The sequence below is a fragment of the Microvirga sp. RSM25 genome, assembly GCF_044784385.1.
GTDB classification, from domain to species: Bacteria; Pseudomonadota; Alphaproteobacteria; order Rhizobiales; family Beijerinckiaceae; genus Microvirga; species Microvirga tunisiensis.
Window position 1 is genome coordinate 5,279,928 of record NZ_CP173039.1, and the last position, 55,515, is coordinate 5,335,442.

The following is a 55,515-nucleotide window of genomic DNA, read 5'->3' on the forward strand; positions in this document are numbered from 1 at the left end:
CAGCCTGTTCCTGCCGGGGGCGCGGGCGGTCCCGCGTTCCTGGTGACGCGCAACTACGACGTGATCAAGGCCTACAACTCCTCGGACGCCTACGCGATGGGCGTTGCCCATCTCGGCGACCGGCTCCTGGGCGGATCGCCAATCCAGGGCGCCTGGCCCAAGGACCAGCCTATGCTCGACAAGGATCAGCGTCAGGAATTGCAGGAGCGACTCGCCGGCCTCGGGTTCTATGAGGGCAATACGGACGGCAAGCTCGGCTCCAAGACCCGGGAGGCCGTGCGGAACTTCCAGTTGCGTCGTGGTTTGATCCCGGATGGCTATGCCGATTACGCGGTCTTGCGTGAGTTGCGCGCGACCCGCTGACGGAGTTCTCGCAAGGCTCTATACTCAGGGCTGGTCCGAAATGAAATGGAACCGCCTATGACCATGGTGCCGATCCTCAGCGCATCGTGCGGAACCAGAGGTCCGCGTCAGCGAAAAGTGACCTCGGTTTTCCGCGCCGAACGATGCCCCCGGCAAGAAAGCGCGCATCGAATGGACCCCAAAAGCGCATTCCACTTTTGGGCCCAATGCTTTGGCCGATTGTCCCTGGCGCTGCTGCTGGCAGTCTTTGGGAGCAGTGCGGCCATGGCCCAGTCCGGCTACCAGCCGCAGGGCCAGCGCGATCTGCGGGCCTATCCTCCGGGCTATTATCCCGGAAAACTCGTGCAGCCCGCGCAGCCTCAGCCGCAGCAGGGCTTCAGCCTCAGGCGCTTTTTCGGGGCCCCGGACGAGCCGTCTCAGCCGACGCGCGCGCCCGTCGCGCGGCCGCGCAAGTCCGTTCCGTCACCGGCGGTCGTTGCGAAACAGGAAAAGCCGAAGGTCGATCCGAGCACCTACGTGGTGGTGTTCGGGGACGCCCTGGCCGGATTTGCCCGCCAAGGGCTCGATGCGCATTTCGCCGAAAACCAGGATGTGGCGGTCGTTCCCAAGATCAGGGATACAAGCCTCGTCCGTACCGATCCGGCCGATTGGCCCAATTTCATCAACTCGACCCTTGATAGCGGACAGAAGACGAGCGTTGCCGTGGTGATGCTCGGTACGAGCGACCGGCAGGCGATCAAGGAAGGCGAGGAGTCCGTCGAGCCGCTGACCGACCGGTGGAAGGACCTCTACCGCCAGCGCGTCGATGCGATCGTGAACACGTTCAAGGAGCGCAAGATTCCCGTGGTCTGGATCGGCCTGCCGCCGATGAAGAACAGCAAGGCGTCCGAGGATCTGGTCGCCATCAACGAGATCTACAAGGAAAGCGTCCAGCGTGGCGGCGGCGCTTACGTCGATATCTGGCCGGGTTTCGTAGACGACGAGAACCGCTACACGGCCGAGGGGCCCGATGTGGACGGCGAGCCTGCCAAGCTGCGCACCAACGAGGGCATGTTCTTCACCCGCGCCGGCTCGCGCAAGGTCGCCTTCTTCGCCGATACCGAGATCAAGCGCATTCTGGGGCAGGGTGGAACGGCGGCGGCTCCCGGTCCGGCCGATATCACGCCTGCGGATGGGTCTGTCGCTCCCTCGATCGAGGCGGCACTCCCGGCGCCGCCGGATGCGGCTGCACCGATCCCCCTGCCATCAAAGCCGCTGGTCGGACCTGTCCTGCCGCTGACCCGCCAGGACGTGGCTCCAGGAGGGACGCTGGTATCGGCACCGCCGAAGCTCACTGGGGACAATGCCTATACGGTCCAGCGGGCCTTGCGGGTGGGAATCGCACCGGGCTCCCGGCCCGGTCGGGCCGACGATTTCCGCTGGCCCAATCCTTAAGACATCCAGACAACAAAAAAGCGGCGGTTCATTTCGCGAAATGAACCGCCGCTTTCGTTTCGGCAAACGGATGGATCAGACCGGCAGGGTGCTGGAGCCCATCAGGAAGGTGTCGATGGAGCGGGCGGCCTGGCGGCCTTCGCGGATGGCCCATACCACCAGCGACTGACCGCGCCGCATGTCGCCGGCGACGAAAACCTTCTCGCTCGACGTACGGTAGCTCTTGTCGTCGGCCACCACGTTACCGCGACGGTCGATAGTGACGCCCGACTCGTCCAGCAGGCCTTCCTTGATCGAGCCGGCAAAGCCGATGGCGATGAAGACGAGATCCGCCTTGAGCACGAACTCGCTGCCTGGGATGGGCTGGCGCTTCTCGTCCACGCGGGCGCATTGCACGCCGTTCACGCGACCCTTCTTGCCGACGACACCGAGAGTCGCAGCCTGGAACTCGCGCTCCGCGCCTTCAGCTTGAGATGAGGAGGTGCGCATCTTGGTCGGCCAATAGGGCCATACGGTGAGCTTGTCCTCGCGCTCCGGGGGCTTCGCACGGATGTCGAGCTGCGTCACGGAGAGGGCGCCCTGACGGAAGGCGGTGCCCACGCAGTCGGATGCCGTATCGCCGCCGCCGATGACCACCACATGCTTGCCGTTGGCGAGAATGGGTTCCGCCGTGACGTCCTCGTTGCCGACACGCTGGTTGGACTGAGTCAGATACGGCATCGCGTAATGCACGCCGACGAGATCCTGCCCCGGCAGGTTCGGGTTGCGCGGATCTTCCGCGCCGCCGGCGAACAGCACCGCGTCGAACTCGTTGTGGAGCGAGGCGAAGCTCTTGTCGACGCCGATATTGACGCCGCAATGGAAGATCACGCCTTCCGCTTCCATCTGCTTCACGCGGCGATCGATGTGGTACTTCTCCATCTTGAAGTCCGGGATGCCGTAGCGCAGCAGCCCGCCGGGCTTGGCCTGGCGCTCGAACACGTGCACCTCATGGCCGGCGCGGGCGAGCTGCTGGGCCGCTGCCATGCCGGCAGGACCCGATCCGATCACGGCCACGCGCTTGCCGGTCTGTACATCGGCCGGCTCCGGCTTTACGAAGCCCATCTCCCACGCTTTGTCGGCGATGGCCTGCTCAATGGTCTTGATGGTGACCGGCTGGTTTTCGAGATTGAGCGTGCAGGCTTCCTCACACGGAGCCGGGCAGATGCGCCCCGTAAATTCGGGGAAGTTGTTGGTGGTGTGGAGGTTGCGTGCAGCCTCCTCCCAGTCGTCGGACCAGACCAGATCGTTCCAGTCGGGAATCTGGTTGTGCACCGGACAGCCCGTCGGACCGTGGCAGAACGGGATGCCGCAATCCATGCAGCGTCCCGCCTGCTTCTTCAGGTCGTTGTCGTCAAGCGGCAGCGTGAACTCGCGGAAGTGGCGCACGCGTTCACCGGCGAGCTGATACTTCTGCTCCTGCCGGTCGTATTCGAGAAAGCCTGTGACCTTGCCCATGGGTTTGCCCCTTAATCCTTATTCCGCCGCCTGCAGGGTCCGGAGACGATCCATCTCCTGGAGCGCACGGCGATACTCGACCGGCATGACCTTCACGAACTTGGTGCGGTAGGTCGTCCAGTTGTCCAGGATCTCCTTGGCGCGCGCCGAGCCCGTATAGGTGTGGTGATTGGTGATGAGCTGCATCAGACGCTCTTCATCGGGGCCTGACATGTTGGCCATGATGTCGATGCGGCCCTTGGTCTCCAGATCGCCGCCGTGATGGTGGAGGCGGCGCATCAGGTCCTCCTCCTCCTCGACGGGTTCGAGATCGACCATGGACAGGTTGCAGCGCTTCGTGAACGTACCGTCCTCGTCCAGCACGTAGGCGATGCCGCCCGACATGCCTGCCGCGAAGTTCCGTCCGGTCTGTCCCAGCACGACCACGAGGCCGCCGGTCATGTATTCGCAGCCGTGGTCGCCCGTGCCCTCGACCACCGCGATGGCACCGGAGTTGCGCACGGCAAAACGCTCGCCCGCGACGCCGTGGAAATATGCTTCACCGGCAATCGCGCCGTACATGACCGTGTTGCCGACGACGATGGAGCGCTCCGGCGCCGCCTTCGAGGCAGACGACGGGCTGATGATGATCTTGCCGCCCGAGAGGCCCTTGCCGACGTAGTCGTTGGCTTCGCCTTCGAGGTTGAGCGTCACGCCTGCCGCAAGCCAAGCGCCGAAGCTCTGGCCTGCAGTGCCCTTCAGCTTCACGGTAATCGTGTCGTCGGGCAGTCCCTCATGGCCGTAGCGCTTCGCCACCTCACCGGAGAGCATGGCGCCTACGGTGCGGTCGGAGCTGCGCACCCGCGCCTCGATAGTGACGGCCTCGCCGTTCTCCAGCGCAGGACCGGCCTGCGCGATGAACTCGCGGTCGAGCACGTTGGCGATGGGGTGAACCTGACGCTCCTGGTGACTGATCGCCACGTTCGGTCCTGCTTCGGGCTTGTGGAACAGCTTCGTGAAGTCCAGGCCCTTCGCCTTCCAGTGATCGATGGCCGAGTTCTTGTCGAGCAGATCGGACTGGCCGATCATCTCGTCGATGGTGGTGAAGCCCATCTCGGCCATCAGCTCGCGCACTTCCTCGGCGACGAAGAAGAAGTAATTGATCACGTGCTCGGGCAAGCCCTTGAAGCGCTTGCGCAGTACCGGGTCCTGCGTGGCAACGCCGACAGGGCAGGTGTTGAGATGGCACTTGCGCATCATGATGCAGCCAGCTGCAATCAGCGGCGCGGTCGAGAAGCCGAATTCGTCGGCACCGAGGAGTGCTGCGATGATGACATCGCGGCCCGTGCGAAGACCACCATCGGCCTGCAGGGCCACGCGGCCGCGCAGACGGTTGAGCACCAGGGTCTGCTGGGTCTCGGCAAGGCCGATTTCCCAGGGCGAGCCGGCATGCTTCAACGAGGTGAGGGGAGACGCACCCGTGCCGCCCTCGAAGCCCGAGATCGTGATGTGATCGGCGCGCGCCTTGGCAACGCCTGCCGCCACCGTGCCGACGCCGACTTCCGCCACGAGTTTCACCGACACGTCGGCTGACGGGTTCACGTTCTTCAGGTCGAAGATCAGCTGTGCCAGATCCTCGATGGAGTAGATATCGTGGTGCGGCGGCGGCGAGATGAGGCCGACGCCGGGAGTCGAGTGACGCACGCGGGCGATCTTGGCGTCGACCTTATGGCCGGGCAGCTGACCGCCTTCGCCGGGCTTGGCGCCCTGGGCCACCTTGATCTGCATCATGTCGGCATTGACGAGATATTCCGTCGTCACACCGAAGCGGCCGGAAGCCACCTGCTTGATGGCGGAACGCTTGGAGCGTCCATCCGACAGGGGACGGAAACGCTCCGGCTCCTCGCCGCCCTCGCCGGTGTTGGACTTGCCGCCGATGGCGTTCATGGCGAGCGCCAGCGTCTCGTGCGCTTCCTTCGAGATCGATCCGAAGGACATGGCGCCGGTGGAGAAGCGCTTCACGATCTCCTGGGCCGGTTCCACTTCGCTCAGGGCAACGGGCGCACGTCCCGTCTCTTCCGCCTTCCTGATGCGGAAGAGACCGCGAATCGTCTTGAGCTCGTTGTCCTGCTCGTTCACGAGACGGGCATATTCGCGGTAGCGGTCCTGCGCGTTGAGGCGCACGGCGTGCTGCAGCGTCGCGACCGTATCGGGGTTCCAGGCATGCACCTCGCCACGCTGGCGGTAAGCGTATTCGCCGCCGACATCGAGCGCGTTGCGGTAGATCGGCGCGTCGCCGAAGGCGTCGCGGTGGCGGTGCACGTTCTCTTCCGCCACCTCATCCATGCCGATGCCTTCGATGGTGGTCGCCGTGCCGAAGAAGTCACGGGACACGAAGTCGGACCGGAGGCCGACCGCGTCGAAGATCTGCGCGCCGCAATAGGACTGATAGGTGGAGATGCCCATCTTGGACATCACCTTGAGCAGGCCCTTGCCGATGGACTTGATGTAGCGTTTGATCGCCTCGTCCGCGTCGACTTCCTCCGGCAGCTCGCCGGCTTCAAGCATGGCTTCGATGGTCTCGAAGGCGAGATACGGATTGATCGCTTCCGCGCCGTAGCCGGCCAGGCACGCGAAGTGATGGATCTCGCGCGGCTCGCCGGACTCGACCACGAGGCCGACCGAGGTGCGCAGACCCTTGCGGATCAGGTAATTGTGCACGGCCGCAGTGGCGAGCAGCGCCGGGATCGGGATGCGATCCGGGCCAACCATGCGGTCGGTGAGAATGATGATGTTGTAGCCGCCATGCACCGCCGCTTCCGCCCGGTCGCAGAGACGGTCGAGCGCGCCGTCGAGGGTGGCGGCTCCGAGCTCCGCGTCATAGGTGATATCGAGGGTCTTCGTGTCGAAGCGGTCCTCGAAATGGCCGATGCAGCGGATCTTCTCCAGATCCTCGTTGGTGAGGATCGGCTGGCGCACCTCCAGCCGCTTGCGGCGCGATGTGCCTTCCAGATCGAGGATGTTCGGACGCGGGCCGATGAACGACACCAGGCTCATGACGAGCTCCTCGCGGATCGGATCGATCGGCGGGTTCGTCACCTGGGCGAAGTTCTGCTTGAAGTAAGTGTAGAGCAGCTTCGGCTTGTCGGAGAGTGCGGAGATCGGCGTGTCCGATCCCATGGAGCCGACGGCCTCCTGGCCGGTGACGGCCATGGGCTGCATGAGCAGCTTCAGGTCTTCCGACGTGTAGCCGAAGGCCTGCTGGCGGTCGAGGAGCGACACGTCCGTGCGGGACTCGCGCGCCTGGACGGGCTTGAGGTCCTCCAGCACGATCTGCGTGCGCTTCAGCCACTCCTTGTAAGGATGGGCGTTGGAGAGCTGCTGCTTGATCTCGTCGTCGGAGACGATGCGGCCTTCCTCGAGGTCGATGAGAAGCATCTTGCCCGGCTGCAGGCGCCACTTCTCGACGATCTTCTCCTCCGGGATCGGCAGAACGCCCATCTCGGACGCCAGCACCACGAGGCCGTCATCGGTTACGAGATAGCGGGCCGGACGAAGGCCGTTGCGGTCGAGCGTCGCGCCGATCTGCTTGCCGTCGGTGAAGCACACGGCGGCCGGGCCGTCCCACGGCTCCATGAGGGCCGCGTGATATTCGTAGAATGCACGCCGATCGTCGTTCATGAGCGGGTTGCCGGCCCATGCTTCCGGAATGAGCATCATCATGGCATGCGACAGGGAATAGCCGCCGCGCACCAGGAATTCGAGCGCATTGTCGAAGCAGGCTGTGTCGGACTGGCCCTCGTAGGAGATCGGCCAGAGCTTCGAGATGTCGTTGCCGAAGAGTTCGGAATCGACCGAAGCCTGACGGGCCGCCATCCAGTTCACGTTGCCGCGCAGGGTGTTGATCTCGCCGTTATGGGCGACCATGCGGTAGGGATGTGCGAGCTGCCAGGTCGGGAAGGTGTTGGTGGCGAAGCGCTGGTGCACGAGGGCAATGGCGCTCTCGAAGCGTTCGTCCTGCAGGTCGAGGTAGTAGTCACGCAGCTGCGTGACGAGCACCATGCCCTTGTAGACGATGGTGCGCGAGGACAGGCTGACCGGATAGTAGCCGGCGGTGCGCGCGTCCTTCATGTCGTAGACGGCGTTGGAGATGACCTTGCGGGCGATGAACAGGCGACGCTCGAAGGTCTCGGCATCGTCCATTCCCTTGCCCTTGCCGATGAAGATCTGGCGGTGCTGCGGCTCGGTGGCCTTCACGCTCTCGCCGAGATCGCTCGAATCGACCGGCACTTCGCGCCAGCCGAGAACCTGCAGGCCCTCATCGGTGATCGCCTTGGTGACGATCTCCTCGACGAGCTGAAAGCCCTCCGGATCGCGGGGCATGAACAGATGGCCGACGCCGTATTGGCCTTCCTCGGGCAGCCAGATGCCGACCTTGGCACATTCGGCGGCGAAGAACTTGTGCGGGATCTGAACCAGGATGCCGCAGCCGTCGCCCATCTTCGGATCGGCGCCCACCGCGCCACGATGGTCGAGGTTGTGCAGGATGGACAGGCCCTGCTCGACGATATCGTGCGTCTTGCGGTTCTTCATGTCGGCGATGAAGCCGACGCCGCAGGAATCCTGCTCGTTCGAAGGATTATAGAGGCCCTGGGCGGCCGGCAGGCCCGGATCACGCACCACTTTGACCGTATCCGCCATCGTGGCCGTACGGCTTGGCACTTGGGCTTCCAGGCTCTTAGTCGGCTCGTCGCTCATGGCAGATCCTCACATCCGAACACGTCTTCAAGGTTCTTTGAGGCGGCTTTTGGGCTCGCCGGATGATCGGATCGTCCGGGCGCCCGCCGCTTCTTCGGGTTTTCGAGGGTTGGGTCCGGCAGGGGAGCCCGCTCCTCGCGGGCATCCTTTGGGCTTTCAGAGTTCAGCCCAGAGTCGCCCGTTCCGCCCACGTTTTGCGGGCGGCTTTGTTGGTATCTCGTTTCGTTCGCGTCAGGCGAAGCATCAAGAAAACCCCAGGGCGAAAGGTAAGGAGTGCAGACACTCCAAAAGGGACAGCATCGCTGTCCTAATAGAGGCAAGGTGCCAGAGTTCAGCGCAGTGCACAAGAGGGTTTAGAAATATTTTAGACAAAAGTTACAAGTCGATGACTCCGAATGTAACAAAAGCAGCTTTTGGGGCTTAGGAACGAAAGTCTCCGCCGATGGGTCAATGATCTTGACATGTTGCCGCGGCTGGCCGGAGCGAGCACTTACCTAGATGGCAGGAGCATCCGGGCCATGCCCAGAACGGGCATTCCCCTTTCCGAGCCGATGCTCTAGGAAGCCCTTTATGAACTTCGCGAGCGACAACATCGTGGGAGCCAGCGCTCCCGTTCTTCAAGCCATCATGCAGGCCAATGCCGGTACCATGGCGGCATACGGCAACGACGAGATCTCGAAGCGCATCAGGGTGCGTTTCAATGAGATTTTCGAGCGTGAAGTCTCCGTGTTCTTCGTCACGACCGGAACGGCCGCCAACGCGCTTGCCCTTTCGTCCGCCGTGCCTCCTTACGGCCTCTGCGTCTGCCACCGGGAAGCGCACGTCATCGATGACGAGTGCGGCGCGCCGGAATTCTTCATGCACGGGGCGAAGCTTGCAGGGCTGCCTGGTGTCGGCGCCAAGCTGAAGGCTGAAGACGTCGACGTCTATCTCAAAAGCCTGCCCAAGGCGGTCAAGCAGATGCCGCCGAAGGCGCTCTCGATCTCGCAGGTGAGCGAGGGAGGTCTGGTCTATGGCCTTGATGAACTCGCGGCGCTTGGAGCGGTCTGCCGCGACCACGGCCTGTCCTTCCACATGGATGGTGCCCGCTTCGTCAACGCGCTCGTCTCGCTGGGCTGCACTCCAGCCGAGATGACCTGGAAGCGCGGCGTCGACATTCTTTCCTTCGGCGCTACCAAGAATGGCGGCCTCATGGCCGAGGCCGTCGTGGTGTTCAAGCCGGCACTCGCGGAAGCGCTCGATTACCGGTCGAAGCGCGCCGGTCAGATCATCTCCAAGGGCCGTCTCGTCGCGGCGCAGTTCGAGGGCTATTTCGCGGACGACCATTGGCTCGACAATGCGCGCCATGCCAACCGCATGGCGGCCCTTCTCTCTGAAGGGCTCCGGCAGTTGCCCGGCGTGCGTCTGGCATGGCCGACCGAGGCCAACGAGGTGTTTCCGATCATCCCGAAGACCCTGGACCAGGTGCTGAAAGCCGCGGGCATCCTCTACCATCTGTGGACGGACCTGAGCCTGCCGGAAACCGAGCGCATTGCCCATCACGAGGTGTTGATCCGCCTCGTCACATCCTGGGCCTCTAGGGAAGAGGACGTTCGCAGGCTGCTGGAGCTTGCCTCTTCGGGGGTATCGCGCCAAGCCGCCGAGTGATTGCCCTAACCCTGCCGCAATCACCCGCGATTGGTTCTCTCCAGAGACCCTTGACCGACGGGGCCCCTCCAGCCCCAGCGGGATGACCAAGGACCAGGTTCCGACAATAAAAAAGCGCCCCGGCCGAACCGGGGCGCTCTTCGTTTGGAACTTCAGAAAATCCGTTACGCAGCCTGCTTGGCTTCGATGGTCCGAGTGCCGTTCGAGGAAATCGGGATGAGCTTCGGCTTCTTGGCCTCCGGGATCTCGCGCACGAGGTCGAGATGGAGCAGGCCGTTCTCGAGGGCCGCACCCGTCACCTGCACGCCGTCAGCCAGCTGGAAACGCCTGTCGAAGCTGCGCGCCGCAATGCCCTGATGGAGCACGTCGACTTTGCGCTCCTCGTCGGGCTTGCGCTCGCCGCGGACGGAAAGGGTGTTTTCCTTGACCTCGATGGTCAGGTCGCGATCGGTGAAGCCGGCAACCGCGATCGAGATGCGATAGGCATTCTCGCCGGTGCGCTCGATGTTGTAAGGCGGGTAGCTCGGGGCCGCATCGACGCTGACGAGCTGGTCGAGCATCGAGAAAAGACGGTCGAAGCCGACCGTGTTGCGGTAGAGAGGGGCAAGATCGTACTGTCGCATGGCATATCCTCCGCTTGAAGCAACATGCAGAATAGGAATCCACCTTGAAGAGGCTGGATCCGGGTTGACGTGCCGCCGTCATGGCCGGCACGTCAACCCGATGTGGGAATAGATGCGGGGGCATTCAAGAGGCTCGTTTCCCTCAGCCAAGATGCCCTATATTGAAGGTCGAGCCCTCGATCCTGGAACCTCCCGTGGAATTCATCACCACCCCCGACAATCCCGTGCCCGGCGAGCCCAAGCTCGTCAGCGTCACGACCCGCGACGGTCTCACGCTTCGGGCTGCCACCTGGATGCCGGAGACCGAGGAGCCGCAGGGGACGGTCTGCATCCTGCAGGGCAGGGCGGAATTCATCGAAAAGTACTTCGAGGTGGTGGGCGAGCTGCTCGACCGGGGCTTTGCCGTCGTCGCCTTCGACTGGCGCGGGCAGGGACTGTCCGAGCGGCAGGTGAGCAATCCGCGCAAGGGCCATGTCCGGAGGTTTGCCGATTTCCGGCACGACCTAGAGGCGATCCGCGACCAAATCCTGGTGCCGCACATGCCGCAGCCGCATTTCGGCCTCGCCCATTCCATGGGCGGCGCCATCGCACTGAACGCGGCCTATGAAACCTGGCTGCCCTTCCGCCGTCTCGTGACCACGACGCCGATGATCGCCTTGTGCATCGTCAAGAGCACCCGCACCTCCGCGTTTCTGGCGCGGGTCCTGCGGTTTCTCGGCATGGGCAAGATGTTCGTGCCCGGCGGCGGCGAGACATCCATCTCCACCATGCCGTTCAAGGGAAACCGCCTGACGAGCGATCCCGTGCGCTATGCCCGCAACGCCGATGCGGCCCATGCCATCCGGGCCGGTGCGGTGGGCGCGCCGACCGTGGCCTGGCTCGACAGCGCCTTCCGCTTCATGAAGCGCTTCGCCGATCCGCGCTATGCCGTGAAGATCCGGTTGCCGACCTTGATCGTGGCGGCCGGCGCCGATCCGGTCTGCGCCACGCCGGCCACGGAGCGTTTTGCCGCGCGGCTCAAGGCCGGCTCCGTCATCGTCATCCCGGGCGCCCGGCACGAGCTCCTGATGGAGCGCGATGTGATCCGCGAGCAGTTCTGGGCCGCTTTCGATGCCTTCATCCCCGGCACTCCCGATCCAGAGGTAGGAGCCAAGCGGAATCTGGCAGCGGTCGGTCTAGCGGCTGAGCAGCTCGACGGCGGCGGCGTGGACCCGGCGGTCGCCCGCAGCCACGATGCGTCCGCCGTCAGCAGCTGAGCCACCCTCCCAGGTGGTGACGACGCCGCCGGCCCCCTCGATGATCGGAACGAGAGCCGCGATGTCGTAGGGCTTCAGCCCGGACTCGACCACGAGGTCGATATGGCCCGCGGCCAGCATGCAATAGGCATAGCAGTCGCAGCCGTAGCGGGCGAGGCGGGCGACGCTCTCCACCCGGTCATAGGCGCGCAGCTCGTCACCGGCGAAGAGGCGTGGGCTCGTGGTGGAAATGACGGCATCCTTCAGCGAGGCGCAGCGGCGCGCCATGAGCTTGCGCTCTCCGCCCGGTCCCCGATAGGTCGCGCTGCCCCCGTCGCCGAAGAAGCGCTCGCCGGTGAAGGGCTGGTGCATCATGCCGAAGACCGGCTGGCGCTTGTAGGTCAGCCCGATCAGCGTGCCCCAGGTGGGAAGCCCGGCGATGAAGGCCCGCGTTCCGTCGATGGGGTCAAGCACCCACACGTAATCCGCATTCGCGTTTTCAGCGCCGAATTCCTCGCCGACGATGCCATGGGTGGGGAAGCTGCGCTTGATGAGGTGGCGCATGGTCGCCTCGCTCGCTCGGTCGGCCTCCGTCACCGGGTCGAAGGCGCCGCCGCGGGATTTGTCCTCCGTGGCAATGGCGGTGCGGAAGAAGGGCAGGATCGCCTGCCCCGATTGGGTCGCGAGCTCGTTGACGAAAAGCGTGAAGTCGATGAGCCCCATGACGCGCGTATCCCCTTAAAGACTAGTACGAGCGGCCTTGGCCCGCTCGCGATCAGCTTTTATCAAGCGCTTGGCGCGCGGCAAGAGAGCGGCGGCGTCTGGCGCATCGTGCGGAAGAGTGGACCCGGTTTTCCCCTCCGAATGCTGCGCAAGTCAAGGTGCTCCAGGGGATACGGCATCGATGAATATTGCGCCCAAGCTTGGCACGACCCGCTCGGAAACGGCCGTGTTCCTGATCGCGGTGCTCGCCGCCCTCTATGCGGTCAGCCAATTCCTGCGCAATTCAATCGGCGTCATCGCCAACGATCTGGCCCGGGAGCTTCATCTTACGGCCACCCAGACGGGTTTTCTCTCCAGCGCCTTCTTCTTCGCCTTCGCGGCGGTTCAGATCCCCATCGGCATCCTCATCGACCGCTACGGTCCGAAAAGGACGATGCTGGCGACGGCCGTCCTGACGGTGGTGGGAACCGTATTCTTCGCCATTGCTCCTTCCGCCCCCATGCTCATCGCGGCGCGGGCCCTCATGGGATTAGGCTGCTCCACCTTCTTCATGGCGCCGCTCGTAATCTATGCCCGGCGCTTTCCGCCGGAACGGTTCGCCGGGCTCACGAGCCTGCAGATGGGCTTGGCCAATATGGGCACCCTGGCGGCGACGGCTCCGCTGGCGGCCTCGGCCGCCGTCTTCGGCTGGCGCGCCTCGTTCTTTGCGGTGGCTATCCTGACGGTCGTCATCGTGCTTGCAATCGCTTGGGTCGTGCCGCGGGATGCCGGCTCGAACCGGCCGAATGAAACCTGGGCTGCCGCCTTCCGGGGCGTGGCTGCCGCCCTGAAGGTCCCTTCCTTCTGGCCGGTCTTCTTTATGCACCTGACCACCTATGGATGCTTTGCCTCCGTCATCGGGCTCTGGGGCGGCCCTTGGCTGTCGGACGTGCACGGGGCCGATCTCGGCATGAGAGGGAACATCCTGCTGCTCGGCGCGACGGCCCAGATCTGCGGCATGCTGCTCTGGGGTGCGATGGACCGGTTCTGGGGCAGCTACAAGAAGCCCGTTCTCATCGGCAGTACGGCGACGATTCTGCTCCTCGTCGTTCTGGTCCTCGTGCCTCTCGACCGGACCTCCGCAACCATCTGGTTCCCGCTCTTCGGCCTCTGTGTGGCCTATACGCCGATCTTGACCAGCCATGGAAAGTCGCTGTTCCCGTCAACGTTGACGGGGCGAGGCATCACGCTCATGAACATCGGCACCATGGGAGGGGCCTTTCTCTCCCAGAGTGTGACGGGAATGCTGATCGATCTCATGGGACGGTCCGATCAGGGGCTCTACCGGCCGGAGGGTTATCGTCTCGTCTTTGCCGCTCTCGCCGGCTGGCTGTTGCTCAGCCTCGCCTTCTACGTCAGAGCCATCGACCCGCATCCAAGCAGACATGCGTACAAAGCATGACAGAAACAAAGATTTTAGTTGCGCTTTGTGCGATGCGGCGTAATTATTGCAGTGCGATATGGCGATGGCGTCGCCTTATCGTAGCCCTTCTTGGGCGTTTCCTCCCTAAACTTCGGGCCGCTGGTAACAGTGGCCTTTTTTCTTGTCTGGCATTGGCACGTCGTGCGGAGCCGAGGTCCGCGTCAGCGAAAGGCATCGGAATTGACCCCAAGGGTGGGGCCGCTTTTTTGATCCGAGGCTCTAGAGAGCAAGGCGTTGAGGCTCACTCCGCCGCAACAGACCGGATCGTCAGCTCGCCCTCGATATCCGAGATCACCTGAGCAAAGGCCTGCATCAGATCGCCTGCCAAAACCGCAAAGCCGGATTTCTTATGCATGCTGCGCTCGTCCATGTAGAGCGCCCGGTTGATCTCGATCTGAAGCGCATGCCGGCCCAGAGCCGGCTCGCCGTAATGTTCGGTGATGAAGCCGCCCGCGTAGGGCTTGTTGCGGACCACCGTGTAGCCGCGCCCTCTCAAGGCCGCTTCCACCAAGTCGATCAGAAGGGTGGCGCAACTCGTTCCGTAGCGGTCCCCGAGCACGATATCGGCCTTGGCCCCGTCCTCGCGGCTGACGCTGGAGGAGGGCATGGAATGGCAATCGATCAGGATGGTATGCCCGAAGTGCTGGGCCGTGCGGCGCACGAGATGCCGAAGGGTCCGGTGATAGGGCTTGTAGAGCCATTCGATCCGGTGCAGGGCCTCCTCCACATGGAGGCGCGAGCGGTAGATCTCCTGCCCGTCCGCCACGATGCGGGGAATGGTCCCGAGGCCTCCGGCCACCCGCATGGAGCGGGTGTTGGTGAAGGGCGGCAGGCGTCCGTCGAACATTCGGGAATCGAGTTCGTAGGGCTCCCGGTTCAGGTCGAGATAGGCCCGCGGGAAGCGCGCGGTCATGAGAGGGGCGCCAAGATCCGCCATCGAGCCGAAAAGCTCGTCGACGAAGGCGTCCTCGGATCGCCTCAGGGCAATGGCATCGAGGCGGGACGCAGCCAGAAAGGAGGCCGGGTACACGGCACCCGCATGCGGCACGTTGAAGACGAAGGGAATCGTCTGCGCCGAAGGTTCGGTGACGGTGAAGGGGGGTCGAACTCATCAACGATGGCTGGCCGCATCAGAATCTTGGGTGTGTTGGAAAAGAAGCAGGTCTCCGCGCTAGTGTAAGGCAGCGCCGCCGCCTGTCCATGACAATATCGTAGCAAGGCTGCGTCCGACCTTCACGGCTTGTTTACCCTCGATCCGTCATGAAGGAGCGAGCACATCCGCCACGATTCGGGACTGGCAACCGATGAAGATCCTTCTTGCCGAAGATGACAACGATATGCGCCGCTTCCTCGTGAAGGCGCTGGAGAATGCAGGCTATGACGTTGCCTCGTTCGATAACGGCCTTTCCGCCTATAACCGCCTGCGCGAGGAGCCCTTCGAGCTCCTCCTGACGGACATCGTCATGCCGGAGATGGATGGCATCGAGCTTGCCCGCAAGGCGACCGAGCTCGATCCGGAAATCAAGGTGATGTTCATCACCGGCTTTGCCGCCGTCGCGCTCAACCCGGATTCCCAGGCCCCGCGCGATGCCAAGGTCCTGTCGAAGCCGTTCCACCTGCGCGATCTGGTGAGCGAAGTCGATAAAATGATGGCGGCCTAAAAAAGGCCGGTCATCAGGCTTGCGCCAAAGCCCGCTTGTGGGTATATCGCCCCCACAGCCGAAGCGGGACGTCAAAATCACCGTTTCCCGGGCGCGTAGCTCAGCGGGAGAGCACTACGTTGACATCGTAGGGGTCGCTGGTTCGATCCCAGCCGCGCCCACCATTTTCTTTTTTCCGGCCTTCCCGAAGGGCCGCAGGAGACCGGATATGAAGATCCGTAACTCGTTGAAGTCGATCCGCGGCCGCCACCGCGACAACCAGCTGGTTCGTCGCAAGGGCCGGGTCTACATCATCAACAAGACCCAGAAGCGCTACAAGGCTCGTCAGGGCTAAGTCAGCGCGTGCGGCGATGCCGCACACGAGAATCTGAATTGACCGCGCATGCCGGGACCCTAAAATCCCGGCATGCGTTTTTTCGCGTGCCTGCTGGCCTTCACCTTAAGCTTTGCCGCACTCCCGCTCAGTGCGCAGGAGCCTGCGCGTCCCAAGGATCCGAAGGAGCAGGCCCAGCCGCCTCAGGCGCGCCCCCGGGCTTCCACGCTGGATGAGCTCTTCGAGCGCCTGGGCAAGGCTCAGACCGAGCGTGAGGCGGAAGGCATCTCCTCCCTGATCGAACGGCGCTTTGCCCGGTCCGGCTCCGATACGGCCGATCTTCTCCTGAACCGGGCGGCCGAGGCCTACGGGAAGAAGGACTTTCCGCTCGCCATCGAACTGATCGACCGCGTTCTGGCGCTCCAGCCCAACTGGGCGGAAGCCTGGTACAAGCGGGCGACCGTCTTCTACCAGCTCGACGATCCGGTGGGCGCCATGGCCGACCTGCACCGGGCAATCAAGATCGAACCCCGCCACTTCAACGCCTGGACTGGGCTTGGCCACATCCTCATGGCCTCGGACGACAAGGCGCGGGCCCTCGAGGCCTATCGCCGGGTGCTCACGATCAATCCGCAGATGTCCGACGTGAAGACCATCGTGAACCGCCTCAGCCCCGAGGTTGACGGGCAGGACCTCTAAACCCAGCTTGCGGGGATGACCCTGCTTCTCGTCGTTGTTGTGCCGGTCGTGCTCCTCGCCCTGGGAGCCGCTTTCACCTATCTCTATGCCTGGACCATCGAGAGGCGCTTCCCGCCGACCGGCTGGTTCGTCGAGGTCGACGGCTGCAGGCTGCATTACCGGGAGGAGGGGCCTAACGAGGAGCCGGCGCGCGGGACCGTCGTCCTGCTGCACGGCGCCTCATCCAACCTCGTCGAATCCATGCTGGGCCTTGGCGGGTCTCTCTCGCAAAGCTACCGGGTCCTCGCCTTCGATCGTCCTGGACACGGCTGGAGCGAGCGCAAACCGGGCCTGAGCGAAGCAGAGCCTGCCCGCCAGGCGGTGCTTATCGCGGGTGCCTTAAGGCAGTTGGGCGTTCGGAATGCAGTGATCGTCGGGCATTCCTGGTCGGGAACCATCATCCCGCACCTCGCCCTCGATCATGCCGACGTGACGGGAGCGATCCTCGTCCTTTCCGGTATCACGTCTCCCTGGCCCGGAGGCTATATCGGCTGGTACCGGCGTCTGATCGCTTCCCGGGCAGGATGGCTGTTCATGCGCACGCTTGCCGTGCCGGTTCTTCTCATGCTCCGGCCCTCGATGAAGAGAAAGACATTTCGGCCGCAGGCAGCTCCGCGGGGAATCGTGACGGAGGGCTTCATTCCCCTGGCTTTCCGGCCGAGAACCTATGAAGCGAACATGCAGGATTTCGCCGCCATGTATGATGCGGTCCTGCGGCAGAGTATGCGCTACCGGGAGATCCGGTTGCCCGTCACCGTGGTAGCGGGCGACCGGGACGAGATCGTCTGGACCGATCTCCACAGCGTCTCCTTCGCGCGGGAGGTGCCGGGTGCGGAGCTGATCCTGATGCCGGGCATCGGCCATATGCCGCAATATGCCGATCAGGAGACGGTCCTTGCCGCCATTGCGGCCCTGGCCGAACGGGTCGCGCCGGCCAGGATCGGGGTGGATTAAGCCTGGGCAGCGTGTTCCTGGTTGACGAAGGCGATGCGCACCATGTTGGTGGCCCCGGGCGTGCCGAAGGGCATGCCGGCCACGATGATGATGCGGTCGCCCACCGACGAGTATCCCTCGCGTAGGGCGAACTTGCAGGCGCGGAAGGCCATGTCGTCGATATCGCTGGCGTCCTTCGTGCGGATCGAATGCACGCCCCACACCAGAGCCAGACGCCGGGCCGTGTTGACGCTCGGGGTGAGCGCAATGACCGTCGAGTTCGGTCGCTCGCGGGCAATGCGGAAGGCCGTCGAGCCCGAGAAGGTCCAGGCCGCCACCGTCTTGATGTTGAGCGTGTCGGTGATCTGGTGGGAGGCCGCCGCGATGGCGTCCGATCCGGTGGCCTCCGGCGCTGCGTTCAGGGTGCGCATGATCGACCAGTAGTTCTGGTCCTGCTCCACCTCTTCCGCGATCCGGCTCATGGTGGCGACCGCATCGATCGGATACTGACCCGAGGCGCTCTCGGCCGAGAGCATCACCGCATCCGCGCCATCGTAGACGGCGGTTGCCACGTCGGAGACCTCGGCGCGGGTCGGCACCGGCGACGTGATCATCGATTCCAGCATCTGGGTCGCCACCACCACCGGCTTACCGAGGCGGCGGGCGGCGCGGATGATGCGCTTCTGGATGCCAGGCACCTTCTCCAGCGGCATTTCCACACCGAGATCGCCGCGGGCGACCATGACCGCGTCCGAGATTTCCATGATCTCGTCGAGGCGAGTGATGGCCTGCGGCTTCTCGAGCTTGGACATCACGAGCGCGCGGCCACGGGCGACCTTCTTCACCTCGGCCACGTCCTCGGGACGCTGCACGAAGGAGAGGGCGATCCAGTCCACGCCGGCATCGAGCGCCGCTTCGAGATCCGAGCGGTCCTTCTCGGTCATGGCGGCAACGGGAATCGTGGTGTCAGGCAGACTCACGCCCTTGCGGTTCGAGATCTTGCCCGCGACCTCGACCGATGTGGTGGCCGAGCCCTGCTTCACGCTCTTTACGCGCAGACGCAGCTTGCCGTCGTCGATCAGCACCGTGTGGCCCGGCTCGAGGGAGGACAGGATCTCCGGATGGGGCAGGTGCACGCGATCCTTGGTGCCGGGAGTCTTGTCGGCATCGAGCGTGAAGTTCTGGCCCGGCACCAGCATGGCGCTGTCGCCCTCGAAAGCACCCACGCGCAGCTTGGGACCCTGCAGGTCGGCCAGGATCGCGATGGGGCGCTTGAACTTGGCCTCGACGGCGCGGATCATCTCGACCCGCTCCTTCAGCTTCTCGCGCGGCAGGTGGCTCATGTTGAGGCGGAAGACGTCGGCGCCGGCCTGGAACAGCTTGGCGATCATCTCCGGGTTCTCGGAAGCCGGTCCCAAGGTTGCAAGAATCTTCGTGCGCCGGTCGCGTCTCATCGTCATGGCCCCCCTGGCCGGTTCGTTTCGGTGAGCTGGATTGTCCAGCTCTTCTGTTCACCTGTATCGACTTCGAAGAAGCCGCTGCGATCAAAGCCTCTGGCGAGGCAATCTTCCGTTCCGCGAATCGTGAATTCGCGCTCCCGGGTGCACATGAAGGAGCGCCCGCTCCATTCGCCGCCCCGGTCGTAATCGATGGCGTAGATATAATAGAAGCGTCCGCCGAGCTGACCCTTGAGCATGGTCTCGCAGGCGCGGGCCGTGAGATTCCACCAGCCTTCCGTCACCCAGCCCTGCGCGTCCCGGTAGCCCAGCGCGATACCGACCCGGCTCGACGTCATGTTGCACAGACGCAGGTCCGCCTTCGCGGGCGATGCGGCCAGAAGGCACCCACCGACGAGCAACGATGCGAGTGCAAGGCTTCGCCGCCAACGGGGAGACGAGGTGAGGAGAACGGCATTCATGGATGCGGTATGATCGAATCGAAAGGAATGAAATCGCACAATGCTGTGAGAACTATGTCGAATCGTTGTCTGCCAGAAGTTAAGCCGGGGCAAGACTTTACAGCAGGGATGCTGCAGATTTTGCAGGCCGCATGGCCTTTCCGACACGGTCGGAGAGCCTTCGGCCGATTTTTACTCTTCATATGGAGAGGATCCGGGACTCACTCGTCCAGCGCATCGGCCTTGGGGACCTTGGGCCGCGCGGTCCAGATGCCGAACAGAATCAAGGCGCCACCCAGGCTCTGGATCAGCGTCAGCTCCTCGCCGAGGATCGCCCAGCCGAACACGGCCGCTGCGATCGCCTCCAGGAAAATCACCAGCGATGAGAAGACCGCAGGCAATCGCCCGAGCGCGATGGCGAGAAGCCCCTGGCCGCCCGCATGGCTGACATAGGACATGGCGAGAAGCGCCGCGATGCCTTGCGCCGTCTGCGGGATCACTCGCGTGTCGAAGAGTAGCGCGATGACCAGAAGAATGGCGGAGGTGATGAGGCCAGCCTCGAACGTGACCCGCGCGGCGCCTGCCGTCTTGCGCGCCCGGCTTGCGGCCAGGAAATAAAGGCCGAAGAAGAAGGCCGTGGCGACGCCGTAGAGATCCCCTTCGATCCGGGCGGGATCCGCCTGAAGGCTCTGGCCGATCAAAGCCGCGCCGCCGAGAAGGCACAGGGCAAGACCCATGAAGGTGCCCCGCGACACCTGCTGCCTGAGCACGAGCCAGACGATCAGCACGACGAAGAGCGGAGCCATGGTGGCGAAGAAGGTGGCGTTCGCCACCGTCGTCTTGAGGATCGCCAGATGCCAGAAGAAGAGATCGCCCGCAAAGACGATGCCGCCGAAGATGCTTGCCTTGGAGAACCGCACCCTAGGCGCATCGGCGGGTGCGCGCTTCTCCTCGATCTCGCATCCAGGCATAGAGCAGGGGCAGGCAGAGCGAGACGCGCCAGAAGGCACTGGCAAAGGGCCCCACATCGGCCGGCGCCCCGCCCATGTCGGCGGAGGCGAAGCGCACGAAAATCGGGGAAATTCCCATGGCGACGGCGCCCAGACAAAGCGCGGCAAAAGCGGAGGCGAAGCCCGGTTCGAGCCGGGCCGTTGTGGATGGGGCGGTCATGATCGTTGTGAAAGTGTGTTGCGCGGAACGTCGCGTTGTCAGGGTTGGAGGGGCAGGGTAAGGCTTTTCCTCCGCCGTTCAATCCATCCTTCCTGAAATCCATCCCTCGCTATGTCCACTTCCGCCGCGCTCAAGCTCGACGAGCCTTCCCTCGAGCCTCATCCTGTCGAGGTCGTTCCCGGCTCCGTCCAATCGGGAATCCTGATCCTGTGTGATCATGCGTCCAACGCCGTGCCGCCTGACTTAAGCGATCTGGGCCTGCCGGAATCCGAGTTCGGGCGCCACATCGCCTATGACATCGGGGCCGCTGCCGTGACCCGCTCTCTGGCTCGCCGTTTGGGCGCTCCGGCGATTCTGACCCAGTTCTCGCGGCTCGTCATCGACCCGAATCGAGGCCGGGACGATCCGACGCTGGTCATGCGCCTGTCCGACGGCGCGGTGGTGCCGGGCAATGCCAAAGTGGACGACGCCGAGGTGCAAAGGCGCATCGCCCGGTTCTACGATCCGTACGACGATGCGATTGCGGACGCGATCCACAAGGCGATGGCGGCAGGACATCCGCCTGTCGTCGTGACGGTCCACAGCTTCACGCCGATCTGGCGCGGCTGGCCGCGGCCCTGGCATGTGGGAATCCTGTGGGATGCGGACGATCGCTTCGCCAGGCCGCTTCTGGAAGGGCTGGAGGCCGAGGACGGACTCGTCGTCGGCGACAACGAGCCCTATGATGGAGCCCTTGCAGGCGATACCGTCGACCGTCACGCCACCATCCGGGGCCTCGCCAATGCGCTCATCGAGATCCGGCAGGATCTGATCGCGTCGGAGGAGGGCGCTGAGGAATGGGCCGAGCGCTTCGCGCGGCTGCTCGAGCCGCTCGCCGGCCGGCAGGAGCTTCGGGCGCCTAAGATTTTCGGCACCCGCACGCGCGACCGCCTGCGCCAGCATGGAGGGTAGGCTCATGAAGGATATCGACGCGAAAACTCAGGTCGAGCTGGAGGCCGCCGCCTTCCGCAGGCTTGTCGAGCATCTGCGGGAACGGGCCGATGTCCAGAACATCGATCTCATGAATCTGGCGGGTTTCTGTCGGAACTGCCTGTCCAACTGGCTGAAAGAGGCCGCCGACGAGCGGGGCGTCGCGCTCTCCAAGGATGAGAGCCGGACCCACGTCTACGGCATGCCCTACGAGGAATGGAAGGACCGCCACCAGCGCGAGGCAAAGCCTTCCCAGATCGAGAATTTTGAGAAGTCGAAGCCGGGGCATTAAAACGGCTTCAACCAAATGGCCATAACACTGGCGCCAATACCACAAGTAAGGGGCTTTCCTCATGGATGACGCAGCTTTCAACACCGAATCCGTCGCAGCCGACCAGCTCAAGGCCTTCATCGAGCGCATCGAGCGCCTCGAGGAGGAAAAGGCCGGCATCGCAGGCGACATCAAGGACGTCTACGCCGAGGCCAAGGGCAACGGCTTCGACACCAAGGTCCTGCGCAAGATCGTTTCCCTGCGCAAGCGCGACTACGCCGAGCGCCAGGAGGAGGACGCGATCCTGGAACTCTACATGCAGGCGCTCGGGATGGTCTGAACCATTCCTTCCGATTAAGCCTTCCAAAGGCCTCGCAGATCGACCTGCGGGGCCTTTCTCATGTCCGGCAATTGTCCGTCAGCATCAGGCTTCGCAGGAGATCGAGCGTCCTCGGTGGCAATGGCGTCGAGCGGCGCGTTTCCTTGTCCACCATGACGATGGTCGCCTCCGCGGCTGCCGCGAGATGACCTTTGCTGAACAGGCCCTGTGCCAGCGTGAATGAGCTGCGCCCCACCTTCAGAACGCCAGTGCCGATGTCGACCGTGCCGGGCCAGAAGAGCTCAGCCCGAAAATCGATCAGCAGGCGGGCGATGACGAAGCTCCTGCCCTCGATGGCGAGGGGCCGTTCCGGGTCGTACATGAAAGCGACTCGGCCCACTTCCGAGAAGGTGGCGAAGACCGCGTTGTTGACGTGGCCCTGCCGGTCGAGATCGGAATAGCGGATATCGGCGGAGGTCCGGCTCGGGTAGTCCTCCAGAGTACGGTGGGCGTTCGGGTCTGTCATGCGGCCGTCCTTGTGGAGCGGCCATACCATAAGGGAGAGCGGACGGCTCAAGCAAAAAGCGCTCTTTCCCGTATCCGCCTATCTGCCATGCATGCTTCCCGCTCGCTTGCGACGATCCGGTTTCCTATAAGGAACCGACCACAAACGCTGGAGAGAGGCATGAAGCTGGCCCGGGACCAAGTGTCCGAACCCGTCGACGCAGATGCGCGTCGCAAGATCGCTCCCGTCATCTGCTACCCCGTGGAGACCCTGCCGCGACCTGATCTGACCGCGTATCGAGCGGCTCGCGAGGGCTGGCAGAAGGTCGAGGAGGTGATCGTGCCGCCCCGCGACGCGCGCTCCTTCAATGTGCCCGCGGGCTGCTTTTTCCGAATCGTCAGCATCGAGGGGCCGCAGGTGGGAGACCTCAATCTCTGGTCGGCGAACGATCTCGACGAGCGCTTCTTCTCCGGCAAGACGAGGGCCCTCAACGGCACGCATCTGTCGACCGGAGACCAGCTGTGGTCGTCCCTACCGTATCTCCGGCCGATGGCGACGATCACCCACGACACACTCGACTGGTACGGCTTCGACGAGTACGGCGGCTCCGTGCACGACGTGATCGGCACGCGCTGCGATCCCTACACGCACCGGCTGCTCTCGGGCCACGACTACCATTACTGCTGTCACTCGAACCTGACCCGTGCGCTTGCGCATCGCCTGAATCGTCCCAAGGAGGCTGTCGAGCCGGCGGTGCACGACGTGCTCAATGTCTTCATGTGCACCGGATTCACGCGTGACACGGGGCAGTACTTCATGAAGGCGAGCCCCGTCAGGCCGGGCGATTACCTGGAGTTCTTCGCCGAGATCGATCTGCTGGGCGCGCTCTCCGCCTGCCCGGGCGGCGATTGCAGCGCGGAGCATTCGAGCGACGCGGCCGTCTGCCACCCCCTGCTGGTGGAGGTCTACAGGCCGAAGGCGCCGCCGCAAGGTTGGACCTCGCCGGCGCGCAATCCTTACGACGGGCAGCACGGCGAGTGAGTGATCCTGCCTTCCGGTCCGCGACCTGATCAAACAAAAAGGGCTCCGAAAGGAGCCCTTTTCTTAGCGCATGACGGGGAGCGGTTTGACCGCAGGTCCCGTGAAGCGATTCGTTGCCAGATCGCCCACGGGTTTGCTCGAGAAGCCCATATGCAGGCTGGGCTCCGCCGACATCAGGGCGCTCAGCGCCGTCGTCGGCGGCTTCTTCGCGGCCGGAGGAGCCTTGGCTTCGGGAACCGCTGCGGGCCTTGCCTTCGCCAGTTCCCTGGGGGTCGAGCCGGTGATCGGAATGTCGACCGGGCTCGCGGCGGCGACCACGATGGGACGCAGGTCTGGACGCGGCGGCGGCAATGGATGCTGGACCGCCGCCACTTCGGTGGAGCCACGCAATTCCGGAACGCCAGGGATCGGGTTCGTGGCCGCGAGCGAACCCGGGCGGGCCGGCGGAAGCGGGGCATAGGCCAGGGCAACGGTGCCCGCGATGGGCTCGACGCCCGCATCGTCCGCATCGGGACGGCGTGGCGGCATCGGCGCAAAGGCCATGCCCTTGGCGATGGACATCTCGGACTGGGCTTCCGGCCCCTGCTGCCACCCCAGGGCGGGTCCCGATGCCGTCTGGACGGTGCCGGGCGCTCCGTTGATCCGGGTCGGCGGCAGCGGCGCGGAGGCTGGGGGCGTCAGATCCTCACGCAGGGCCGGTCCCATGGCCGCTACGACCGCAGGAGTGGGCGGTTCGGGCCGCGGCTGGATCGCGACCGGGGCCCGGCGCGTCGGCTCCGGAGCCTGGCCCGGCTGCAGCGCTGCATAGACCGATGAATTGTCGTCGCTGGCGTAATAGTTCTGCGAAGGCTGTGACTGGCGGGAGGCGATGTACGCCCGGCCCGGCCTCGAGGCCACGCGGATCTCCTCCGCATCCTCCTCCTCGTCGTCGCCGATGCCGAACAGGGTGGCCCAGAAGCTCTTGCGGCGCGGCTGGTTGGCAATGGCCTCCTCCGCATCCGCGTACGCCGTGTAGCCAGCGACCGTGCCGCCCTTGGCGAGCACCTCGGCGCGCGCCTCGTCGTAGCCGGGCAGGGGTTTGCCGTCGGAGGGGATGTGCACGGTCTTGCCGTCTGGGAAGATGCTGGCGAGCTGGGCACGGGTCATGCGCGGCCATGCGCGCACGCTGCCCACGTCGAGATGGACGAAGGGCGTGTAGGCATTGGGATAATAGCCGACGCCCCCGTTCTGGAGACGCATGCCGATGGCGCGCAGGCGCACGGTCGACACATCCGGCAGGTAGAAATCCATGGCCTTGCCCTGCATGTGCTGGCTGTTCTTGGCCACCGCGCTGGAGCGCCGACGGAGCATCGAATTCGTGTTAGGCGAGCGGTAGCCCGAATTCACACGCACCGGCTCGTTCGAGCCGGACTCGCGATAGACCTCCCACACCGTGTCGAACAGGCGCGGATCCATGCGGGTCGGCTCGTCGCGCCGCCAGTCGCGCAGGAACCAGTTGAGCTGCTGCAGGGCGCCCAAATCGTACTGGCCGTTGCGTCGGAATGTGACGGTGAGGCTTTCCTTGGTGTTGTTGTTGTAAAGGCTGAGTGTGCGGGTATCGCCATTGGCGACGGCATCCTGCGTGCCGCGCGCCCCGCCCACGATGACGGCCAGAAAGGCCGCAAGACCAATGCCGGCGCGACGCGCCAGGCGGTCCGTACGCAATACTCTCACTGTGATACTCGTCTTTACCGGGCCGCATCCGTGGATGCAGCAATCCTTATGGTGAAAGGATCTTTGCCGAGGACGGTTACCTTCCCGTTAAGTGAGAGAAAGAAATTCGCTGAAAAGGCGGTGGGAAGAGGGAGCTATTCGGACAGGTTCAGGGCGGCGCGGACCTTGCGGTCGAGACCGTAGAGATCCTCGAAACGCTTTACATCGCCCTTCTCGTCGACCGCGAGCGTGAAGTAGGTCAGATGTACGGGCAGGGGATTTGTCAGGTGCACGGTGCGCTCGCCCTTGCCGATGAGCCCGCGCAGCCTCTCCTCGGTCCATTTTCCATCCTTGCCCATGATCTCTTCCGCGAGCTCGAAGGGCTTGTCGACGCGCACGCAGCCATGGCTGAAGGCGCGCTTGCTGGCCGAGAACAGATTGCGGTTCGGCGTGTCGTGCAGATAGACCGCATGCTGGTTGGGGAACATGAACTTCAGAAAGCCCAACGCATTGCGCTCCCCCGGCGGCTGCTGCACCGTGATCCGGTCCCCCCGGCGGATGATCTTGTAGCCCTTGCGCGCAGCGTAATAGGGATCGTTGGCCAGCGCCGGAAGGATTTCCTTCTTCATGATCGACGGCGGGATCGTCCAGGACGGATTGACCACGAGATACTTCATGTTCTCGGAGAAGATCGGCGTCTGCGACTGTTCCTTGCCGACGATGACGCGCGTTTGATAGACTGTATTGCGTCCCTCGACCATCTGTAGGCGGAATTCGGGCACGTTCACCATGATGTGCCGCTGCCCCAGATCGACGGGCAGCCAGCGCCAGCGCTCCATATTGGCGATCAGGTCGGATTGTCGTTGCGCCACCGAGGGGCCCGAGAGGGCCGCCACCGTCTGGGCGTTCAGAACGCCCGTATTCGGCAGGCCCTTCTCCTTCTGGAATTCAGCCACTGCGGAGGCAACGCGCTCGTCATAGATGGTCTGATTGTCCGCGCCCTTCGCGAGATTGAAACGGGCGCGGATCAGGGGGACGCGCGGATCCTTCATGCCCACGCGCAGGATCGGTCCCCGGGGCAGGCGCACGCTCGGCTGCGAGGGATGGCTCTCGCGCAGTTTCGCCAGCCGCTCCTTCAACGCCTTGTAGCCGGGATGAGGCGGGTTGTAGGCCTCGAGGGCCCCGCCCGCATCCCCGGCGGAGGAGACCTTGCTCAGCACCTCGTCGACCGCCGGCAGGGCGAGCTTCGGGGTCACCAGAGGCGAAAGGCGGGCAAGATCGATGCGCCCCCCGCGGGCATCGCGAGCATAGCGGATCACGGACAGGGAGAGTTTCACGTCGGCTTGGGCCCACTGGGCCGGCGTCGCATTCTTGCGCAATCCCCTGTCGGGCAGGAAATAATCGGCGGGATCGAGGCCATCCTCGTCAGCGGCCTTCAGGCGCTCCATCACCCCCTGGGCAGCGGGCGACCAGGCACCGTCCTGCGCCCAGATCATCGGGCGCTGGGCCTGCGCGTAGAAGGCGGACAAAGCTTCCCGGTCCTTGCCGCTCACGCGCAGTTCTCGCATGGCGGCATCGTCCGCGAACAAGCCCTCCACGGCCATGCGGAAAAGATCCGTCTGCATCAGGGCCACGACGGGGGCCGCATCGGGCAAAGGAATGTCGATGGACGGGGCCGGCTTCAGATCGACCGACTCGATGGTGACCGGTGCCGTCTCAGGGATCGGGACGGCCTGCGAGGCCACGTCTTTCTGCGCGGATGCCCCCTCAACGGCAACATCATGGAAGGAGGGCTCCGCAGGAACGGACTGAATGATATTGGTCTGGGGGCTGCCCACATCTTCCGCCAGGGCGGACAGGGGGAGGAGGGAGACTGATCCGATGAGACCAAGCCAAAGTGCCGTCTTGCGCAAGTCACGCATGACCTTGCTCCTCGTCGCAATGAAAGTGGAGGATGGGAGATTCCTCCATCAAATGAATTTCGTCAGTGTTCCCGCACACGCTCTGTTACGCTTAACGCGTGAAACGTCATGCGGCTTCATCGTCTAAGCCAAGTTCTTTCAATTTTCTGTAAAGGGTCGACCGACCGATGCCGAGATGACGGGAGATGGCCGACATGCGGCCCTGGTAGTGAGCGAGCGCGAACCGGATCGCCCGGGCCTCCAGATCGGCGAGGGTCACCATCTCGCCCGCATCGTTGATGAGCGACAGGGCATGGGGGTCGCGTCTTGCAACGTGCTCGCTCTCGGGAGCAGGAGCAGGCCTCGTCGACGAGGATGCGCGTAATACGGGAACCGGCGGGATGTCGATGCGTATTCCTCGCAGATGGGATGCAACCTGCGGGAATTCCGTCGACGTGAGAAACGGCCCTTCGGCCATAATCACGGCGCGGTAGAGCGCGTTTTCCAGTTGCCGCAGGTTTCCGGGCCAATCGTAACGAGCGAGCAAGGCTGCCGCATCGGCTGACAGGCCCCTGATTCTCTTGCCCTCGTCGGCAGCGAAACGGCCGATGAAAAGCTGGGCCCACTCAGGGATGGCATCTCGCTGTGCCCTCAACGGGCGAAGGGTGATGGGCAGGGCTTGGAGCCGATAGAAGAGATCTTCCCGAAAACGGCCTTCCCGCACCGAGCTGGCAAGATCGGAGCCCGATGCGATGATTCGCACATCGGGCCGACGGTGGGCGCGCCCTGCATCCTGACGGTAAAGGCAATCCAGCAGGTCGTTCTGCCCTTCACCGCCCAAACATTCGACATCCTGAATGAACAGCGTGCCGCCAATGGCCTCCTTGAGAAGACCCGAAACGCCTGTGGGTCTCTCGCTCTGGACGGGCGCCTCCCCGGCAGGCAGGCGCAGGAAGGGGCGCTCCTTCCGCTCGCCGCAATCGTGGATCGCACGGGCCAGCGCCCGTGCGCCGCTTCCCGGTTCGCCCTCGATCAGAACCGGCAGGGCAGACCGGGCTGCTCGATCCGCCAGCCTTGCAATCCTTTCCCGCTCCGAACCTCCATCGAGGGCTGCCGCATCCCCACGAAGGGCGTGGATGTCGTCTGCAAGGAGTTGGGACAGGGGCATGAAGGCTTAAGGAATATCCGAGAATCGTTCGGGCGATGCTGGTCGAGAAGGGTAAACCGGCTCTTAACGGAGGGCGGGAGCGGAATTAATCCCTCCGCCGATATGGGTTGATCCTGAGAGCGCGGCGGCCAATATGTGTGCAGAACCATTCCGTTAGACCGATCCCAATCAGGCTGTCGTCCGTGACCCCTCAGAAAGCTTCCCCCTTGCACCATCCATCCTCTGCCGCCGCGCAGGCCGAACTTGGGCCGCTGCCCGAATGGAACCTGTCCCATCTCTATCCCGGCATGGACAGCGAGGAATTCAAGCGGGATCTCGCGAAGGCCGAAACCGAGTGCAAGGCGTTTGCCGCCGCCTATCGCGGCAAGCTCGACGAGATGGCGCGGGGCGAGAAGGCGTCCGTGCGACTGGACGAGGTGGTGAAGCGATACGAGGCGCTCGAAGACCTTCTCGGCCGCCTCATGTCCTATGCGGGCCTCGTCTATTCCGGCGACACCACCGACCCGGTCCGCGCGAAGTTCTACGGCGACACGCAGGAGCGCTTGACCGCCGCCTCGACCGAGCTGCTCTTCTTCGGTCTCGAACTCAATCGCATCGACGACGAGGTTCTCGACAGGGCCAAGAGCGAGGAGCCGCTCGCTCACTACAAGCCGTGGATCGAGGATCTGCGCAAGGACAAGCCCTACCAGCTCGAGGACAAGATCGAGCAGCTCTTCCACGAAAAGTCGGTCACCGGCCGCTCGGCCTGGAACCGCCTGTTCGACGAGACCATCGCGTCCTTGCGTTTCACGGTGCGCGGTGAGGAGCTGCCCATCGAGCCGACCCTGAACAAGCTGCAGGATCCGGACGAAAGCGTGCGCAAGGACGCCTCGGACGCCCTGGCCAAGACCTTCAAGGCCAATCTTCGCACCTTCACCCTCATCACCAACACGCTCGCCAAGGACAAGGAGATCTCCGACCGCTGGCGCGGCTTCGAGGATGTGGCCGATTCCCGTCACCTCGCGAACCGAGTCGAGCGTGAGGTCGTGGAGGCAATGGTCTCCGCCGTGCGCGAGGCCTATCCGCGCCTGTCGCACCGCTATTATGCCCTGAAGGCCAAGTGGTTCAACAAGGACAAGCTCGATCATTGGGACCGCAACGCGCCCCTGCCCAAGGTCGAGCAGCGCACCATTGCCTGGAACGAGGCGAAAGACACGGTTCTCTCGGCGTATTCAGCCTTCTCGCCGCGCATGGCCGACATCGCGCAGCGCTTCTTCGACGAGGACTGGATCGATGCGCCGACCCGTCCCGGCAAGGCGCCCGGTGCCTTCGCCCATCCGACGGTGCCCTCGGCCCACCCTTACGTGCTCCTGAACTATCAGGGCAAGCCGCGGGACGTGATGACGCTGGCTCATGAGCTGGGACATGGCGTGCATCAGGTCATGGCCGGCCCCAACGGCGCGCTCATGGCGCCCACGCCCCTGACGCTGGCCGAGACGGCATCCGTCTTCGGCGAGATGCTCACCTTCCGCCGCCTCCTCGACCAGACCACCAATCCGGTCCAGCGCAAGGCGATGCTGGCGGCGAAAGTCGAGGACATGATCAACACGGTGGTGCGCCAGATCGCGTTCTATTCCTTCGAGCGCAAGGTGCATCTGGAGCGCCGCAACGGCGAGCTCACGGCGGACAAATTGTGCGAGCTCTGGATGTCGGTTCAGGACGAGAGCCTCGGGACGGCGATCCGCTTGGGTCCCGGCTACGAGAGCTTCTGGACCTACATCCCCCACTTCATCCATTCGCCGTTCTACGTCTACGCCTATGCCTTCGGCGATTGCCTCGTGAACTCGCTCTACGGCGTCTATGAACGCTCCAACGAAGGCTTCGTGGACCGCTATTTCGCGCTCCTCTCCGCAGGCGGCACCAAGCACTACTCGGAGCTTCTCGCGCCCTTCGGTCTCGATGCCAGCGACCCATCCTTCTGGCAGATCGGGCTGTCCATGATCGAGCGCCTGATCGGCGAGCTGGAGGCGATGGAGAAAGAAACGGCGTGAACATCCTGCCCTGAGCGACTGGTTATCCCGCCGCCCAGGGCAGCCGGACCGTCAAGAACGACATAACGATCGCCGTGTTGGGGCCAGACCTGGAGGTCGACCATGGCAGCTCGTATCGGGAGTCAGGCTGCAGACAGGCTGAGTGGCACCGGCGCGGCGGATGTGATCTACGGCTACGATCCCAACGCCGGAACCCCGCCCACGGCGGCGGCCAGCATGATCGTGTCCGGCCTGGAAAATCCTCTCTACCTGACGGCGGCGCCGGGCAATGCAAGGCACCTGTTCATCCTCGAGAAGCGCGGGCTGGTGAAGGTCTATGACACCGTCACGGGCCAGACCCTCGGCACCTCTTTCCTCAACGTGTCCACCCAGGTCGCGACCGATGGGGAGCAGGGTCTTCTCGGCCTTGCCTTCGCTCCCAATTTTGCGACGAGCCGGACGTTTTACGTCTATCTCAGCACGACAGCCGGCGATGTGGAGATCCGCGAATACAAGACGCTGGCGTCCAACCCCCTCGTTGCAGATGCCAGCAGCATGCGGCTCATCGACCGGATCGATTACCCGTCGTCCACCAACCATCGCGGCGGGTGGATCGGCTTTGGTCCTGACGGCTATCTCTATGTGGCGACCGGCGACGGCGCAAACGGAGCCAATTCGCAAAGCCTCGGCAACCAACTGGGCAAGATCCTGCGGCTCGACGTGAGGTCCGATACCTTCCCAGCGGATGCCACCAAGAACTACGCCCTGCCGGTGGACAATCCGGCTTCCATCGATGGTCTCGCAGGCAGTGCAGTGGGAACGGGAATCTATGCGGCCGGCCTGCGCAACCCGTGGCGCGTGAGCTTCGACCGTCTGACCGGCGAGATGTATATCGGCGATGTCGGCCAGAGCGCCTACGAAGAGATCAATCTCGGAAGGGCTGGCGCCAATTACGGCTGGAGTGCCACCGAGGGACCGTTCAATCCCGGAGCGTTCCCGAACTATACGAACCCGATCCATTCTTATGACCGCAGTCTCGGTCAGGCGGTCACCGGAGGCTATGTCTATCGCGGCCCCGAGCAGGATTTTCAGGGAACGTATTTCTTCTCCGATTTCGTCAGCAGCAGGATCTGGTCCCTGCAGCGCGCCTCCGGCTCGTGGTCGTTCAAGGATCTGACGGGACAGGTCGCAGTGGGAGGCGGCCCGATCAGTTCCGTTTCATCCATGGGGGAGGATGGATCCGGAAACCTCTACATCGTCGATTACGGCGGCAAAGTGTTCCGTCTGGACCTCAGGTCCGGCAGCGGTCCCGATCTCAAGGAGGATGCCGCGGACGTTGTCAGGGGCGGCGGCGGCAATGATCGGATCTATGGCGGCGGCGGCAACGACTCGCTCTCTGGCGGCAGCGGCAACGATCATCTCCGGGGCGGGCCGGGCGCCGATCTCCTGTCGGGCGGCAGCGGCTTCGATTATGCCGATTACCGCGATTCCCCGGGGCGTGTGGTCATCGACCTCCTGAAAAGGACGCAGGCTGGCAGCGATGCCTCCGGCGACCGTTTCTCCAGCATCGAGGGCGTGTGGGGCAGCGCGTTCGACGATGTGCTGAAAGGCTCTACAGGCCACAACACGCTTCGCGGCGCCGCCGGCAACGACAGCCTCTCCGGCAATGCGGGCGACGACAGGCTCTATGGCGATGCCGGTCGGGACACCATCCTCGGCAGCACTGGGAAGGACTGGCTGTCCGGCGGATCCGAGGCCGATGTGTTCCGCTGGCCATCCATCGGTGCTGTCGGGTCCGCTCAGAGCCGCGCGGATGTCGTGCGTGACTTCAGCCATAGTGCCCAGGATCATCTGGATCTGTCGAGGATCGATGCCAACGCTCTACGCGGTGGAAATCAGGCCTTCGCTTTCATCGGCAAAGGGGAGTTCACGGCAGCCGGTCAGGTTCGGTACGAGGTTGCAGGCTCCGAGGCACGGGTCTTCCTGAATACGGATTCCGACCATGATGCGGAAGGCACCATCCGTCTTGCCGGGATTCACAGCCTGAAATCCGGCGATTTCCTGCTGTAACCAAGCCGGTATGGACGAGGCGTATCGGGTCTTAGGGACAGGCTCGCCCTCGGCTGCGTGAGGGCTTCCGCGGGGTCGAATAATATTCGTGACATGCGACTGTCAGCAGGCACGAGGCGGGATCATAGGATGCGGCCATGACACACCGAAGCATCACAAACGAGGAGCTTGCCGCGCTCATCCGGCGCACAGAGGAGGCCACGTCGGCGTTCATGGGCGGGGACATGCATCGCTATCTCACATTGACGCCCCACGCTCGCGGCTTCGTGCTGATGAACCCTTTCGGCGGAGAGCCTACTCGCTACGATGACCGAAGCGAGAGCTTGTTGAAGGTCGCTGACTACTTCAAAGCCGGCGAGGCAACGTTGGAAGTGGCGGAAACATATGCATCAGGCGACCTCGTGGTTCTTGTGATGATCGAGCGCCAGCATGGCGAGGTGGGCGGTCTGCCGAATCAGGAGTGGTCGCTGCGCGTCACCCAGGTCTATCGCCGTGAAGGGTCCGAATGGCAGCTGGTGCATCGGCATGCTGATCCGCTCGTCCATCGCATCAGCCTGGAGCAGGCAGCGATGCTTGCCCGCGGCTGATTCACCGCTGCGCTTGCATATGCTGTGATCTTGGTCGAATCCGCCCACACGGCCTAGCACTTGGCGCAGCACGTCATATCTTAAGCTCTCCAGTTCAGAGCAAGAGATCCCACGTCATGGCCGATTCCGACCGCGAAGCGAACCGCTTCTCCGCGCGCGCCGCCCGCTATGCGCGCGTGGGCGCCAACATGGGTGGGGTCGCGGCCCGCATGGCCGGTTCGCGGCTGTTCGGGGGCGATGCCCGCGACGCGTCCAATGCGGCGGTGCTGGCGCAGGCGCTCGGCGGGCTCAAGGGGCCGATCATGAAGGTGGCGCAGCTGCTGGCCACCATCCCCGACCTCATCCCGCCGGAATATGCCGCCGAGCTGCAGAAGCTCCAGAGCGAGGCCCCGCCCATGGGGGCGGCCTTCGTGAAGCGGCGCATGCAGGCGGAACTGGGGCTGCAATGGCAGAGCCGCTTCGGCTCCTTCGATCTCAACCCCGCCGCGGCTGCGTCGCTCGGCCAGGTTCATCGGGCGAGCACGAAGGACGGCGAGAGGATCGCCTGCAAGCTGCAATATCCCGACATGCAATCCGCCGTGGAAGCGGATCTGAGCCAGCTCGAGCTCGTCTTCGCCCTCCATCGCCGCATGGATCCCGCCATCGATACCCGCGAGATCGCTAAGGAGATCGGCGAGCGGGTGCGCGAGGAGCTCGATTACGAGCGCGAGGCCAAGCACGCGGCGCTCTACGCCCGGACCCTTGCGGATGTGGAGGAAGTCCGCGTCCCGCGGGTTCACCCTGAGCTCTCCACCCGACGGCTTCTGTCGCTCGAATGGTTGGAAGGCGAGAAGATCCTGCAATTCACCGAGGTCCCGGTCGAGATCCGCAACCGGCTGGCGGTCGCCATGTTCAAGGCCTGGTGGCACCCTTTCAGCCATGCGGCCGTCATCCACGGCGATCCGCATCTCGGCAATTACACGGTGTTCTCCGAGGGTGGGGAGGCGAGGGGGATCAATCTCCTCGATTACGGCTGCATCCGCATCTTCCACCCGCGCTTCGTCGGCGGCGTGGTCGATCTTTATCGCGGCCTCCAGACCGACGACCGGGCCCGCGTCGTCCATGCCTACGAGACCTGGGGCTTCAAGAGCCTCTCGAACGAGCTGATCGACATCCTCAACATCTGGGCCCGCTTCATCTACGCCCCGCTCCTCGACGATCGGGTCCGTACCGTGGCCGACGGGGTGAAGCCCGGCGAATACGGCCGCCGCCAAGCCTTCGAGGTGCACAAGGCCCTGAAGGAGAAGGGTCCCGTCACTGTCCCGCGCGAGTTCGTGTTCATGGACCGGGCGGCAGTCGGCTTAGGCGCGGTCTTCCTGCACTTGAAGGCCGAGCTGAACTACCATCGGCTGTTCGAGAACGAGATTGAGCGTTTCTCCCTGGAGAACCTAGAGCAGAAACAGAAACAGGTCTTGGCCGCTTCCGGTTTACCAAATCCTGTGTAATGAGGTTGCATCTTTCTCGTTGCGGCCCTAGAGGCTTACGGAGCGTTAGGGGCAGCCGATGAAGATCGCTTTCGTTCACCAGAATTTCCCGGGCCAATTCCTGCGTCTGGCCCGGACCTTCGTTGCCGAGGGGCATGAGGTCGTGGGCCTCGGGATGGTCAAGCAAGGCTCCGTTCCGGGCGTGAAGTATTTTTCCTATAATGCCGTCCCGGGTCCGGAGGATGCGCCCTATCAGAACCGCTACTCCCCCGTCATTCCGCGCCTGCGCCGCGCCTATGGCGTTGCCTATAGGGCCCGCGAGCTTGCCAGCCAAGGCTTCGAGCCGGATGTGGTGGTCGTGAATACCGGCTGGGGCGAGAACCTGTTTCTGAAGGATATCTGGCCCAAGGCCCGCCATGTGGCCTATTTCGAGTATTATTATCACGCCAAGGGGCAGGATCTCGATTTCGATCCCGAGTTCCCGGTCACCAACGAGGAGGTGATCTGGCGCCTGCGCCTGAAGAATTCCATGCAGCTCGGCGCCCTCGACGCCGCCGATGCCGCCGTGGCGCCGACCCGCTACCAGCGAGACACGTTCCCGGCCTATCTGCGCGACCGCCTCGCTGTCATCCATGACGGCATCGACACCGATAAGCTCCTGCCCGATCCGAATGTCAGGATCCAGCTCGGCGAGGGCGGGCCGCAGCTCACCCGCGAGACGCCCGTCGTCACCTATGTGACCCGCAACATCGAGCCGATGCGCGGCGCGCATATTGTCTTCAAGAGCCTGCCCCATCTGCTCGACATCGACCCCGAGCTTCGCGTCGTCATCATCGGCGGCAAGGGAACGAGCTATTCCGGCTCCGCGCCGAACGGCCAGTCCTGGTTCGAGGTCTTCAAGTCCAGGATCGAGCGCCCGGTCGACTGGTCTCGGGTCCATTTCGTCGGCAATCTGCCTTACGATCAGTTCGTGAAGGTCCTGCAGGTCTCCTCGGCCCATGTCTACATGACCTATCCCTTCGTGCTGTCCTGGTCGTCCATCGAGGCCATGGCGCTCGAATGCCGGATCGTGGCCTCGGACACCGATCCAGTGCGCGAGGTCATCCAGGACGGAGTCAACGGACGCCTTTCCCCCTTCTTCGACGAGAAGGCGCTGGCGGAGCGGGTGCGCGAGACGCTGGCCGAGAGGGACAAGTCCGCCGCCATGGCCGCGGAGGCTCGCCGGATCGCGGTTGCGAAATATGATTACGAGACCGTCTGCCTGCCCCAGTGGCGAGAGTTTCTCGGGATCAAATGACCGCAAGAAGCATTCATAAAGTTTTCATTTGGAGCCATTCGAAAGATTGCGGCTCCTCACCGCTTGCGTTAAACGCAGCAGTTAACAAGTGACGCTGAACAGGGCTTAGACACATGGCCGATACAAAACATGCGCCGCACGGGGGCTACAGTCCGGATATGGACAGCCGCGCTCATGAGGCGACCTATCACGGATTTGTCCAGTTCGCCGAAATCGCGACCGCCGTCATCATCTGCCACGTGCTGGCGCTGGCCGTTGGCGGCATCAAGCATGCCTGGCTGACGGCGATTTTCGGCGTGATCCTCTCGCTCGTCGCGGGCGGCATCGGCGCGATGGCACCCTCCGTCGGGGTGCGGGCTCCGGCAGCCGTCGGCGTCCTCCTCCTGCTGGCGCTCATCTTCTACTGAGCAGCGGGTGGCCTTTGATAGAAGCGAGATAAGAGCTTGATCTCAAGCCATTGACCACATCGCAGGGGGACAAATATGCGGATTGCCGTTCTCTCCGAAACTGATGGAGCGGAGACACGCGTTTCCGCCACCCCTGAGACCGTCAAGAAATACAAAACCCTCGGCGCGGACGTGGTCGTCCAGGCCGGGGCGGGCGCCAAGGCCGGTTTTCCCGATGCCGAGCTCGAGGCTGCAGGCGCTTCGATCGCCAAGACGCCCAAGGAAGCCCTGAAGGATGCCGATGTCATCCTCAAGGTCCGTCGCCCCGCAGAGGGCGAGCTGAAGGGCGCCAAGCCCGGCGCCCTCGTTATCGCCATCATGGACCCCTACGGCCAGGAAGCGGCCCTCAAGGCCCTGGCCGATGCGCAGGTCGCCGCCTTCGCCATGGAGCTGATGCCCCGCATCACCCGGGCGCAGGTCATGGACGTGCTTTCCTCACAGGCCAATCTCGCCGGCTACCGCGCCGTCATCGACGCCACCGCCGAATACGGCCGCGCGCTGCCGATGATGATGACCGCTGCCGGCACGGTGCCCGCCGCCCGCATCTTCGTCATGGGCGCGGGAGTCGCCGGTCTCCAGGCCATCGCCACCGCCCGCCGTCTCGGCGCCGTGGTGACCGCCACCGACGTGCGCCCCGCCGCCAAGGAGCAGGTGGAGAGCCTGGGCGCCAAGTTCGTCGCCGTGGAGGACGAGGAGTTCAAGCAGGCCGAGACGGCCGGCGGCTACGCCAAGGAGATGTCGGACGCCTACAAGGCCAAGCAGGCCGATCTCGTCGCCGCCCACATCGCCAAGCAGGACATCGTCATCACCACGGCCCTGATCCCCGGCCGGCCGGCGCCGAAGCTCGTCTCCCGCGCCATGGTCGAATCCATGAAGCCGGGCTCGGTCATCGTCGATCTGGCGGTGGAGCGCGGCGGCAATTGCGAGGTGGCGGTGCCCGGCCAGGTGGTGGAGCATAACGGCGTGAAGATCGTGGGCCACCTCAACGTGCCCGGGCGCCTCGCCGCTACAGCGTCCAGCCTCTACGCGAAGAACCTCTACGCCTTCGTCGAGACGCTGGTGGACAAGGAAACCAAGGCCCTGGCCGTGAAATGGGACGACGAGCTGGTCAAGGCCACCTGCCTGACCCGTGACGGCGCCATCGTCCACACCGCCTTCCAGCCGACCGCTTAAACCGTCCAGGGGAGGACACCATGGCAACGCTTACGCCCGAACAGGCCGTCGAGCAGGCCCGAGCGGCGGCCGAGGCCGCCCGACGCTCGGCCGAGGCGGCCCAGACTATTGCCGACCAGGTCGCCGACGCGGCAGGAGCCGCCGCCGCCGCCGTCACCCACGGAGCCGTCGATCCGACGGTGTTCCGCCTTGCCATCTTCGTGCTGGCGATCTTCGTCGGCTATTACGTGGTCTGGCAGGTCACGCCGGCGCTGCACACGCCGCTCATGTCGGTCACCAACGCCATCTCGTCGGTGATCGTGGTCGGCGCGCTGCTGGCGGTGGGCGTCGACGTGGCGCCCGGCCTCGGCGAAGGCCCGATCTGGGCCCGGGTGCTCGGCTTCATCGGCCTCGTCCTGGCGGCCATCAATATCTTCGGCGGCTTCCTGGTGACCCAGCGCATGCTCGCCATGTACCGCAAGAAGGGGTGAGGCGATGTCGGTCAATCTAGCCTCGATCCTCTATCTCGTCTCGGGCGTCCTGTTCATCCTGGCCCTCCGGGGCCTGTCGCACCCCACCACCTCCCGGCAGGGCAATCTCTACGGCATGGTGGGCATGGGGATCGCCATCCTCACCACCCTGTTCGTGTCCCCGCCGAACGGCTTCGGCGGCTGGGCGCTGGTGATCCTCGGTCTCGCCATCGGCGGCGGCATCGGTGCCGTCATCGCCAAGCGGGTGCCGATGACGGCGATGCCGCAGCTCGTGGCCGCCTTCCACTCGCTGGTCGGTCTCGCGGCGGTGCTGGTAGCTGCAGGCGCCCTCTACGCGCCGCAGGCCTCCGGCATCGGCTCGGTCGGCACCATCCACGGCGGTTCGCTGTTCGAAATGGCGCTCGGCGTCGCCATCGGCGCCGTCACCTTCACCGGCTCCGTGATCGCGTTCCTGAAACTTGACGGGCGCATGTCTGGCAAGCCGATCCTGCTGCCGAGCCGTCACCTGATCAATATCGGCCTCGGCCTCCTGCTGCTGCTTCTGCTCGTCACCTTCATCCGCACCGAGAGCCATGCAGCCTTCTGGCTCATCGTGCTGGTCTCCTTCGTGCTGGGCGTGACGCTCATCATCCCCATCGGCGGTGCGGACATGCCGGTGGTGGTGTCGATGCTCAACTCCTATTCCGGTTGGGCGGCGGCGGGCATCGGCTTCACGCTCGGCAACCTCGCGCTCATCATCACCGGCGCGCTGGTCGGCTCCTCGGGCGCGATCCTGTCCTACATCATGTGCAAGGGCATGAACCGGTCCTTCATCTCCGTGATTCTTGGCGGCTTCGGCGGCGAGACGGCGGTTGCCGCCGGCGGTGCGGTCGAGACCCGGCCCGTGAGGCAGGGCTCGGCCGATGATGCCGCCTTCATCATGAAGAACGCTTCCAAGGTCATCATCGTGCCGGGCTACGGCATGGCGGTCGCCCAGGCGCAGCATGCGCTGCGCGAGATGGGGGACGAGCTGAAGGCCGAAGGCGTCGAGGTCAAGTACGCCATCCATCCGGTGGCTGGCCGCATGCCAGGCCACATGAACGTGCTGCTCGCGGAGGCCAATGTGCCTTACGACGAGGTGTTCGAGCTCGAGGACATCAACGGCGAGTTCGCGCAGGCCGACGTCGCCTTCGTCATCGGCGCCAACGACGTGACGAATCCGGCGGCGAAGACCGATCCGTCCTCGCCGATCTTCGGCATGCCGATCCTCGACGTGGAGCGCGCCAAGACCGTGCTGTTCATCAAGCGCGGGATGGGTTCCGGCTATGCGGGCGTCGAGAACGAGCTGTTCTTCCGCGACAACACCATGATGCTCTTCGGCGATGCCAAGAAGGTGGTCGACGAGATTTTGAAGAATCTCTGATCCGAGGATCAGTAAGCGATGCGATGCCCGGCCAGTGCCGGGCATTTTTTGGATCAACATCTCCACTGCCATTCGGGGGCGGCTCGTTAGAGCCGGGCCCGGAATGACAGTGGCAGGACGCCCACGATGACGAAGCCGGCAAAATCTGCTTTAACGCGAGCCCCGATGCGCTTTGCCCGGACCCTGTCATGTCGCCGATTACTCTTCGCACCGCCCTTCCTACCAACCGGGATACCGTCATTGAGCTGATCCACCAGCTCAACGTCTTCGAGGCCGATCTGATCGGCGACCGACGGCGCGATTATGGTGCGGCGACTGAGTATTACGACGAGCTGATGCAGCGCCTGTCCCGGCGCAACGGCCGCATCATTCTTGCGGAGGCAGACGGGATCGCTGTCGGCGCCATGGGCTTTTCGCTCGATCAGGATGCGGCCTATGTGGCCGACGGGTTTCGCAATCATGGCACGGTGACGGATCTGATCGTCCACAACGACTGGCGTGGTCGGGGCATCGGCCAGATGCTCCTGAAGGAGGCCGAGCGTTTGACCAAGGAGGCCGGCCTGAAGCGCCTCTTTATCGGCGTTCTCGTCGCCAATGAACGGGCTGAGCGCACCTACCGCGCCTTCGGCTTTGAGCCTTACGTCTCGATCCTGTCGAAGGAACTGTGAGGGGCCGGATAAGCCTCGCCCCATGTCATGAGCATCGTCAGTTTCGGCCAGCGAGCCGACCAATGCTTGCTCAGAACTCGTTCGCGATAGACTGCCATCTTTCGTTCGAAGGCCGGTGCCGGCCGTACGATCAGGTTCAGAAGATCCCTCACCCCATGGGGAGCCATCACGTCGATCTTCCCGCGGAGTGATCGCGCCGCGATTGCGGTGGCGGTTTCCGCCCAGTGAGCGACGGCCTCGAACGTGTCGCGATACGGCGCATCACCATTGCGACGATGCATGCGCGCCTGGTTCTTGACCGACCAGATCACGCCGGGAGCGGTTTCGCGGAGTCGGTCTTCAAGGTCGCTTTCCCGCTCCCTTCGAGTGTCGCTCGCATCGAAGAAGATCACGTCCACGTCGTTGAGACGGGACACATCGATTTCCCGTTCGTGCAGCACGTTCCAGACGGTATTGCGGATGAAACCGGCCCCAATCCAGCAATCGGGAAGCCCAAGGCTCTCCACATGCAGAAGAAGCGCATACAGGTCCGCATGCGCTTCCAGAAGTCTTTCGATATCGGCGATGGTCCGCAGGGGAGGGGCGGGGTTCATGCCCCTTCCTCCAACCGCTCTTACGAGCGGAACAGGCCTGCGACGCCGCCCTGGAGCCTGGAGCTGCCCTGGCGGGCGACGCTGTTGCCGTTGTCGAGGGCCAGAGCGCGGGAATAGCTTTCGAGGGCTTGGCTCCGGTCGCCCTTGCGCTCGAGGGCCACGCCACGCCACGCCCAGGAATCGGCATCCTTGTTGTTGACGTTCAGCGCCGCGTTGAAATCCTCGATGGCCTTGTCGAACTGGTTTGTCGCCACGAAGCTCTGGCCGCGGGCGGCGTAGGGAGCGCCGACGAAGGGGTTGCGGTCGATGGTGGCGTCGAAGTCGAGGATCGCCTGCGGATGCATCCCTTGGCGCTGATAGAGCAAGCCGCGCGAGTGAAGCGCCTCGGCCGATTCGGGCAGGAGGCGGGTCGCCATGTTCAAGTCGCTGAGGGCTTCCTGGTACTGGTTCTGGGCGCGATAGAGATTGGCGCGGCCGATATAGGCCGGACCGTAATTCGGATCCGCCTGGATCGAGCGGGTGAAGTCGGCGAGCGCCTGGTCGTTGCGGTTCGTCTGCCGCAGCGCCAGTGCGCGGTTGGTATAGGCCGGCGCATAGTTCGGATCGAGCTGCACCGCCTTGGTGAAGTCGGAGATCGCGCTGCTGTAGTTCCCCACGCGGGCATAGGCCGCGCCGCGGGTGTTATAGGCGCTCGGATCGTTCGGGTTGCGCTGGATCACGTCCGACAAGGAAGAGATGTTGACCGTGCTCGTGCCCTGCGTGTCTTCTTCCACAACGGCGATGCGCTGGGCGGGGCCACCACCGGTGGTGCTGCAGGCGGCGAGGCCGAGGGCAACGAGGGTCAGGCTCAAGGGGGCCAAATGGCGAATCGATGGGGCGAACACCTTCGTCTCCAGCTTATTTACTCACGGATACCAGGGAGCGGCACTCTGGCGGGAAATCCTTAACAGCCGTGAAACAAGGCATCAAAAAGGCGCCGATGCAAGTGATATTGCAACTAAGTTTCGTCACTGGGTGGAGGAAGCTGGCCCCAGACATGCAAACAGCGCCCCGCTTGCGCGACGGGCGCTGGTTCACAACCGATAGGCTAGCCTTTTCAGGCCTGCTCAGAAGAGCTTAGCGGGTCGGACGGGGCTTCGAAGGCAGCAGGCCTTCGCGCTGCATGCGCTTGCGGATCAGCTTGCGGGCGCGGCGAACGGCCTCAGCCTTCTCGCGGGCCTTCTTCTCGGACGGCTTCTCGTAGTGGCCACGAAGCTTCATTTCGCGGAAGATGCCTTCACGCTGCATCTTCTTCTTGAGAGCGCGGAGCGCCTGATCGACGTTGTTATCCCGGACAAGAACCTGCACGCGAATTCCTCGTATTTGAACCGTTTCGATTGTGATAAAAAACAACGAGGCGCGCCATGCGCACCTCTATCTGGGCGGCGTCGATATCAGAAGAAGCCTGGCCTGTCCAGGGTTGCTTCTCAAGAAAAGCGTCGGTCCAGGGAGACAACGGCTCCGGTTTTAAAAGGTTCAGCTCGCCTCCGGGAAAACACGCGTGACGTGCCCCATCTTACGGCCTGCCCGGGCTTCCGTCTTGCCGTAGAGGTGCAGGTGCGCGCCCTGCTCGGCCAGGATCTCCTCCCAGGCATCGGCATCGTGCCCGATCAGGTTCTTCATCTCGACCCGGCCGAGACGAGCGGTATCGCCCAAGGGCCAGCCGCAGACCGCCCTCACATGCTGCTCAAATTGCGAGGTCGTGGCGCCGCCGAGCGTCCAATGGCCGGAATTATGTACCCGAGGGGCGATCTCGTTGACCACGAGACGCTCGGTGCCGTCCTCGGTGACCAGAAACAGCTCGACCGCGACCACGCCCACGTAATCCAAAGCCTCGGCGATGGAGCGGGCGATCCGGAAGGCCTGCTCCTCCGTCTGGGAGGAAACGCCGGCTGGAACCCGGGTGGTGTCCAGGATGTGATGGCGGTGCTCGTTGGCGCACAGATCATAGGCCGCGAACGCTCCCGCGGCGGTGCGGGCGGCGACCACCGAGACCTCCCGCTCGAAGGGCACGAAGCCCTCGAGGATGGAGGCGGCGCGTCCGATCTCCTCCCAGGTCGCGACGGGATCGGTCTCGGGCGTGATCTTCACCTGCCCCTTGCCGTCATAACCGAAGCGGCGGGTCTTGAGCACGGCGGGCCTGCCGATGCGTTCGAGCGCCTCAGCCAGTTCGGCCTCGGTGGAAACGGGCGCGAAGGGCGCGACCGCAATGCCCAGGCCCGCGATGAAGCTCTTTTCGAGGAAGCGGTCCTGCGACACAGCCAGCGCCTGCGCATTAGGAGCCAGCAGCGCATGGGCGCTCAAGGTGGCGGCCGTCTCGCTCGGCACGTTCTCGAACTCGTAGGTCACCACATCCACGGCCTTGGCGAAACGCACCAGGTTCGCTTCGTCCTCGTAAGCAGCAATGGTATATTCGGTCGCCACTTCGAAGGCCGGGCTGTTTTCCTCCGGCGCGTAGATATGCGTCCTCAGGCCCAGCTGCGCCGCCGCCATGGCGATCATGCGGCCCAGCTGTCCGCCGCCGAGGATACCGAGGGTGCAGCCGGGACGGATCATGAGGTTCTCTAGCTTTCGTTGGAGGGGCGCTCGGCCACGCTCTCGCTCTGGCGCTGGCGCCATGCGTCGAGGCGATCGCTCAAGGCAGGATCGTGCAGGGCCAGCACGGCGGCCGCGAGCAGGGCCGCATTCACCGCGCCTGGACGACCGATGGCAAGCGTGCCCACCGGAATGCCGGCTGGCATCTGGACGATGGAGAGCAGGCTGTCCTGGCCCGACAGTGCCTTGGATTCCACCGGTACGCCGAAAACGGGCAGGGGAGTCATGGCGGCGGTCATGCCGGGCAGGTGGGCGGCCCCGCCGGCACCGGCGATGATGACCTGAAAGCCTTCCGCCTTGGCGCCCTTGGCGAAGGCCACCAGCCGGTCCGGAGTGCGGTGGGCCGAGACGATGCGGGAGTCATAGGCAACGCCCAGCGCGTCGAGCGTCTCGGCGGCATGACGCATGGTGGTCCAGTCGGACTGGCTGCCCATGATGATGGCAATAGGGGGACGCGCCATGGCGTGGCTCCGGCTTCAAGGCCTTAACTGTCCAGCGGGAATAACGAAGCTGTCCTAAGCAGGCAAGGCCGTTCCCGAAAAGGCCAAGCTTTCTCAGGCAATAATGTCGGGGGTCAGCTGATCTTCGAGCCGGATGATCTGGTCCTTGAGAAAAAGCTTACGCTTCTTCAGGCGCTGGACCTGCAACTGGTCCCCGGCGACCATGCTTTCCAGGGCATCGATGGCCATGTCGAGATCACGGTGTTCCTGCTTGAGACGGGCCAATTCCGTTTCCAGTTCAGCCAATTCGTTCATTGAAAATACCTAAGATGCCAAGCTGCCTTCGGCCGCCGGGCCAAGAGGGGCGGAAGTATGCTCTTAGGCCCTGTGGAGAGCAAGATCGCTCAAGCATCTTCTACTCTCGATTCTTTGAATTTGGCCTTCGACTCGCCACACTCTGTCTGCCACAATCGGCCGGTCAGTAGATCGAATAGGAGGAACTGACATGCCGCTGCAGAATCACCTGACGGAACTGGAACGGAAGCATCGGGCTCTCGAGCGCGAAATCCAGGATACCCTCAATAGACCGTCGGCAGATGACATGAGGCTGGCAGAACTCAAGCGAAGGAAGCTTCAACTCAAGGACGAGATCACACGGCTGAGAAGCTCCGAAACGGCGGTGCACTAGCCGCTCGGCTCGTCGACATTCCCCACCTGAAGAAGCCGTCGCTTCATCCAAGGAGCGGCGGCTTTTTCGTGGACGTTTCAGAAAAGCGCAGTCGCGCCGTCATAGATGAGCTTGGCGCCGACGAGGACCAGCAGGATATAGACCGCCGTATAGAATCTCTGGCCCGAGACGCGCCGCACGAGCAGGACGCCGGCCCAGGTGGAGGCGATCGCCACCGGGAACAGGGCACCCGCCGTCGCCATGTTCTCGGAGGTCATCTGGCCGAGCGCCAGATAGGGCGGAACCTTGATCCAGTTGATGAGTGCGAAGAGCACGGCGCCCGTGCCGACGAAGATATCCCGCGGCAGCCGCTGGGGCATGACATAGATCTGGAAGGGCGGGCCGCCGGCATGGGCGACCATGCTGGTGAAGCCGGTCACCCAGCCCCAGAAAATGCCGCGCGGCACATCGGCTGGCGCAGGCTTCGGCTGCCGCCCGCCGCGTTCCACCACCATGCGGCGAAGGGCAAAGGCTACGGAAATGATCCCGACTGCCAGCTTGACGGCCGCATCGGAGACCTGAGCCGCGAGGAGATAGCCCGTCACGATACCGGAGATGGCTCCCAGGAGCAGGATGACCACGTTGCGGCGGTCCCAGGCATGCCGGTAGGCCCAGACCGACACCACGTCCTGGACGATCAGGATCGGCAGGGTGATGGCGGCCGCCTGCACGGGCGACACCACCAGCGCCATCATGGGCAGCGAGAGCATGCCGAGCCCCGAGAAGCCGCCCTTGGCAAGCCCCAGAAGGATCACGGCGGGAATGGCGACGGCATAGAAGACAGGATCGGTAATCACGAAAACACTCGCCGAAAGTCGACTCGCCGAAAGTCGCCCCTGACCACGGCTTGGTGGCCTGCTACCACAGCAAGCGCTTGAAGTCTCATGCAGAGAACGCAACGGGGAACACCATGCCATCCGCTCAGAGCCGCTATCATGAGGTCTATGCCGGCTGGCAATCCGATCCTGTGCGCTTTTGGGAAGAGGCGGCGCGGGAGATCGACTGGATCAAGCCTGCCGAGAAGGTGTTCGATCCGCAGGCCGGCATCTACGGTCGCTGGTTCGTCGGCGCGGAATGCAACACCTGCTACAACGTCGTCGACCGGCACGTCGCCACGCGCGGCGATCAGGCGGCGATCATCTACGACAGCCCCGTCACGAACACGAAACGCAGCATCACCTATGCGGAACTGCAGGACGAGGTGGCGACGCTCGCCGCCGTGCTCCAGGACATGGGCGTCGCCAAGGGGGACCGCGTCGTCATCTACATGCCGATGATCCCGGAGACGAGTTTTGCGATGCTGGCCTGCGCCCGGATCGGGGCAATCCATTCCGTGGTCTTCGGCGGCTTCGCGGCGAAGGAACTGGCGACGCGCATCGACGATGCCAAACCGAAGATCATCCTCTCCGCCTCCTGCGGCATCGAAGGCGCCCGCGTCATTCCCTACAAGCCGCTTCTGGACGAGGCGATTGCACTCTCCTCATCCAAGCCGGAAGCCTGCCTCGTCTTCCAGCGGCCGCAACTTGCTTGCGCTCTTAACGAAGGCTGCGACCGGGATTGGACGAGCGCGGTCGAGGCAGCGAGAGCCGAGGGTCGCAAGGCCGAATGCGTGCCGGTTGCGGCGACCGATCCGCTCTACGTGCTCTACACGTCGGGCACCACCGGCATCCCCAAGGGCGTGGTGCGCGACAATGGCGGCCACATGGTCGCGCTCAAATGGTCCATGGGCCATTTCTTCGGCGTAAAGCCGGGCGAGGTGTTCTGGGCCGCGTCCGACGTGGGCTGGGTGGTCGGCCATTCCTACATCGTCTACGGGCCGCTGCTTCACGGCTGCACCGCCATTCTCTACGAGGGCAAGCCGGTGGGGACGCCGGACGCCGGTGCCTATTGGCGGGTGATTTCGGACCACGGGGTGGTGACCCTCTTCACCGCGCCGACCGCCTTCCGCGCCATCAAGAAGGAGGATCCGAAGGCGGAACTCCTGAAGAAATACGATCTCTCGTCATTCCGCGCCCTGTTCCTGGCGGGCGAGAGGGCCGACCCCGATACGGTCAAATGGGCCGAGGACATTCTGCAGGTGCCCGTCATCGACCATTGGTGGCAGACGGAGACCGGCTGGCCCGTGGCCGGCAACCCGCTCGGGCTCGGAGCCCTGCCGGTGAAGCACGGGTCGCCCACGGTGCCGATGCCGGGTTATACCCTCGACGTGCTGGACGAGGGCGGCAGATCGGTCGGGCCCAACACCATGGGCGCCATCGTCATCAAGCTGCCTCTGCCGCCCGGCGCCCTGCCGACCCTGTGGCAGGCAGACCAGCGGTTCAGGCAATCCTATCTCTCGGTCTATCCCGGCTATTACAACACGTCGGATGCGGGCTATCTCGACGAGGACGGCTATATCTGGGTCATGGGCCGCACCGACGACATCATCAACGTCGCGGGCCATCGTCTCTCGACGGGGGGCATGGAGGAGGTGCTGGCCTCCCATCCGGCGGTGGCGGAATGCGCCGTGATCGGTGTGAAGGATGCGCTCAAAGGCGAGGTGCCGTGCGGGTTCGTGGTGCTCAAATCCGGCATCGACCGGTTGCCGGAGGAGATCGAGGCGGAACTCGTGGGCCTGGTGCGCGAGAAGATCGGGCCCGTCGCCGCCTTCAAGCTGGCGATCACCGTCGCTCGCCTGCCCAAGACCCGCTCGGGCAAGATCCTGCGCGGGACCATGAAGAAGATCGCCGATGGCGATGCATGGTCGACGCCCGCAACCATCGACGATCCCATGATCCTGACCGAGATCGGGGACGCGCTGAAGGCGAGGGGGCTTGCCGGTTGAAAAGGTTCACGGATGACAAAGCCGACCGGGGATGAGCAGGCGCTCTTCGAAGCTTTGCTGACGCAGGCCCTCGGAGACGATGAAAAGGCATTGGTCCATCAGGCTGCCAAGGATCTGCACAACGCGGCTCGGCTTGACGCCGTCGGAGCGAAGATACGCTTTGAGCGGAGCCGTGACAAACCATCAAAGCCGCGCCGGCGGCAGCCCAGGCGCCAAGGGCAGGCGGACGGGACCAAATAAAAAGGCCCGGATCGCTCCGGGCCTTTCGCGTAAACCTTATTCCTCGTCTTCGTCGTCGCGCTTGAGCTGCTTGAGCTTGGCGAAGACCGAGTTGACGTCGATGTGCTCTTCCGGGGCCGGCTTCGGACGGCTCATGTCCGCGAAGGGATCGACCCGCTCGGGAGCCGTGGAGATTTCCGCCGGCATCAGGGTGCCGCCCTGCTCCTGGGGCTCGACCTGCGGACGGTCCTTGGCGGCACGCTGCACCTCGAAATCGAGATCGATCTGCGAGCACAGGCCCAGCGTCACAGGGTCCATCGGCGAAAGGCTCGCCGAGTTCCAGTGGGTGCGCTCGCGGACCTGCTGGATCGTGGTCTTGGTGGTGCCCACCAGACGCATGATCTGCGCGTCCTTCAACTCGGGATGGTTGCGCACGAGCCAGAGGATCGCGTTCGGGCGGTCGTGACGGCGGGACACCGGGGTGTAGCGCGGTCCCTTCTTGACCCGCTTCTGCTCCGGCAGCTTCACCCGCGACTCGGCGAGCCGGAGGCGATGGTTCGGATCCTTCTGGGCCTTCTCGATCTCGTCACGGGTCAGCTGGCCCGTGGTGATGGGATCCGAGCCCTTGATGCCGGCCGCGACTTCGCCATCGGCAATGCCCTTCACCTCGAGCGGGTGCAGCTTGCAGAAATCGGCGATCTGGTCGAACGACAGCGATGTATTTTCGACGAGCCAAACGGCTGTCGCCTTCGGCATCAACGGTCCCTGGGACATGGATGTGAACCTCCTTCAGGCCGGGCGCCGGATGTCGGCGCCGCACGGCAAAACTCTCTCGCGCTCCGAACCGGTCCGGACCGGAGCATCTCGTCTCACGATGTGAGGGAAACGAGATGATTATAGGGATCGTGCCGGGATGTTGCAAATTTTAAAGGCGCAGCACAATCTTGCCGATATGCACGCCTCCGTCCATGCGGGCATGGGCCCTGGCCACATCCTCAATGGCAAAGGTTGAGTCCATCACCGGCCTGCACCGGCCCTGCGCCAAAAGCGGCCAGACCTTGTCCTCGAGCGCCTCTGCAATGCCGGCCTTTTCTGCCGGCGAGCGAGGGCGCAGGGTCGAACCCGTATGGGTGAGCCGCTTGACCATCAGGCGGCGGAAGTCGACCTCGGCTTTAGGGCTCTGAAGGAAGGCAATCTGCACGATCCGCCCATCCTGCGCCGCAGCCTCGTAATTGCGGGGGATGTAGTCGCCGCCGACCATGTCGAGGATCACGTCCGCGCCCCGGCCGCCTGTCGCCTCCTTGGTGGCCGTCACGAAGTCCCGATCCCGGTAATTGACCGCGACATCGGCGCCGAGCCGCAGGCAGGCGTCGCATTTTTCCTGCGATCCCGCGGTCGCGATGACCGTGGCGCCGAAGGCCTTGGCGAGCTGAATCGCCGTAGTGCCGATGCCGGAGGTCCCGCCATGCACGAGGAGGGTCTCACCCGGTTGCAGGCGTCCCCGATCGAACACGTTGGTCCAGACGGTGAAATAAGTTTCCGGGACGGCGCCTGCTTCCTCGAAGGACAGGCTGGCGGGAATTGGAAGGGCGTTGCTCTCATGGACGACGGCGTAATCCGCATAGCCTCCGCCGGGCACCAGGGCCATGATCGGGGTGCCGACGGCAAACCGAGCGGCGTTAGGGCCGGTGGCCGCCACCTCGCCTGCGATCTCGAGCCCGAGGATATCCGGCGCTCCGGGAGGAGGGGGATAGCCGCCCTGCCGCTGGATCACGTCCGGGCGGTTCACGCCTGCCGCCTTCACCTTGACCAGGATCTCGCCCTCCCTGGGCTTGGGAACCGGGCGCTGGATCACCTTGAGAACCTCCGGCCCGCCGCTCCCTTCGGCGATGACGGCGCGCATCATGTCCGGAATCTGCCCCATTTTTCCCTCCTTTGGTCAACAAGCTCACGGGATATAGGCCCCGTTGGCAAGGAATACATGCCGGACTACGTTGATGACCAACCGTTGAAGAGGAGAATGCCATGGCCCTCGATCCCTTCGCCGATGAACCGCGCCAGATCATGAGCGGGCACGAGATCGGTCAGGATCTCTCGATGCTCTCCATCGACGAACTCGACGAGCGCGTCGAGATGCTGGAGCAGGAGATCGCGCGCATTAGGGAGGCGAGGGCCCGAAAGGAAAATTCCCGCGCCGCCGCGAGCGCCTTCTTCAAGCTCGGCCAGGGTTGAGGCGACTGTAACGAAGAAACGTCCTTAACGGTGCATTAACCATTCCCGGATAGGAGTGAAGGCATCCAGGTCTCTCCCTGGATGCCGAGTGGCTTCATAGCCCACTCTGTTCGACGCTTCCCTGTTAGACTTGAAGAGCCGCCTCGAGCGGCTCTATTTTTATGGGCTTTCGGAGCATCGACCCAAAAGTTCACTCCGCTTTCGGAGGCGATCCGGTCGTCATCTTCTGAGCTGGCGCATCGGTGAGCGCAGAAAATCGGTGCGATTTTTCGCTGACGCGGACCTTAGGTTCCGCACGATTCCCCGGCTTAACCTTAAGAAGAGGTTACCGAGGCAAGCCCGGCCAGTCCGTCCTATAATCAGCCCATGAATTGCAGAACCTACGCCCTTCGAGGCGGGGGATAGGCTTTTGGGAGATGTGCGTGAACGAACCCGACGTGATCCAGCTCGACGTCGATCCTGTCCGATTCGGGCAGAGCTTCGTGGGTTCCGAGGCCTTCAGGTCCCTCTTCCAGGAGGGCATGGAGCTCATCGAGGAAACGGCCGCCTATCTCGACGGGCCGGGCCGTGAGGAATCCCGCAACCTGCCGCGCCAGGCAAGCCTCGTCTATGCCAGCGAGAGCATGCGGCTCACCACCCGCCTGATGCAGGTCGCCTCCTGGCTGCTGCTGCAGCGGGCCGTGGCGGAAGGGGAGATCTCGTCCGATCAGGCCCAGACCGAGAAGAACCGCGTCCGCCTGAACGCGCACGACACCGCCACGACCATGGCCGAATACGAGGCGCTGCCCGTCCGCCTGCGGGAGCTGATAGGCCTCGCGACAAGACTCCACGCCCGGATCCTCCATCTCGAGCGCCTCATCTCGGAGGGGGAATCGGCCCCCCGGCTCTCGGCCCCCAACCCGGTCGCCACCCAGCTCGGCATGCTGCAGCGGGCTTTCGGGGTGACGGAGTAACGGTCATCCCTTGGCATCCCCTGCTTCTGAGAGGCTGGGGCATCCGCCTCTGACCTCCTCAGCACGAGGGCTTGGGGATGTGTCAGTTTCGGGCCTGCCTCTCAGGACCAAGTCGGCGCTGGAGACAAGTCGGCGCTGGAGAATTGAGCAACAAAAAAGCCCCGCCGAAGCGGGGCTTTTTGCATTCTGGTCTGAAACAATCCGAGCAGGGCGCCGGATTACTTCTTGCCGCCGAGGCCCAGGCCGCCGAACCTCGAGTTGAAGCGCGACACACGGCCGCCGCGGTCGAGCAGTTGCTGCGAACCGCCGGTCCAGGCCGGGTGGGTGTTCGGGTCGATGTCGAGGTTGAGGGTATCGCCCTCTTTGCCGTAGGTCGAGCGGGTGGTGTACTCGGTGCCGTTGGTCATGACCACTTTGATGAAGTGGTAGTCGGGATGATCGGTTTCTTTGCGCGCCATTGCCATAGTCCTTCTTGCGGCCAGCCAGATCTGGTCAGCCCGCAACGTAAGATCGAGCCTGAATTGATGAATGCGCGCCTATACCTCACTTAAGACCTTGAAACAAGCCGGGGCAAAGGTGCTAAACCGCCCGATGTCGCGATTCCGGAAAAACGAAGGTGTCATGGCCGACCATTCCCAAGGGCAGAATCGCCCCAAGGCTGCGCTCAGCGCTCTGAAGCCGCTCATTCCCTACGGCCTGGCTTACAGGGGACGGATTGCGGCGGCGCTGGTCGCCTTGGCCATGGCCTCTGCTGCTACGCTCGTCGTGCCCATCGCCGTACGTCGGGTCATCGATTTCGGCTTTTCGGAGCAGGGCCGCGCCTACATCAATGCCTATTTCGTCCTCCTGATCGTGGTGGTGGGCGTGTTGGCCCTAGCCAGTGCGCTACGCTACTATTGCGTCATCACGCTCGGCGAGCGGGTGGTGGCGGATCTGCGCTCCGCCGTGTTCCGGCACCTGACTTCCCTCGATCCGGCCTTCTTCGACCAGACCAAGAGCGGCGAGATCGTCTCGCGGCTCACGGCCGACACCACCCAGGTCAAGGCGGCCTTCGGGGTCAGCATCTCGATTGCGCTGCGCAATCTCTTCCTCTTCCTGGGCGCGACCGTGCTCATGATCATCACGAGCCCGAAGCTCTCGGCGCTCGTGCTTCTCGCCATCCCGGTCATCGTCCTGCCCCTGGTCTTTTCCGGCCGCGCCGTGCGGCGGCGCTCGCGGGCGGCACAGGATCGCCTGGCCGATGCCTCGGCCTATGCGGCGGAGGCCATCGGCGCGGTACGGACCATGCAGGCCTTCGGCATGGAAAGCCTCACCGCCTCCCGTTTCGCTGCGGCTGCCGAGGAAGCTTTCGACGCGGCAAGGCTCTCCACCACCATGCGGGCCTTCCTGACCGGCGCTGGCATCTTCCTGGTCTCGGCGAGCGTGGTCGGGGTGCTCTGGTACGGCGCGCAGGACGTCCTGGCGGGAGAGATGACCGGCGGGCGCCTGTCGCAGTTCGTGCTCTACGCGGTCTTTGCCGCAAGCTCTTTAGGCCAGCTCTCGGAGGTCTATGGCGAACTCGCCCAGGCCGCTGGCGCTGCGGAGCGCTTAGGCGAAATCCTCGCCACCAAGCCTGCCATCGAGCGGCCGCGCGATCCCCGGCCCCTGCCGGAGCCGCCGCTCGGCACGGTGGCCTTCGAGGATGTGCATTTCTCCTATCCAACCCGGGCCGACCAGCGTGCGGTCCACGGCCTGAACTTTGCGGTGAGATCCGGCGAGCGGGTCGCCATCGTCGGGCCCTCGGGGGCCGGCAAGAGCACGATCCTGCAGCTGCTGCTGCGCTTCTACGATCCTCAGGATGGAATGATCCGGGTCGACGGGGTGGCGATCCAAGAAGCCGATCCTTTCGCCTTGCGCGCCCGCATGGCCCTCGTGCCGCAGGAGCCGACGATCTTTGCCGCGAGCGTTCTCGACAACATCCGCTACGGGCGTCCGGAGGCCACGGAGGAGGAGGTGCGCCGTGCCGCCGAACTCGCCTCCGCCGACGGCTTCATCCAGGCCCTGCCGGAGGGCTATCGGACGATGATCGGCGAGCGCGGCGTGACCCTGTCGGGCGGCCAGCGCCAGCGTCTGGCCATTGCCCGCGCCATCCTGAAGGATGCCCCGATCCTGCTCCTCGACGAGGCCACCTCGGCCCTCGATGCCGAGAGCGAGCGCAAGGTCCAGACAGCCCTCGACCGGCTGATGGAAGGCCGCACCACCCTCGTCATCGCCCACCGCCTCGCCACCGTGCGCTCCGCCGACCGCATCTTGGTCATGGACAAGGGCGTGATCGTGGAGGAGGGCACGCACGAAACCCTGCTTGCCCAGGGCGGCCTCTATGCCCGCCTCGCCCGGCTCCAGTTCACGAGCGCGCACGAGCGCATCGCGGCGGCGGAGTAGGACGGTGCCTTAAAAAGATGCATGTCGGCGGGCTGATTTCCCCCGCGCCGATCCCATCTGATTTGAAGAGTGGCGTCGGATCGAAGACAGCTTTTGGGACTGGCCGGGAGCTCAGCCATGGGCGTCAGCAGGAGACATCCCCAGGACTCGACCCGCATCAACGTCCTTGAGCCATGGGATCTCCAGTACTGGTCCGACCGGTGGAACGTGCCGCGCCAGCACGTGGTGGACGCCATCCGCCGCGTCGGCGATCAGGTCCACGATGTCGCGCAGGCTTTGGGGAAGATGTAGGCGGAACTCCTGTAGCGTATCGTCTGGTCGGATCTGGCGCGACAGTGCGGGCGTGATAAACAGGGCCCATGCCCGATCTTTACCCTCCTATTGAGCCCTACGATTCCGGCATGCTCGATGTGGGAGACGGGCATCGCGTCTATTGGGAGACCTGCGGGAACCCGGCCGGAAAGCCCGCCCTCGTTCTCCATGGCGGTCCCGGTACCGGCTGCACCGCGAATGCGCGGCGCTATTTCGATCCGAGCGCTTACCGCATCGTGCTGTTCGATCAGCGCGGTAGCGGACGGAGCGTACCACATGCCAGCTCTTCGGACGTCGACCTCTCCACCAACACGACCGCCCATCTCATCGCCGATATGGAGCGTCTGCGGCGGCATCTCGGGATCGGGCAATGGCTGGTGCTGGGCGGATCGTGGGGCTCGACCTTGGCACTGACTTATGCCGAACAGTATCCCGAGCGGGTCACCGAAATGGTGCTGTTCAGCATCGCCACCACCACGGCCTCGGAAATCGAGTGGATCACCCGCGGTGTCGGAACGTTCTTCCCCGAGGCATGGAGCCGGTTTCGGGCGGCCGTCCCGGAGGCGGATCGGGACGGAAGCTTCGTCGAGGCCTATCATCGCCTCCTCATGCATCCCGATCCCGTCGTTCACGAGAAGGCGGCGCGGGACTGGTGCGAGTGGGAAACGGCCATCGTCGCAGTACATCCCGGACACAAGCCCCATCCCCGATACGAGGACCCGGCCTTCCGGCTGGGCTTCGCGCGCCTGGTGACCCATTACTGGCGCCACCGGGCCTGGCTTGAGGATGGCGCTCTGGTGCGGGATGCGCACCACCTTGCCGGCATCCCCGGCATCCTGATTCATGGCCGCCTGGATCTTGGCGGGCCTCTCGCCACTCCCTGGAATCTTCAGCGGCATTGGCCGGGCAGCGAGCTGATTGTCGCCGGCGAGGCCGGGCACGATGCGCGCGATCCCGGCATGACGGAGAGCATCGTCGCTGCAACGGATCGGTTCGCGTGAACTCAGCCTCTCAAATTTAACGCTCCGTCAGCTTCAGCTCGATGCGTCGGTTGCGGGCAAAGGCTTCTTCCGTGGTGCCGTTGTCGAGCGGCTGGAACTCGCCGAAGCCGGCAGCGACGAGATGCTGGGGCTGGACGCCGCGGGCGATCAGGGCTTGCACGACGGCGATGGCGCGGGCAGAGGACAGGGCCCAGTTCGACGGGAATTGCGGCGTGTTGATGGGGCGCTGGTCGGTGTGGCCGTCGACGCGAATCACCCAGGGGATGTCGGGCGGGACCTGGCGCTCCAGCTCGACCAGGGCAGAGGCGATGCGATCGATCTCGCCGGAGGCTTCCGGACGCAGGAAGGCCTGGCCTGCCGGGAAGAGCACTTCGGACTGGAACACGAAACGGTCGCCTACGATGCGCATGTCGGGGCGGTTGCCGAGGATCTGCCTCAGGCGCCCGAAGAAATCGGACCGGTAGCGGGCAAGCTCCTGTACTCGCTGGGCCAACGCCACGTTGAGGCGGCTGCCGAGATCGGCGACGCGGGCCTGGCTTTCCTTGTCCCGGTTTTCGGAGGCGGAAAGCGCTTCCTCCAAGGCCGCGAGCTGGCGGCGCATAGCGGCGATCTGCTGGTTGAGGATCTCGACCTGGCTGAGAGCCCGCCCGGTAGCCTGACGCTCGGTTTCGAGTTGCGTGCCCAGCTCCTGCGCCTGGACCTGCGCCGCGCCCCCGCTGTCCAGGAGTCCCTGCAGGCGCGCCCGCTCGGCCTCGTTGGCCCGCAGTGTCGTCTGCAGCGAGGCCACGGTATCCTCGGTATTGCGCCGGTTCGAGCGCTCGAGCGAGAGAAGATCGGTCAGTTCGGAGATTTGGCGGTTCAGACGGTCGAGCACGGTGTCGCGGCCCGAGAGTTCGCGGGACAGGAAGAACTGGCCGACGGTGAAGACCGAAATCAGGAAGATGATGGCGAGCAGCAGCGTCGACAGGGCGTCCACGAAGCCCGGCCAGTAATTGATCTGGCCCCCGCGTCCGCGCCGCCGTCCACCCGCGCTCGAGATCGGCATCAGGGCAGCCTTTCATGGGCAATGCGATCGAGGACCTGTTTCAGCTCCTTTTCGCGGGCGGCCTGGGCCTCGACCCAGTCGCGGATCATCTGCTGCTCCGCCCGCATATGCTGGACGAGGCCCTGGACGCCCTCGGCCAGGTTGGCCATGGCCTGGGTCGCGGCCCGGCCGCCTGCACCGTCATTGACGGCGGCGGTCAGCCGGTTGAGCGCCACCGTCAGGTCATGCTG

Annotated in this window: 55 protein-coding genes, 1 tRNA gene and 1 pseudogene (2 of these 57 running past the window's edge); 32 read left to right on the forward strand and 25 right to left on the reverse strand. The window is 64.2% G+C overall.

Annotated elements, in window-relative coordinates; all coding sequences use genetic code 11:
- The 3 genes and pseudogenes from ACD578_RS25125 to ACD578_RS25135 all read left to right on the forward strand — a co-directional run.
- A pseudogene (locus ACD578_RS25125) lies at positions 1–60 on the forward strand (lytic transglycosylase domain-containing protein); its annotated part reaches 863 nt to the left of the window's first position; the annotation flags it as partial.
- A gap of 111 nt (positions 61–171) precedes the next feature.
- A complete protein-coding gene (locus tag ACD578_RS25130) occupies positions 172–363 on the forward strand; it encodes a peptidoglycan-binding protein (RefSeq protein WP_404294046.1) in 192 nt (63 codons plus the stop codon).
- 264 nt (positions 364–627) lie between these two features.
- Positions 628–1,797 (forward strand): DUF459 domain-containing protein, encoded by a 1,170-nt coding sequence (locus ACD578_RS25135; protein WP_404289508.1) that lies wholly within the window; start codon positions 628–630, stop codon positions 1,795–1,797.
- Positions 1,798–1,872: 75 nt separating this feature from the next.
- On the opposite strand, the gene ACD578_RS25140 is transcribed toward ACD578_RS25135, so the two are convergent.
- Both ACD578_RS25140 and gltB read right to left on the reverse strand, forming a co-directional pair.
- Entirely contained in the window at positions 1,873–3,294 is a 1,422-nt protein-coding gene (locus ACD578_RS25140; protein WP_404289510.1) for a glutamate synthase subunit beta, read from the reverse strand.
- A gap of 18 nt (positions 3,295–3,312) precedes the next feature.
- Complete coding sequence (gene gltB, locus ACD578_RS25145; RefSeq protein ID WP_404294047.1) at positions 3,313–7,974, reverse strand: glutamate synthase large subunit; 4,662 nt, start codon at positions 7,972–7,974, stop codon at positions 3,313–3,315.
- 627 nt (positions 7,975–8,601) lie between these two features.
- Here gltB and ACD578_RS25150 point away from each other — a divergent pair.
- On the forward strand, positions 8,602–9,678 hold the full coding sequence (locus ACD578_RS25150) for a threonine aldolase family protein (RefSeq protein ID WP_404289512.1): 1,077 nt from the start codon (positions 8,602–8,604) through the stop codon (positions 9,676–9,678).
- Between the two features lie 164 nt (positions 9,679–9,842).
- Here the strand turns inward: ACD578_RS25150 and ACD578_RS25155 are convergent, their stop codons facing one another.
- Positions 9,843–10,301, reverse strand: coding sequence for an Hsp20 family protein (locus ACD578_RS25155; protein ID WP_152712908.1), 459 nt, complete (start codon positions 10,299–10,301; stop codon positions 9,843–9,845).
- Positions 10,302–10,495: 194 nt separating this feature from the next.
- Here ACD578_RS25155 and ACD578_RS25160 point away from each other — a divergent pair, with 194 nt between their 5' ends.
- Entirely contained in the window at positions 10,496–11,557 is a 1,062-nt protein-coding gene (locus ACD578_RS25160) for an alpha/beta fold hydrolase (RefSeq protein ID WP_404289514.1), read from the forward strand.
- Here the strand turns inward: ACD578_RS25160 and hisN are convergent.
- Complete coding sequence (gene hisN / locus ACD578_RS25165) at positions 11,477–12,259, reverse strand: histidinol-phosphatase (protein WP_404289516.1); 783 nt, start codon at positions 12,257–12,259, stop codon at positions 11,477–11,479. The two genes, ACD578_RS25160 and hisN, sit on opposite strands and share 81 nt — an antisense overlap.
- Before the next feature lie 181 nt (positions 12,260–12,440).
- Between hisN and ACD578_RS25170 the strand changes: the two genes are divergently transcribed.
- Positions 12,441–13,700 (forward strand): MFS transporter, encoded by a 1,260-nt coding sequence (locus ACD578_RS25170; protein WP_404289518.1) that lies wholly within the window; start codon positions 12,441–12,443, stop codon positions 13,698–13,700.
- 262 nt (positions 13,701–13,962) lie between these two features.
- Here the strand turns inward: ACD578_RS25170 and ACD578_RS25175 are convergent, their stop codons facing one another.
- The gene (locus tag ACD578_RS25175) at positions 13,963–14,787 is read right to left on the reverse strand and encodes an N-formylglutamate amidohydrolase (RefSeq protein WP_404294049.1); all 825 of its coding nucleotides are present in this window, start codon (positions 14,785–14,787) and stop codon (positions 13,963–13,965) included.
- A 238-nt stretch (positions 14,788–15,025) separates the two neighbouring features.
- Between ACD578_RS25175 and cpdR the strand changes: the two genes are divergently transcribed.
- The 5 genes from cpdR to ACD578_RS25200 all read left to right on the forward strand — a co-directional run bounded on the left by cpdR (position 15,026) and on the right by ACD578_RS25200 (position 17,387).
- Positions 15,026–15,382 carry a cell cycle two-component system response regulator CpdR gene (gene cpdR / locus ACD578_RS25180; protein WP_036361886.1) on the forward strand — a complete coding sequence of 119 codons (357 nt, stop codon included), beginning with the start codon at positions 15,026–15,028 and terminating at the stop codon, positions 15,380–15,382.
- Positions 15,383–15,471: 89 nt separating this feature from the next.
- Positions 15,472–15,546 (forward strand) — tRNA-Val (locus ACD578_RS25185).
- 44 nt (positions 15,547–15,590) lie between these two features.
- On the forward strand, positions 15,591–15,716 hold the full coding sequence (ykgO, locus tag ACD578_RS25190) for a type B 50S ribosomal protein L36 (protein ID WP_009763379.1): 126 nt from the start codon (positions 15,591–15,593) through the stop codon (positions 15,714–15,716).
- Positions 15,717–15,788: 72 nt separating this feature from the next.
- Positions 15,789–16,394: a tetratricopeptide repeat protein gene (locus tag ACD578_RS25195; RefSeq protein WP_404289521.1), complete on the forward strand. Its 606-nt coding sequence runs from the start codon at positions 15,789–15,791 to the stop codon at positions 16,392–16,394.
- A 15-nt stretch (positions 16,395–16,409) separates the two neighbouring features.
- Positions 16,410–17,387: an alpha/beta fold hydrolase gene (locus ACD578_RS25200; protein WP_404289523.1), complete on the forward strand. Its 978-nt coding sequence runs from the start codon at positions 16,410–16,412 to the stop codon at positions 17,385–17,387.
- Here the strand turns inward: ACD578_RS25200 and pyk are convergent.
- The 4 genes from pyk to ACD578_RS25220 all read right to left on the reverse strand — a co-directional run bounded on the left by pyk (position 17,384) and on the right by ACD578_RS25220 (position 20,433).
- Positions 17,384–18,820, reverse strand: coding sequence for a pyruvate kinase (pyk, locus tag ACD578_RS25205; RefSeq protein ID WP_152712911.1), 1,437 nt, complete (start codon positions 18,818–18,820; stop codon positions 17,384–17,386). The genes ACD578_RS25200 and pyk overlap by 4 nt on opposite strands.
- Positions 18,821–18,822: 2 nt before the next feature.
- On the reverse strand, positions 18,823–19,284 hold the full coding sequence (locus ACD578_RS25210; RefSeq protein WP_404289525.1) for a DUF1036 domain-containing protein: 462 nt from the start codon (positions 19,282–19,284) through the stop codon (positions 18,823–18,825).
- 200 nt (positions 19,285–19,484) lie between these two features.
- The gene (locus ACD578_RS25215) at positions 19,485–20,183 is read right to left on the reverse strand and encodes a DMT family transporter (protein WP_404289527.1); all 699 of its coding nucleotides are present in this window, start codon (positions 20,181–20,183) and stop codon (positions 19,485–19,487) included.
- A gap of 1 nt (position 20,184) precedes the next feature.
- Positions 20,185–20,433, reverse strand: a complete 249-nt coding sequence (locus ACD578_RS25220) for a hypothetical protein (RefSeq protein WP_404289529.1) — start codon at positions 20,431–20,433, stop codon at positions 20,185–20,187.
- 111 nt (positions 20,434–20,544) lie between these two features.
- Between ACD578_RS25220 and ACD578_RS25225 the strand changes: the two genes are divergently transcribed.
- The 3 genes from ACD578_RS25225 to ACD578_RS25235 all read left to right on the forward strand — a co-directional run bounded on the left by ACD578_RS25225 (position 20,545) and on the right by ACD578_RS25235 (position 22,013).
- Positions 20,545–21,384: an N-formylglutamate amidohydrolase gene (locus tag ACD578_RS25225; RefSeq protein WP_404289531.1), complete on the forward strand. Its 840-nt coding sequence runs from the start codon at positions 20,545–20,547 to the stop codon at positions 21,382–21,384.
- Positions 21,385–21,388: 4 nt separating this feature from the next.
- Positions 21,389–21,694 (forward strand): DUF1244 domain-containing protein, encoded by a 306-nt coding sequence (locus ACD578_RS25230; RefSeq protein ID WP_404289533.1) that lies wholly within the window; start codon positions 21,389–21,391, stop codon positions 21,692–21,694.
- A gap of 61 nt (positions 21,695–21,755) precedes the next feature.
- A complete protein-coding gene (locus ACD578_RS25235; protein WP_404289535.1) occupies positions 21,756–22,013 on the forward strand; it encodes a DUF2312 domain-containing protein in 258 nt (85 codons plus the stop codon).
- 58 nt (positions 22,014–22,071) lie between these two features.
- Here the strand turns inward: ACD578_RS25235 and ACD578_RS25240 are convergent, their stop codons facing one another.
- Entirely contained in the window at positions 22,072–22,518 is a 447-nt protein-coding gene (locus tag ACD578_RS25240; RefSeq protein WP_404289537.1) for an acyl-CoA thioesterase, read from the reverse strand.
- Positions 22,519–22,677: 159 nt separating this feature from the next.
- On the opposite strand from ACD578_RS25240, the gene ACD578_RS25245 reads away from it, so the two are divergent.
- Positions 22,678–23,538 carry an urea carboxylase-associated family protein gene (locus ACD578_RS25245; RefSeq protein ID WP_404289539.1) on the forward strand — a complete coding sequence of 287 codons (861 nt, stop codon included), beginning with the start codon at positions 22,678–22,680 and terminating at the stop codon, positions 23,536–23,538.
- Positions 23,539–23,601: 63 nt separating this feature from the next.
- Here the strand turns inward: ACD578_RS25245 and ACD578_RS25250 are convergent, their stop codons facing one another.
- From ACD578_RS25250 to ACD578_RS25260, 3 genes are all read right to left on the reverse strand, one after another.
- Positions 23,602–25,251 (reverse strand): DUF882 domain-containing protein, encoded by a 1,650-nt coding sequence (locus tag ACD578_RS25250; protein WP_404289541.1) that lies wholly within the window; start codon positions 25,249–25,251, stop codon positions 23,602–23,604.
- A 134-nt stretch (positions 25,252–25,385) separates the two neighbouring features.
- A complete protein-coding gene (locus ACD578_RS25255) occupies positions 25,386–27,152 on the reverse strand; it encodes a murein L,D-transpeptidase (RefSeq protein ID WP_404289543.1) in 1,767 nt (588 codons plus the stop codon).
- A gap of 106 nt (positions 27,153–27,258) precedes the next feature.
- Positions 27,259–28,299 carry a sigma 54-interacting transcriptional regulator gene (locus ACD578_RS25260; RefSeq protein WP_404289545.1) on the reverse strand — a complete coding sequence of 347 codons (1,041 nt, stop codon included), beginning with the start codon at positions 28,297–28,299 and terminating at the stop codon, positions 27,259–27,261.
- 182 nt (positions 28,300–28,481) lie between these two features.
- Between ACD578_RS25260 and ACD578_RS25265 the strand changes: the two genes are divergently transcribed.
- The 10 genes from ACD578_RS25265 (at position 28,482) to ACD578_RS25310 (ending at position 39,884) form a co-directional block, all read left to right on the forward strand.
- Positions 28,482–30,329, forward strand: a complete 1,848-nt coding sequence (locus ACD578_RS25265; RefSeq protein WP_404289547.1) for a M3 family oligoendopeptidase — start codon at positions 28,482–28,484, stop codon at positions 30,327–30,329.
- Between the two features lie 102 nt (positions 30,330–30,431).
- A complete protein-coding gene (locus ACD578_RS25270) occupies positions 30,432–32,378 on the forward strand; it encodes a PQQ-dependent sugar dehydrogenase (RefSeq protein ID WP_404289549.1) in 1,947 nt (648 codons plus the stop codon).
- A 137-nt stretch (positions 32,379–32,515) separates the two neighbouring features.
- Positions 32,516–32,965: a YybH family protein gene (locus ACD578_RS25275; RefSeq protein WP_404289551.1), complete on the forward strand. Its 450-nt coding sequence runs from the start codon at positions 32,516–32,518 to the stop codon at positions 32,963–32,965.
- 116 nt (positions 32,966–33,081) lie between these two features.
- A complete protein-coding gene (locus ACD578_RS25280; protein ID WP_404289553.1) occupies positions 33,082–34,449 on the forward strand; it encodes an ABC1 kinase family protein in 1,368 nt (455 codons plus the stop codon).
- A gap of 58 nt (positions 34,450–34,507) precedes the next feature.
- Positions 34,508–35,725, forward strand: a complete 1,218-nt coding sequence (locus tag ACD578_RS25285) for a glycosyltransferase (protein WP_404289555.1) — start codon at positions 34,508–34,510, stop codon at positions 35,723–35,725.
- 113 nt (positions 35,726–35,838) lie between these two features.
- Positions 35,839–36,132, forward strand: coding sequence for an aa3-type cytochrome c oxidase subunit IV (locus ACD578_RS25290; RefSeq protein WP_152712889.1), 294 nt, complete (start codon positions 35,839–35,841; stop codon positions 36,130–36,132).
- Positions 36,133–36,207: 75 nt separating this feature from the next.
- On the forward strand, positions 36,208–37,344 hold the full coding sequence (locus tag ACD578_RS25295; RefSeq protein ID WP_404289557.1) for a Re/Si-specific NAD(P)(+) transhydrogenase subunit alpha: 1,137 nt from the start codon (positions 36,208–36,210) through the stop codon (positions 37,342–37,344).
- A gap of 20 nt (positions 37,345–37,364) precedes the next feature.
- Positions 37,365–37,814 (forward strand): proton-translocating transhydrogenase family protein, encoded by a 450-nt coding sequence (locus ACD578_RS25300; protein ID WP_404289559.1) that lies wholly within the window; start codon positions 37,365–37,367, stop codon positions 37,812–37,814.
- Between the two features lie 4 nt (positions 37,815–37,818).
- Positions 37,819–39,216 carry an NAD(P)(+) transhydrogenase (Re/Si-specific) subunit beta gene (locus tag ACD578_RS25305; protein ID WP_404289561.1) on the forward strand — a complete coding sequence of 466 codons (1,398 nt, stop codon included), beginning with the start codon at positions 37,819–37,821 and terminating at the stop codon, positions 39,214–39,216.
- A gap of 188 nt (positions 39,217–39,404) precedes the next feature.
- The gene (locus ACD578_RS25310; protein ID WP_404289563.1) at positions 39,405–39,884 is read left to right on the forward strand and encodes a GNAT family N-acetyltransferase; all 480 of its coding nucleotides are present in this window, start codon (positions 39,405–39,407) and stop codon (positions 39,882–39,884) included.
- On the opposite strand, the gene ACD578_RS25315 is transcribed toward ACD578_RS25310, so the two are convergent.
- The 6 genes from ACD578_RS25315 to ACD578_RS25340 all read right to left on the reverse strand — a co-directional run bounded on the left by ACD578_RS25315 (position 39,854) and on the right by ACD578_RS25340 (position 43,866).
- Positions 39,854–40,477, reverse strand: a complete 624-nt coding sequence (locus ACD578_RS25315; RefSeq protein WP_404289565.1) for a nucleotidyltransferase family protein — start codon at positions 40,475–40,477, stop codon at positions 39,854–39,856. The genes ACD578_RS25310 and ACD578_RS25315 overlap by 31 nt on opposite strands.
- A 20-nt stretch (positions 40,478–40,497) precedes the next feature.
- Entirely contained in the window at positions 40,498–41,361 is an 864-nt protein-coding gene (locus ACD578_RS25320; RefSeq protein WP_162003549.1) for a tetratricopeptide repeat protein, read from the reverse strand.
- A gap of 232 nt (positions 41,362–41,593) precedes the next feature.
- A complete protein-coding gene (gene rpsU, locus ACD578_RS25325; RefSeq protein ID WP_009763401.1) occupies positions 41,594–41,824 on the reverse strand; it encodes a 30S ribosomal protein S21 in 231 nt (76 codons plus the stop codon).
- A gap of 168 nt (positions 41,825–41,992) precedes the next feature.
- The gene (locus ACD578_RS25330; RefSeq protein ID WP_404289568.1) at positions 41,993–43,072 is read right to left on the reverse strand and encodes a 5-(carboxyamino)imidazole ribonucleotide synthase; all 1,080 of its coding nucleotides are present in this window, start codon (positions 43,070–43,072) and stop codon (positions 41,993–41,995) included.
- 8 nt (positions 43,073–43,080) lie between these two features.
- Positions 43,081–43,572 (reverse strand): 5-(carboxyamino)imidazole ribonucleotide mutase, encoded by a 492-nt coding sequence (gene purE / locus ACD578_RS25335; protein WP_404289570.1) that lies wholly within the window; start codon positions 43,570–43,572, stop codon positions 43,081–43,083.
- Positions 43,573–43,665: 93 nt separating this feature from the next.
- A complete protein-coding gene (locus tag ACD578_RS25340) occupies positions 43,666–43,866 on the reverse strand; it encodes a YdcH family protein (RefSeq protein WP_152711589.1) in 201 nt (66 codons plus the stop codon).
- Between the two features lie 190 nt (positions 43,867–44,056).
- On the opposite strand from ACD578_RS25340, the gene ACD578_RS25345 reads away from it, so the two are divergent.
- Positions 44,057–44,239, forward strand: a complete 183-nt coding sequence (locus ACD578_RS25345) for a YdcH family protein (protein WP_152711588.1) — start codon at positions 44,057–44,059, stop codon at positions 44,237–44,239.
- A 77-nt stretch (positions 44,240–44,316) separates the two neighbouring features.
- Here the strand turns inward: ACD578_RS25345 and ACD578_RS25350 are convergent, their stop codons facing one another.
- The gene (locus ACD578_RS25350) at positions 44,317–45,075 is read right to left on the reverse strand and encodes a sulfite exporter TauE/SafE family protein (RefSeq protein WP_404289573.1); all 759 of its coding nucleotides are present in this window, start codon (positions 45,073–45,075) and stop codon (positions 44,317–44,319) included.
- Positions 45,076–45,188: 113 nt separating this feature from the next.
- On the opposite strand from ACD578_RS25350, the gene ACD578_RS25355 reads away from it, so the two are divergent.
- Positions 45,189–47,102, forward strand: coding sequence for a propionyl-CoA synthetase (locus ACD578_RS25355; RefSeq protein ID WP_404289574.1), 1,914 nt, complete (start codon positions 45,189–45,191; stop codon positions 47,100–47,102).
- Positions 47,103–47,378: 276 nt separating this feature from the next.
- Here the strand turns inward: ACD578_RS25355 and ACD578_RS25360 are convergent, their stop codons facing one another.
- Complete coding sequence (locus ACD578_RS25360) at positions 47,379–48,095, reverse strand: DUF1013 domain-containing protein (protein ID WP_152711586.1); 717 nt, start codon at positions 48,093–48,095, stop codon at positions 47,379–47,381.
- Between the two features lie 151 nt (positions 48,096–48,246).
- Positions 48,247–49,245: an NAD(P)H-quinone oxidoreductase gene (locus tag ACD578_RS25365; RefSeq protein ID WP_404289576.1), complete on the reverse strand. Its 999-nt coding sequence runs from the start codon at positions 49,243–49,245 to the stop codon at positions 48,247–48,249.
- A 101-nt stretch (positions 49,246–49,346) separates the two neighbouring features.
- Here ACD578_RS25365 and ACD578_RS25370 point away from each other — a divergent pair, with 101 nt between their 5' ends.
- Positions 49,347–49,553, forward strand: coding sequence for a DUF1192 domain-containing protein (locus tag ACD578_RS25370; protein ID WP_404289578.1), 207 nt, complete (start codon positions 49,347–49,349; stop codon positions 49,551–49,553).
- Between the two features lie 416 nt (positions 49,554–49,969).
- Positions 49,970–50,506, forward strand: coding sequence for a DUF1465 family protein (locus tag ACD578_RS25375; protein WP_404289580.1), 537 nt, complete (start codon positions 49,970–49,972; stop codon positions 50,504–50,506).
- A 218-nt stretch (positions 50,507–50,724) separates the two neighbouring features.
- Here ACD578_RS25375 and rpmE read toward each other — a convergent pair whose 3' ends face one another.
- On the reverse strand, positions 50,725–50,964 hold the full coding sequence (rpmE, locus tag ACD578_RS25380; RefSeq protein ID WP_192926275.1) for a 50S ribosomal protein L31: 240 nt from the start codon (positions 50,962–50,964) through the stop codon (positions 50,725–50,727).
- A 163-nt stretch (positions 50,965–51,127) separates the two neighbouring features.
- Here rpmE and ACD578_RS25385 point away from each other — a divergent pair, with 163 nt between their 5' ends.
- The 3 genes from ACD578_RS25385 (at position 51,128) to pip (ending at position 54,240) form a co-directional block, all read left to right on the forward strand.
- Positions 51,128–52,927 (forward strand): ABC transporter transmembrane domain-containing protein, encoded by a 1,800-nt coding sequence (locus tag ACD578_RS25385; protein WP_404289582.1) that lies wholly within the window; start codon positions 51,128–51,130, stop codon positions 52,925–52,927.
- 117 nt (positions 52,928–53,044) lie between these two features.
- On the forward strand, positions 53,045–53,218 hold the full coding sequence (locus ACD578_RS25390) for a DUF3606 domain-containing protein (protein ID WP_404289584.1): 174 nt from the start codon (positions 53,045–53,047) through the stop codon (positions 53,216–53,218).
- 68 nt (positions 53,219–53,286) lie between these two features.
- Positions 53,287–54,240 carry a prolyl aminopeptidase gene (pip, locus tag ACD578_RS25395; protein WP_404289586.1) on the forward strand — a complete coding sequence of 318 codons (954 nt, stop codon included), beginning with the start codon at positions 53,287–53,289 and terminating at the stop codon, positions 54,238–54,240.
- A 16-nt stretch (positions 54,241–54,256) separates the two neighbouring features.
- Here the strand turns inward: pip and ACD578_RS25400 are convergent, their stop codons facing one another.
- Both ACD578_RS25400 and ACD578_RS25405 read right to left on the reverse strand, forming a co-directional pair.
- A complete protein-coding gene (locus ACD578_RS25400; RefSeq protein ID WP_404289588.1) occupies positions 54,257–55,285 on the reverse strand; it encodes a peptidoglycan -binding protein in 1,029 nt (342 codons plus the stop codon).
- Positions 55,285–55,515, reverse strand: the end of a protein-coding gene (locus ACD578_RS25405) for a flagellar motor protein MotA (RefSeq protein WP_404289590.1). The gene runs 735 nt beyond the window's last position; the window shows 231 of its 966 coding nt (coding positions 736–966); the start codon falls outside the window, past its right edge; the stop codon is at positions 55,285–55,287. Before ACD578_RS25405 ends, ACD578_RS25400 begins: the two co-directional genes overlap by 1 nt.

Bases quoted from the DNA above. Each gene is read 5' to 3' on its own strand.
- ACD578_RS25270 (WP_404289549.1), top strand. From the start codon at position 30,432: ATGGCAGCTCGTATCGGGAGTCAGGCTGCAGACAGGCTGAGTGGCACC.
- ACD578_RS25255 (WP_404289543.1), bottom strand. From the start codon at position 27,152: ATGCGTGACTTGCGCAAGACGGCACTTTGGCTTGGTCTCATCGGATCA.
- ACD578_RS25195 (WP_404289521.1), top strand. From the start codon at position 15,789: ATGCGTTTTTTCGCGTGCCTGCTGGCCTTCACCTTAAGCTTTGCCGCA.
- ACD578_RS25390 (WP_404289584.1), top strand. From the start codon at position 53,045: ATGGGCGTCAGCAGGAGACATCCCCAGGACTCGACCCGCATCAACGTC.
- ACD578_RS25400 (WP_404289588.1), bottom strand. From the start codon at position 55,285: ATGCCGATCTCGAGCGCGGGTGGACGGCGGCGCGGACGCGGGGGCCAG.
- ACD578_RS25200 (WP_404289523.1), top strand. From the start codon at position 16,410: ATGACCCTGCTTCTCGTCGTTGTTGTGCCGGTCGTGCTCCTCGCCCTG.
- gltB (WP_404294047.1), bottom strand. From the start codon at position 7,974: ATGGCGGATACGGTCAAAGTGGTGCGTGATCCGGGCCTGCCGGCCGCC.
- ykgO (WP_009763379.1), top strand. From the start codon at position 15,591: ATGAAGATCCGTAACTCGTTGAAGTCGATCCGCGGCCGCCACCGCGAC.
- ACD578_RS25355 (WP_404289574.1), top strand. From the start codon at position 45,189: ATGCCATCCGCTCAGAGCCGCTATCATGAGGTCTATGCCGGCTGGCAA.
- hisN (WP_404289516.1), bottom strand. From the start codon at position 12,259: ATGGGGCTCATCGACTTCACGCTTTTCGTCAACGAGCTCGCGACCCAA.
- ACD578_RS25370 (WP_404289578.1), top strand. From the start codon at position 49,347: ATGGCCCTCGATCCCTTCGCCGATGAACCGCGCCAGATCATGAGCGGG.
- ACD578_RS25130 (WP_404294046.1), top strand. From the start codon at position 172: ATGCTCGACAAGGATCAGCGTCAGGAATTGCAGGAGCGACTCGCCGGC.
- ACD578_RS25210 (WP_404289525.1), bottom strand. From the start codon at position 19,284: ATGAATGCCGTTCTCCTCACCTCGTCTCCCCGTTGGCGGCGAAGCCTT.
- ACD578_RS25305 (WP_404289561.1), top strand. From the start codon at position 37,819: ATGTCGGTCAATCTAGCCTCGATCCTCTATCTCGTCTCGGGCGTCCTG.
- cpdR (WP_036361886.1), top strand. From the start codon at position 15,026: ATGAAGATCCTTCTTGCCGAAGATGACAACGATATGCGCCGCTTCCTC.
- ACD578_RS25240 (WP_404289537.1), bottom strand. From the start codon at position 22,518: ATGACAGACCCGAACGCCCACCGTACTCTGGAGGACTACCCGAGCCGG.
- ACD578_RS25285 (WP_404289555.1), top strand. From the start codon at position 34,508: ATGAAGATCGCTTTCGTTCACCAGAATTTCCCGGGCCAATTCCTGCGT.
- ACD578_RS25260 (WP_404289545.1), bottom strand. From the start codon at position 28,299: ATGCCCCTGTCCCAACTCCTTGCAGACGACATCCACGCCCTTCGTGGG.
- ACD578_RS25340 (WP_152711589.1), bottom strand. From the start codon at position 43,866: ATGAACGAATTGGCTGAACTGGAAACGGAATTGGCCCGTCTCAAGCAG.
- ACD578_RS25220 (WP_404289529.1), bottom strand. From the start codon at position 20,433: ATGACCGCCCCATCCACAACGGCCCGGCTCGAACCGGGCTTCGCCTCC.
- ACD578_RS25385 (WP_404289582.1), top strand. From the start codon at position 51,128: ATGGCCGACCATTCCCAAGGGCAGAATCGCCCCAAGGCTGCGCTCAGC.
- ACD578_RS25245 (WP_404289539.1), top strand. From the start codon at position 22,678: ATGAAGCTGGCCCGGGACCAAGTGTCCGAACCCGTCGACGCAGATGCG.
- ACD578_RS25315 (WP_404289565.1), bottom strand. From the start codon at position 40,477: ATGAACCCCGCCCCTCCCCTGCGGACCATCGCCGATATCGAAAGACTT.
- ACD578_RS25275 (WP_404289551.1), top strand. From the start codon at position 32,516: ATGACACACCGAAGCATCACAAACGAGGAGCTTGCCGCGCTCATCCGG.
- ACD578_RS25360 (WP_152711586.1), bottom strand. From the start codon at position 48,095: ATGTCCCAGGGACCGTTGATGCCGAAGGCGACAGCCGTTTGGCTCGTC.
- rpmE (WP_192926275.1), bottom strand. From the start codon at position 50,964: ATGGCGCGCAAAGAAACCGATCATCCCGACTACCACTTCATCAAAGTG.
- ACD578_RS25375 (WP_404289580.1), top strand. From the start codon at position 49,970: ATGTGCGTGAACGAACCCGACGTGATCCAGCTCGACGTCGATCCTGTC.
- pyk (WP_152712911.1), bottom strand. From the start codon at position 18,820: ATGAGACGCGACCGGCGCACGAAGATTCTTGCAACCTTGGGACCGGCT.
- ACD578_RS25135 (WP_404289508.1), top strand. From the start codon at position 628: ATGGCCCAGTCCGGCTACCAGCCGCAGGGCCAGCGCGATCTGCGGGCC.
- purE (WP_404289570.1), bottom strand. From the start codon at position 43,572: ATGGCGCGTCCCCCTATTGCCATCATCATGGGCAGCCAGTCCGACTGG.
- ACD578_RS25295 (WP_404289557.1), top strand. From the start codon at position 36,208: ATGCGGATTGCCGTTCTCTCCGAAACTGATGGAGCGGAGACACGCGTT.
- ACD578_RS25310 (WP_404289563.1), top strand. From the start codon at position 39,405: ATGTCGCCGATTACTCTTCGCACCGCCCTTCCTACCAACCGGGATACC.
- ACD578_RS25235 (WP_404289535.1), top strand. From the start codon at position 21,756: ATGGATGACGCAGCTTTCAACACCGAATCCGTCGCAGCCGACCAGCTC.
- ACD578_RS25330 (WP_404289568.1), bottom strand. From the start codon at position 43,072: ATGATCCGTCCCGGCTGCACCCTCGGTATCCTCGGCGGCGGACAGCTG.
- ACD578_RS25150 (WP_404289512.1), top strand. From the start codon at position 8,602: ATGAACTTCGCGAGCGACAACATCGTGGGAGCCAGCGCTCCCGTTCTT.
- pip (WP_404289586.1), top strand. From the start codon at position 53,287: ATGCCCGATCTTTACCCTCCTATTGAGCCCTACGATTCCGGCATGCTC.
- ACD578_RS25280 (WP_404289553.1), top strand. From the start codon at position 33,082: ATGGCCGATTCCGACCGCGAAGCGAACCGCTTCTCCGCGCGCGCCGCC.
- ACD578_RS25140 (WP_404289510.1), bottom strand. From the start codon at position 3,294: ATGGGCAAGGTCACAGGCTTTCTCGAATACGACCGGCAGGAGCAGAAG.
- ACD578_RS25170 (WP_404289518.1), top strand. From the start codon at position 12,441: ATGAATATTGCGCCCAAGCTTGGCACGACCCGCTCGGAAACGGCCGTG.
- ACD578_RS25290 (WP_152712889.1), top strand. From the start codon at position 35,839: ATGGCCGATACAAAACATGCGCCGCACGGGGGCTACAGTCCGGATATG.
- ACD578_RS25300 (WP_404289559.1), top strand. From the start codon at position 37,365: ATGGCAACGCTTACGCCCGAACAGGCCGTCGAGCAGGCCCGAGCGGCG.
- ACD578_RS25345 (WP_152711588.1), top strand. From the start codon at position 44,057: ATGCCGCTGCAGAATCACCTGACGGAACTGGAACGGAAGCATCGGGCT.
- ACD578_RS25365 (WP_404289576.1), bottom strand. From the start codon at position 49,245: ATGGGGCAGATTCCGGACATGATGCGCGCCGTCATCGCCGAAGGGAGC.
- ACD578_RS25225 (WP_404289531.1), top strand. From the start codon at position 20,545: ATGTCCACTTCCGCCGCGCTCAAGCTCGACGAGCCTTCCCTCGAGCCT.
- ACD578_RS25230 (WP_404289533.1), top strand. From the start codon at position 21,389: ATGAAGGATATCGACGCGAAAACTCAGGTCGAGCTGGAGGCCGCCGCC.
- ACD578_RS25155 (WP_152712908.1), bottom strand. From the start codon at position 10,301: ATGCGACAGTACGATCTTGCCCCTCTCTACCGCAACACGGTCGGCTTC.